Origin of the sequence: Pseudomonas sp. IT-P12, from assembly GCF_949767465.1 — a bacterium.
Classification (GTDB): domain Bacteria; phylum Pseudomonadota; class Gammaproteobacteria; order Pseudomonadales; family Pseudomonadaceae; genus Aquipseudomonas.
Window position 1 is genome coordinate 168142 of sequence record NZ_CATKPY010000022.1, and the last position, 56499, is coordinate 224640.

Annotated in this window: 51 protein-coding genes and 2 pseudogenes (2 of these 53 cut by a window edge); 28 read left to right on the top strand and 25 right to left on the bottom strand. The window is 62.4% G+C overall.

The genetic code is table 11. The annotated features are described in order from the left end of the window. From ribBA to ACM6IM_RS15450, 6 genes are all read left to right on the top strand, one after another. On the top strand, positions 1 to 797 hold the 3' portion of the coding sequence (ribBA, locus tag ACM6IM_RS15425; RefSeq protein WP_414865602.1) for a bifunctional 3,4-dihydroxy-2-butanone-4-phosphate synthase/GTP cyclohydrolase II. 313 nt of this gene lie to the left of the window's left edge; 797 of the gene's 1110 nt are visible here — the last part of the coding sequence; the start codon falls outside the window, past its left edge; its stop codon occupies positions 795 to 797. 317 nt (positions 798 to 1114) lie between these two features. Beyond that, the gene (locus ACM6IM_RS15430) at positions 1115 to 2140 is read left to right on the top strand and encodes an ABC transporter substrate-binding protein (protein ID WP_201190474.1); all 1026 of its coding nucleotides are present in this window, start codon (positions 1115 to 1117) and stop codon (positions 2138 to 2140) included. Next, positions 2137 to 3066: an ABC transporter permease gene (locus ACM6IM_RS15435; RefSeq protein ID WP_192303866.1), complete on the top strand. Its 930-nt coding sequence runs from the start codon at positions 2137 to 2139 to the stop codon at positions 3064 to 3066. Before ACM6IM_RS15430 ends, ACM6IM_RS15435 begins: the two co-directional genes overlap by 4 nt. Before the next feature lie 6 nt (positions 3067 to 3072). After that, positions 3073 to 3882, top strand: coding sequence for an ABC transporter permease (locus ACM6IM_RS15440; protein WP_201190478.1), 810 nt, complete (start codon positions 3073 to 3075; stop codon positions 3880 to 3882). A gap of 16 nt (positions 3883 to 3898) precedes the next feature. Then, positions 3899 to 5053 carry an ABC transporter ATP-binding protein gene (locus ACM6IM_RS15445; RefSeq protein ID WP_414865603.1) on the top strand — a complete coding sequence of 385 codons (1155 nt, stop codon included), beginning with the start codon at positions 3899 to 3901 and terminating at the stop codon, positions 5051 to 5053. 283 nt (positions 5054 to 5336) lie between these two features. Next, positions 5337 to 6314, top strand: coding sequence for a TerC family protein (locus ACM6IM_RS15450; protein ID WP_414865604.1), 978 nt, complete (start codon positions 5337 to 5339; stop codon positions 6312 to 6314). A 6-nt stretch (positions 6315 to 6320) separates the two neighbouring features. On the opposite strand, the gene ACM6IM_RS15455 is transcribed toward ACM6IM_RS15450, so the two are convergent. Beyond that, entirely contained in the window at positions 6321 to 7730 is a 1410-nt protein-coding gene (locus tag ACM6IM_RS15455) for a purine-cytosine permease family protein (protein WP_414865605.1), read from the bottom strand. Positions 7731 to 8053: 323 nt separating this feature from the next. On the opposite strand from ACM6IM_RS15455, the gene ACM6IM_RS15460 reads away from it, so the two are divergent. The 3 genes from ACM6IM_RS15460 to ACM6IM_RS15470 all read left to right on the top strand — a co-directional run bounded on the left by ACM6IM_RS15460 (position 8054) and on the right by ACM6IM_RS15470 (position 11415). Beyond that, positions 8054 to 8539 carry a flavin reductase family protein gene (locus ACM6IM_RS15460; RefSeq protein WP_192303876.1) on the top strand — a complete coding sequence of 162 codons (486 nt, stop codon included), beginning with the start codon at positions 8054 to 8056 and terminating at the stop codon, positions 8537 to 8539. A 124-nt stretch (positions 8540 to 8663) separates the two neighbouring features. Continuing rightward, positions 8664 to 9707, top strand: coding sequence for an LLM class flavin-dependent oxidoreductase (locus ACM6IM_RS15465; protein WP_192303878.1), 1044 nt, complete (start codon positions 8664 to 8666; stop codon positions 9705 to 9707). Between the two features lie 316 nt (positions 9708 to 10023). Then, positions 10024 to 11415, top strand: a complete 1392-nt coding sequence (locus tag ACM6IM_RS15470) for an MFS transporter (protein ID WP_414865606.1) — start codon at positions 10024 to 10026, stop codon at positions 11413 to 11415. A gap of 53 nt (positions 11416 to 11468) precedes the next feature. On the opposite strand, the gene ACM6IM_RS15475 is transcribed toward ACM6IM_RS15470, so the two are convergent. From ACM6IM_RS15475 to mqo, 3 genes are all read right to left on the bottom strand, one after another. Further along, positions 11469 to 12587, bottom strand: a complete 1119-nt coding sequence (locus tag ACM6IM_RS15475; RefSeq protein WP_414865607.1) for a glycosyltransferase 61 family protein — start codon at positions 12585 to 12587, stop codon at positions 11469 to 11471. A gap of 50 nt (positions 12588 to 12637) precedes the next feature. Beyond that, on the bottom strand, positions 12638 to 13792 hold the full coding sequence (locus tag ACM6IM_RS15480) for a hypothetical protein (protein WP_414865608.1): 1155 nt from the start codon (positions 13790 to 13792) through the stop codon (positions 12638 to 12640). A gap of 500 nt (positions 13793 to 14292) precedes the next feature. Further along, the gene (gene mqo / locus ACM6IM_RS15485) at positions 14293 to 15939 is read right to left on the bottom strand and encodes a malate dehydrogenase (quinone) (protein ID WP_414865609.1); all 1647 of its coding nucleotides are present in this window, start codon (positions 15937 to 15939) and stop codon (positions 14293 to 14295) included. Between the two features lie 381 nt (positions 15940 to 16320). On the opposite strand from mqo, the gene ilvD reads away from it, so the two are divergent. Then, positions 16321 to 18003 carry a dihydroxy-acid dehydratase gene (ilvD, locus tag ACM6IM_RS15490; protein ID WP_201190498.1) on the top strand — a complete coding sequence of 561 codons (1683 nt, stop codon included), beginning with the start codon at positions 16321 to 16323 and terminating at the stop codon, positions 18001 to 18003. A 110-nt stretch (positions 18004 to 18113) separates the two neighbouring features. On the opposite strand, the gene ACM6IM_RS15495 is transcribed toward ilvD, so the two are convergent. Further along, positions 18114 to 18854 carry a DUF72 domain-containing protein gene (locus ACM6IM_RS15495; RefSeq protein ID WP_414865610.1) on the bottom strand — a complete coding sequence of 247 codons (741 nt, stop codon included), beginning with the start codon at positions 18852 to 18854 and terminating at the stop codon, positions 18114 to 18116. Between the two features lie 157 nt (positions 18855 to 19011). On the opposite strand from ACM6IM_RS15495, the gene ACM6IM_RS15500 reads away from it, so the two are divergent. Then, complete coding sequence (locus tag ACM6IM_RS15500) at positions 19012 to 19443, top strand: nuclear transport factor 2 family protein (RefSeq protein ID WP_192303898.1); 432 nt, start codon at positions 19012 to 19014, stop codon at positions 19441 to 19443. 49 nt (positions 19444 to 19492) lie between these two features. On the opposite strand, the gene ACM6IM_RS15505 is transcribed toward ACM6IM_RS15500, so the two are convergent. Then, complete coding sequence (locus tag ACM6IM_RS15505) at positions 19493 to 20053, bottom strand: nucleotidyltransferase family protein (protein ID WP_414865611.1); 561 nt, start codon at positions 20051 to 20053, stop codon at positions 19493 to 19495. A gap of 71 nt (positions 20054 to 20124) precedes the next feature. Further along, positions 20125 to 20634 carry a winged helix-turn-helix transcriptional regulator gene (locus tag ACM6IM_RS15510; protein ID WP_201190501.1) on the bottom strand — a complete coding sequence of 170 codons (510 nt, stop codon included), beginning with the start codon at positions 20632 to 20634 and terminating at the stop codon, positions 20125 to 20127. Between the two features lie 100 nt (positions 20635 to 20734). Here ACM6IM_RS15510 and ACM6IM_RS15515 point away from each other — a divergent pair, with 100 nt between their 5' ends. Together ACM6IM_RS15515 and ACM6IM_RS15520 are read left to right on the top strand one after the other, a co-directional pair. Further along, positions 20735 to 21364, top strand: a complete 630-nt coding sequence (locus ACM6IM_RS15515) for an isochorismatase family cysteine hydrolase (RefSeq protein ID WP_201190502.1) — start codon at positions 20735 to 20737, stop codon at positions 21362 to 21364. Positions 21365 to 21368: 4 nt separating this feature from the next. After that, on the top strand, positions 21369 to 22934 hold the full coding sequence (locus ACM6IM_RS15520) for an aldehyde dehydrogenase (NADP(+)) (RefSeq protein WP_414865612.1): 1566 nt from the start codon (positions 21369 to 21371) through the stop codon (positions 22932 to 22934). Between the two features lie 7 nt (positions 22935 to 22941). Here the strand turns inward: ACM6IM_RS15520 and ACM6IM_RS15525 are convergent, their stop codons facing one another. Next, positions 22942 to 23940 (bottom strand): bile acid:sodium symporter family protein, encoded by a 999-nt coding sequence (locus ACM6IM_RS15525; protein WP_192303908.1) that lies wholly within the window; start codon positions 23938 to 23940, stop codon positions 22942 to 22944. Between the two features lie 371 nt (positions 23941 to 24311). Between ACM6IM_RS15525 and chrA the strand changes: the two genes are divergently transcribed. Then, a complete protein-coding gene (gene chrA, locus ACM6IM_RS15530; RefSeq protein ID WP_414865613.1) occupies positions 24312 to 25520 on the top strand; it encodes a chromate efflux transporter in 1209 nt (402 codons plus the stop codon). Between the two features lie 10 nt (positions 25521 to 25530). Here chrA and ACM6IM_RS15535 read toward each other — a convergent pair whose 3' ends face one another. Beyond that, positions 25531 to 25752 (bottom strand): hypothetical protein, encoded by a 222-nt coding sequence (locus ACM6IM_RS15535; protein ID WP_192303912.1) that lies wholly within the window; start codon positions 25750 to 25752, stop codon positions 25531 to 25533. A gap of 197 nt (positions 25753 to 25949) precedes the next feature. Between ACM6IM_RS15535 and ACM6IM_RS15540 the strand changes: the two genes are divergently transcribed. The 6 genes from ACM6IM_RS15540 to ACM6IM_RS15565 all read left to right on the top strand — a co-directional run bounded on the left by ACM6IM_RS15540 (position 25950) and on the right by ACM6IM_RS15565 (position 33074). Next, positions 25950 to 26720, top strand: coding sequence for an alpha/beta hydrolase (locus ACM6IM_RS15540; protein WP_414865614.1), 771 nt, complete (start codon positions 25950 to 25952; stop codon positions 26718 to 26720). 122 nt (positions 26721 to 26842) lie between these two features. Beyond that, positions 26843 to 27100 carry a DUF2790 domain-containing protein gene (locus tag ACM6IM_RS15545; RefSeq protein WP_414865615.1) on the top strand — a complete coding sequence of 86 codons (258 nt, stop codon included), beginning with the start codon at positions 26843 to 26845 and terminating at the stop codon, positions 27098 to 27100. Positions 27101 to 27139: 39 nt separating this feature from the next. After that, on the top strand, positions 27140 to 27811 hold the full coding sequence (locus tag ACM6IM_RS15550) for a heavy metal response regulator transcription factor (RefSeq protein ID WP_414865616.1): 672 nt from the start codon (positions 27140 to 27142) through the stop codon (positions 27809 to 27811). After that, positions 27808 to 29211, top strand: a complete 1404-nt coding sequence (locus tag ACM6IM_RS15555) for a heavy metal sensor histidine kinase (protein WP_414865617.1) — start codon at positions 27808 to 27810, stop codon at positions 29209 to 29211. The genes ACM6IM_RS15550 and ACM6IM_RS15555 overlap by 4 nt, the downstream gene beginning before the upstream one ends. 178 nt (positions 29212 to 29389) lie before the next feature. Then, a complete protein-coding gene (locus ACM6IM_RS15560) occupies positions 29390 to 30574 on the top strand; it encodes an acetyl-CoA C-acyltransferase family protein (RefSeq protein WP_414865618.1) in 1185 nt (394 codons plus the stop codon). Between the two features lie 112 nt (positions 30575 to 30686). Further along, entirely contained in the window at positions 30687 to 33074 is a 2388-nt protein-coding gene (locus ACM6IM_RS15565; protein WP_414865619.1) for a DUF3772 domain-containing protein, read from the top strand. A gap of 1 nt (position 33075) precedes the next feature. Here the strand turns inward: ACM6IM_RS15565 and ACM6IM_RS15570 are convergent, their stop codons facing one another. Together ACM6IM_RS15570 and ACM6IM_RS15575 are read right to left on the bottom strand one after the other, a co-directional pair. Further along, complete coding sequence (locus tag ACM6IM_RS15570) at positions 33076 to 34566, bottom strand: aldehyde dehydrogenase family protein (protein ID WP_192303927.1); 1491 nt, start codon at positions 34564 to 34566, stop codon at positions 33076 to 33078. Between the two features lie 45 nt (positions 34567 to 34611). Beyond that, positions 34612 to 35001, bottom strand: a complete 390-nt coding sequence (locus ACM6IM_RS15575) for a c-type cytochrome (RefSeq protein ID WP_414865620.1) — start codon at positions 34999 to 35001, stop codon at positions 34612 to 34614. Positions 35002 to 35279: 278 nt separating this feature from the next. On the opposite strand from ACM6IM_RS15575, the gene ACM6IM_RS15580 reads away from it, so the two are divergent. The 3 genes and pseudogenes from ACM6IM_RS15580 to ACM6IM_RS15590 form a co-directional block, all read left to right on the top strand. After that, the gene (locus tag ACM6IM_RS15580; RefSeq protein ID WP_414865621.1) at positions 35280 to 36602 is read left to right on the top strand and encodes a hypothetical protein; all 1323 of its coding nucleotides are present in this window, start codon (positions 35280 to 35282) and stop codon (positions 36600 to 36602) included. 278 nt (positions 36603 to 36880) lie between these two features. Then, positions 36881 to 37951, top strand: a pseudogene (locus tag ACM6IM_RS15585) (HAMP domain-containing protein); the annotation flags it as partial. Positions 37952 to 38212: 261 nt separating this feature from the next. Next, positions 38213 to 38809, top strand: a pseudogene (locus tag ACM6IM_RS15590) (methyl-accepting chemotaxis protein); the annotation flags it as partial. 122 nt (positions 38810 to 38931) lie between these two features. On the opposite strand, the gene ACM6IM_RS15595 reads toward ACM6IM_RS15590, so the two are convergent. From ACM6IM_RS15595 to ACM6IM_RS15615, 5 genes are all read right to left on the bottom strand, one after another. Further along, positions 38932 to 39588 carry an HAD-IA family hydrolase gene (locus ACM6IM_RS15595; RefSeq protein ID WP_412547992.1) on the bottom strand — a complete coding sequence of 219 codons (657 nt, stop codon included), beginning with the start codon at positions 39586 to 39588 and terminating at the stop codon, positions 38932 to 38934. Positions 39589 to 39657: 69 nt separating this feature from the next. Further along, positions 39658 to 40068, bottom strand: coding sequence for a response regulator (locus ACM6IM_RS15600; RefSeq protein WP_201190517.1), 411 nt, complete (start codon positions 40066 to 40068; stop codon positions 39658 to 39660). Between the two features lie 164 nt (positions 40069 to 40232). After that, complete coding sequence (locus ACM6IM_RS15605) at positions 40233 to 40499, bottom strand: pentapeptide MXKDX repeat protein (RefSeq protein WP_414865622.1); 267 nt, start codon at positions 40497 to 40499, stop codon at positions 40233 to 40235. Between the two features lie 71 nt (positions 40500 to 40570). Beyond that, on the bottom strand, positions 40571 to 41350 hold the full coding sequence (locus ACM6IM_RS15610) for a molybdopterin-dependent oxidoreductase (protein WP_414865623.1): 780 nt from the start codon (positions 41348 to 41350) through the stop codon (positions 40571 to 40573). Next, positions 41347 to 41964 carry a cytochrome b/b6 domain-containing protein gene (locus ACM6IM_RS15615; RefSeq protein WP_414865624.1) on the bottom strand — a complete coding sequence of 206 codons (618 nt, stop codon included), beginning with the start codon at positions 41962 to 41964 and terminating at the stop codon, positions 41347 to 41349. The genes ACM6IM_RS15610 and ACM6IM_RS15615 overlap by 4 nt, the downstream gene beginning before the upstream one ends. A gap of 185 nt (positions 41965 to 42149) precedes the next feature. Here ACM6IM_RS15615 and ACM6IM_RS15620 point away from each other — a divergent pair, with 185 nt between their 5' ends. Continuing rightward, a complete protein-coding gene (locus ACM6IM_RS15620; protein ID WP_414865625.1) occupies positions 42150 to 43085 on the top strand; it encodes a class I SAM-dependent methyltransferase in 936 nt (311 codons plus the stop codon). A 127-nt stretch (positions 43086 to 43212) separates the two neighbouring features. Here ACM6IM_RS15620 and ACM6IM_RS15625 read toward each other — a convergent pair whose 3' ends face one another. Beyond that, the gene (locus ACM6IM_RS15625; protein ID WP_414865626.1) at positions 43213 to 43983 is read right to left on the bottom strand and encodes a helix-turn-helix transcriptional regulator; all 771 of its coding nucleotides are present in this window, start codon (positions 43981 to 43983) and stop codon (positions 43213 to 43215) included. A gap of 110 nt (positions 43984 to 44093) precedes the next feature. On the opposite strand from ACM6IM_RS15625, the gene ACM6IM_RS15630 reads away from it, so the two are divergent. Both ACM6IM_RS15630 and ACM6IM_RS15635 read left to right on the top strand, forming a co-directional pair. After that, on the top strand, positions 44094 to 45200 hold the full coding sequence (locus tag ACM6IM_RS15630) for a polyamine ABC transporter substrate-binding protein (protein ID WP_414865627.1): 1107 nt from the start codon (positions 44094 to 44096) through the stop codon (positions 45198 to 45200). Between the two features lie 75 nt (positions 45201 to 45275). After that, entirely contained in the window at positions 45276 to 46385 is a 1110-nt protein-coding gene (locus tag ACM6IM_RS15635) for a P1 family peptidase (RefSeq protein WP_414865628.1), read from the top strand. A gap of 59 nt (positions 46386 to 46444) precedes the next feature. On the opposite strand, the gene ACM6IM_RS15640 is transcribed toward ACM6IM_RS15635, so the two are convergent. From ACM6IM_RS15640 to ACM6IM_RS15675, 8 genes are all read right to left on the bottom strand, one after another. Then, positions 46445 to 47125: a GNAT family N-acetyltransferase gene (locus ACM6IM_RS15640; RefSeq protein WP_414865629.1), complete on the bottom strand. Its 681-nt coding sequence runs from the start codon at positions 47123 to 47125 to the stop codon at positions 46445 to 46447. A 128-nt stretch (positions 47126 to 47253) separates the two neighbouring features. Further along, positions 47254 to 49749 (bottom strand): TonB-dependent siderophore receptor, encoded by a 2496-nt coding sequence (locus tag ACM6IM_RS15645; RefSeq protein ID WP_414865630.1) that lies wholly within the window; start codon positions 49747 to 49749, stop codon positions 47254 to 47256. A 340-nt stretch (positions 49750 to 50089) separates the two neighbouring features. Next, complete coding sequence (locus tag ACM6IM_RS15650; RefSeq protein WP_414865915.1) at positions 50090 to 51019, bottom strand: FecR family protein; 930 nt, start codon at positions 51017 to 51019, stop codon at positions 50090 to 50092. A 26-nt stretch (positions 51020 to 51045) separates the two neighbouring features. Beyond that, complete coding sequence (locus ACM6IM_RS15655; RefSeq protein ID WP_414865631.1) at positions 51046 to 51588, bottom strand: sigma-70 family RNA polymerase sigma factor; 543 nt, start codon at positions 51586 to 51588, stop codon at positions 51046 to 51048. A 95-nt stretch (positions 51589 to 51683) separates the two neighbouring features. Beyond that, positions 51684 to 52253, bottom strand: coding sequence for a YceI family protein (locus tag ACM6IM_RS15660; RefSeq protein ID WP_414865632.1), 570 nt, complete (start codon positions 52251 to 52253; stop codon positions 51684 to 51686). 43 nt (positions 52254 to 52296) lie between these two features. After that, complete coding sequence (locus tag ACM6IM_RS15665) at positions 52297 to 52758, bottom strand: MarR family winged helix-turn-helix transcriptional regulator (protein WP_414865633.1); 462 nt, start codon at positions 52756 to 52758, stop codon at positions 52297 to 52299. Positions 52759 to 52931: 173 nt separating this feature from the next. Next, entirely contained in the window at positions 52932 to 53384 is a 453-nt protein-coding gene (locus tag ACM6IM_RS15670) for an Ohr family peroxiredoxin (RefSeq protein WP_192303961.1), read from the bottom strand. 400 nt (positions 53385 to 53784) lie between these two features. Then, positions 53785 to 55143: an MATE family efflux transporter gene (locus tag ACM6IM_RS15675; protein ID WP_201190532.1), complete on the bottom strand. Its 1359-nt coding sequence runs from the start codon at positions 55141 to 55143 to the stop codon at positions 53785 to 53787. Positions 55144 to 55418: 275 nt separating this feature from the next. Between ACM6IM_RS15675 and ACM6IM_RS15680 the strand changes: the two genes are divergently transcribed. Both ACM6IM_RS15680 and drt4 read left to right on the top strand, forming a co-directional pair. Beyond that, positions 55419 to 55691, top strand: coding sequence for a hypothetical protein (locus ACM6IM_RS15680; protein ID WP_201190533.1), 273 nt, complete (start codon positions 55419 to 55421; stop codon positions 55689 to 55691). A gap of 330 nt (positions 55692 to 56021) precedes the next feature. Then, positions 56022 to 56499 carry the 5' portion of an antiviral reverse transcriptase Drt4 gene (gene drt4, locus ACM6IM_RS15685; protein ID WP_414865634.1) on the top strand. The gene runs 1163 nt beyond the window's last position, so 478 of the gene's 1641 nt are visible here — the first part of the coding sequence; it begins with the start codon at positions 56022 to 56024; its stop codon lies beyond the right edge, outside the window.

The following is a 56499-nucleotide window of genomic DNA, read 5'->3' on the forward strand; positions in this document are numbered from 1 at the left end:
CACGCACGGTTGCCGCGGCCGTCGCGGCGGGTGCCGGCCCCGCCGACCTGGTGCAACCGGGGCACATCTTCCCGCTGCGCGCCAAGGAAGGCGGCGTGCTGACCCGCGCCGGCCACACCGAAGCCGGTTGCGACCTGGCGCGCCTGGCCGGGTTGACCCCCGCTTCGGTGATCGTCGAAGTGATGAACGACGACGGCACCATGGCCCGCCGCCCCGACCTGGAGGTGTTCGCGCGCAAACACGGGATCAGGATCGGCACCATCGCCGACCTGATCCACTATCGCCTCAGCACCGAACACACCGTGGTGCGCATCGGCGAACGCGAATTGCCGACGGTGCACGGCACCTTTCGTCTGATTACGTTCGAGGACCGCATCGAAGGCGGTGTCCACATGGCCATGGTGATGGGTGAGCTGCGCCGGGACGAACCCACGCTGGTGCGCGTGCACGTCATCGACCCGCTGCGCGATCTGGTGGGCGCCGACTACAGTGGCCCCAGCAACTGGACGCTGTGGGCCGCCCTGCAACGGGTGGCCGAGGAAGGTCGCGGCGTGGTGGTGGTGCTGGCCAATCACGAATCATCCCAGGCGCTGCTCGAACGCGTGCCGCAACTGACCCAGCCGCCCCGGCAGTTCAGCCGCTCGCAATCGCGGATCTATTCTGAAGTGGGGACGGGCGCGCAGATCCTGCAAAACCTCGGCGTGGGCAAGCTGCGGCACCTGGGCCCGCCACTGAAGTATGCCGGTTTGACCGGGTATGACCTGGAGGTGGTGGAGAGTATTGCGTTCACCGGATGACTCAACGCAATCCCCTGTGGGAGCGGGCTTGCTCGCGAATGCGGCGTATCAGTCGGTGAATTTTTTACTGACACACCGCATTCGCGAGCAAGCCCGCTCCCACAAGGGGTAATGGTGTGTTTGAAAGGCAATACAGATCGAAGATAAAAAACCGGACCAGCAGATAGCCGGTAAGGCAAAATGCTTGCACAAAGTTTGGAATACCATAATATGATATTCCATAGACCGGACGATCCTTCATGGGCCGCACGGACCTACTGCTCCCGATAGGCGGGCATCAAAGCCCCGCTCATAAACACAACAATGAGGGCGTGAAAATGGTGTTGAACAAACGTGCAACCGCAGTACTTTTTGCGGGACTGCTGAGCGTGACCAGCCAGGCGTCGATGGCGGCCGAAAGCGTCAACTTCGTCAGCTGGGGCGGTAGCACCCAGGATGCACAGAAGCAGGCCTGGGCCGACCCGTTCAGCAAGGCCACCGGCATCACCGTGGTCCAGGATGGCCCGACCGACTACGGCAAACTCAAAGCCATGGTCGAAAGCGGCAACGTGCAGTGGGACGTGGTGGACGTCGAAGCCGACTTCGCCCTGCGCGCCGCCGCCGAAGGCCTGCTCGAGCCCCTCGACTTTTCTGTCATCCAGCGCGACAAGATCGATCCACGATTCGTTTCCGACCACGGCGTCGGCTCGTTCTTCTTCTCCTTCGTCCTCGGCTACAACGAAGGCAAGCTCGGCGCCAGCAAACCCCAGGACTGGTCCGCGCTGTTCGACACCAAGACCTACCCCGGCAAGCGCGCCCTCTACAAGTGGCCAAGCCCTGGCGTGCTGGAACTGGCGCTGCTGGCCGACGGCGTCGCCGCCGACAAGCTCTATCCGCTGGACCTGGACCGCGCCTTCAAGAAACTCGACACCATCAAGAAAGACATCGTCTGGTGGGGCGGCGGCGCGCAGTCGCAGCAACTGCTGGCCTCGGGCGAAGCGAGCATGGGCCAGTTCTGGAACGGCCGCATCCACGCCTTGCAGGAAGATGGCGCGCCGGTGGGCGTGAGCTGGAAACAGAACCTGGTCATGGCCGACATTCTGGTCGTGCCCAAGGGTTCGAAGAACAAGGACGCGGCCATGAAATTCCTGGCCAACGCGAGCAGTGCCAAGGGACAGGCTGACTTCTCCAACCTGACCGCCTATGCCCCGGTCAACGTCGACAGCGTGGCGCGCCTGGATTCGGTGCTGGCGCCTAACCTGCCGACCGCTTATGCCAAGGATCAAATCACTCTCGATTTCGCGTACTGGGCCAAGAACGGTCAAGCCATCGCGACACGGTGGAACGAATGGCTGGTCAAATGAAAATGACGGCATCCACGCCGACCCGGGGCGCCGCTGGCGCCCTCGGGGCCGTACCCGGCAAAGCGGCGATGGCCAATCAAAGCCCAAGCCTGGCCCAGCGCTGGCGCGGCTCGAGCAACCTGATCCCGGCCCTGTTGTTCCTCGGCCTGTTCTTCCTCGCACCGCTGATCGGCCTGCTGCTGCGCGGCGTGCTCGAACCGGTGCCGGGCCTTGGCAACTATGAACAACTGTTCGCCAACTCCGCGTACGCCCGGGTATTGATCAATACCTTCTCGGTGGCCGGGCTGGTGACCCTGTTCAGCCTGCTGCTGGGCTTTCCGCTGGCCTGGGCCATCACCCTCGTGCCCCGTGGCTGGGGGCGCTGGATCCTCAACATCGTGCTGCTGTCGATGTGGACCAGCCTCCTCGCCCGCACCTATTCCTGGCTGGTGCTGCTGCAAGCCTCCGGGGTGATCAACAAGGCGTTGATGGCGATGGGCATCATCGATCAACCGCTGGAGATGGTGCACAACCTGACCGGCGTAGTGATCGGCATGAGCTACATCATGATCCCGTTCATCGTACTGCCCCTGCAGGCGACCATGCAGGCCATCGACCCGATGATCCTGCAAGCCGGCTCGATCTGTGGCGCCAGCCCGTGGACCAACTTCTTCCGGGTATTCCTGCCGCTGTGCCGGCCGGGGCTGTTCTCCGGCGGCCTGATGGTGTTCGTGATGTCGCTCGGTTACTACGTCACCCCGGCCCTGCTGGGCGGTGCGCAGAACATGATGCTGCCCGAGTTCATCATTCAGCAGGTGCAATCGTTCCTCAACTGGGGCCTGGCCAGCGCCGGCGCCGCGTTGCTGATCGTCATCACGCTGGTGCTGTTCTACTTCTACCTGAAGCTTCAGCCGGAATCCCCGGTTGGCGCCAGCAACGCGAGGTAAGCCGTCATGCTCCTGACTCCCAATGCGATGAGCCGGCGCATGCGCTTCGGCCTGTATTTCACCACGGGCCTGATCGCACTGTTCCTGCTGTTGCCCATCGTGTTCATCGTGCTGCTGTCGTTCGGCTCCTCCCAGTGGCTGGTGTTCCCGCCGCCGGGCTGGACGCTGAAATGGTACGGCCAGTTCTTTTCCAATGCCGACTGGATGAACGCGGCCATGGCCAGCCTGAAGGTCGCGGTGCTGACCACGTTCTTCGCCGTGGCGCTTGGCCTGCCCACCGCGTTTGCCCTGGTGCGCGGACGCTTTCCCGGACGGGAAATGCTCTACGGCCTGTTCACCCTGCCGATGATCGTGCCACTGGTGATCATTGCAGTCGCCGTGTACGCGCTGTTCCTCAAGCTGGGCTACACCGGGACGATGTTCGCCTTCGTGGTCAGCCATGTGATCGTGGCGCTGCCGTTCACCATCATCTCGATCATCAACTCGCTGAAACTGTTCGATCAGTCGATCGAAGACGCGGCGGTGATCTGCGGCGCCTCGCGCCTGCAAGCGGTGTTCAAGGTGACCTTCCCGGCGATCCGTCCGGGCATGGTGGCCGGCGCCCTCTTCGCCTTCCTGGTCTCGTGGGACGAAGTGGTGCTGAGCGTGATGATGGCCAGCCCGACCCTGCAAACCCTTCCCGTGAAAATGTGGACCACCCTGCGCCAGGACCTGACGCCTGTGATCGCCGTCGCCTCGACGCTGCTGATCGGCCTCTCGGTCCTGGTCATGGTGATCGCCGCCGCCCTTCGCCGGCGCAATGAAATCAGCGCTTGAGCGCCAGGAGAACGACATGAGTGCAGTGATCAAAGATGCCGCGCAGGCAAATGACCAACCCTTGGTCAGCCTGCGCAACCTGAACAAGTACTACGGCGAATTCGCCGCCGTGGACAACATCGCGCTGGACATCAAGGAGGGTGAATTCCTCACCTTCCTCGGCTCCAGCGGCTCGGGCAAAAGTACCACCCTGTCGATGCTCGCCGGCTTTGAAACGCCCAGCAGCGGCGAAATCCTGGTCGACGGCAAATCCCTGGTCAACGTGCCGCCGCACAAGCGCGACATCGGCATGGTGTTCCAGCGTTATTCGTTGTTCCCGCACCTGTCGGTGCGCGACAACATCGCCTTCCCGCTGGCGATCCGCAAGCTGGACAGCGCCGAACGCGAGCGCCGGGTCGATGCCATGCTCAAGCTGGTGCAACTCGAACCCTTCGCCCATCGCCGCCCTTCGCAATTGTCCGGCGGCCAGCAGCAACGCGTCGCCATCGCCCGGGCGCTGGTCTATGAGCCACGCATCCTGCTGATGGACGAACCGCTCGGTGCGCTTGACAAGAAGTTGCGTGAAGACCTGCAGGACGAATTGCGCCAGTTGCACCGGCGCCTTGGCATCACCATCGTCTACGTGACCCACGACCAGGAAGAAGCCATGCGCCTGTCCCAGCGCATTGCGATTTTCAGCCACGGCAAGATCGTCGGCCTGGGCAGTGGCTATGACCTGTACCAGAACCCGCCGAATGCGTTTGTGGCGTCGTTCCTGGGCAACTCGAACTTCCTCAAGCTCAAGGCCCAGGGCAATGCCGTGGCATCGTTCGAAGGCCAGTCGCTGTCCATTCGCCTGACGCCCGGGCTGCAGACCGATCAGGATGTGCTGCTGATGGTGCGCCCGGAAAAGGCGCTGGCGCTGAGTGTCGAACAAGCCGCCCAGGAACCGCTGGCAGCAGGCTGGAACCAGGTGTCGGCGATTGTCGGCGAAGTGTTGTTCCTGGGCGAAAGCCAGACCTGCACGGTGAAAACCCTGGGCGGCACCTCGATGACGGTCAAGGCACTGTCGGCAGCGGGCATGCCGCTCAAGGCTGGCGATCCGGTGCGCGTGCGCTGGGCCACGGCCGATGCCTGCGTGTACACCGAGTGGGCCGAAAGCGACTTGAACAAGGCCGCTGGCGCCCATTGATCACAGCGTCACCCTCGGGCCGCCACAACGTCGGGTTGTGGCGGCCTTTTTTTTTCAGTCCGACTGCCCCTGGCTTTCACCGCAAAACCTGTGGAAGTTGGCCTGCTCGCGATGAATATGCAGTCACCACAGACGGCCAGACAAGCCGTCTGATCGTTGACAACACGAGCAACACTTCGGAAAAACCGAATGACGGCGACGAAATAAACGATTTTTCTCCCGCACAACCCTTTCGCTAGCATGGCCCCGTCTACCCACAAACGGTTCAGTCAGGGAGAGCGCCATGCCAGCCACGCACATCAATATCGGTGAGCCCTGGATGTGGGGCGCCTTCATCGTCTTCGTACTGGCGATGCTGGCCCTGGATCTGTTTGTCTTCGGTGGTCGCAAGGCCCATCGGGTGTCAGTCCGCGAAGCCGGGGGCTGGGTGATTGCCTGGTGCCTGCTGGCCCTGGCATTTGCAGGCCTGCTCTGGTGGTATCTGAACGGTGAGTTCGGCGCCGAGATTGCCCGCGACAAAACCCTCGAATTCCTCACCGGTTACCTGATCGAACAGTCGCTGTCGATCGACAACATGTTCGTGTTCGTGATGATCTTCGGTTATTTCGCGGTGCCCCCGCCGTTGCAGCGTCGCGTGCTCCTGTACGGCGTGCTCGGGGCAATCGTGATGCGCGCGGCAATGATCTTCGCCGGCGTTTGGCTGGTCTCGCAGTTCACCTGGCTGCTGTATGTGTTCGGGGTGTTCCTGATCATTACCGGGATCAAGATGCTGATGTTCGCCGACAAGCAACCGGACCTGGACAACAACCCGCTGCTGCGCTGGATACGCGGCCATATGCGCATCACCCCTGGCTTTCACGGCGAACGTTTTTTCGTGGTGCTCAACGGTGTGCGCTGGGCCACGCCGATGTTTCTGGTGCTGGTGCTGATCGAGGCCAGCGACCTGATGTTCGCGGTCGACAGCATTCCGGCGATCTTCGCCGTCACCACCGACCCGTTCATCATTTTCACCTCGAACATTTTCGCGATCATGGGCCTGCGAGCCCTGTACTTCCTGCTCGCCGACATGGCCGACCGCTTTCATTTGCTCAAGTACGGGCTGGCACTGGTGCTGGTGTTCATCGGCGGCAAGATGACGTTGATGCCATGGTTCCACATGCCCGTGGAGTGGTCGCTGACGGTGGTGGGCGTGGTGATTCTGGGGTCGGTGGTGCTGAGCCTGATCCTCACCCGCAAGCAGAACCGCACCCAACCCCAGTAATCGCAGTCAGTCGGTGTAGCCCAGGCGCGCCGCCTTGCTCGCGGGCTGAGTCTTGCCCCGCGTCGCCAGGCAGTAATACAGCGGGCAAGTCACCACCAGGCCCACCAGCCAGGACAAATCCGCGCCTTCCACCAGGTTCGCATACGGCCCGACATACAGCGAGGTATTGGCAAACGGCAGCTGCACGATAATCCCGATGAAATACGCCACGATCGCATGCAGGTTGAAGCGGCCATAAACCCCGCCATCAGCGCGGAAGATAGACGCGATGTCGTAGCAGCCGCGCTTGATCAGGTAGAAGTCGATCAGGTTGATCGAAGCCCACGGCACCAGCACCAGCAACAGGGCCAGGATCAGGCCGATGAATTGCGAGATGAAGTCCGCCGTCGCCCCCAGCGCCACGAGGCAGCAGCCGGCCAGCACCACGCTCGACAACACCACGCGCACCTTGATGCTCGGGGTCCATTGACTGGCGAAGGTCTGGATCGAGGTGATGATCGACAACACCGCGCCATACAGATTCAAGGCGTTGTGGCTGATGATGTTGAGCAGGAACAGCACCATCAGGATCGGTCCCAGCCAGCCGGTCGACTGCTTGACCGCGGCCATCGCCTCGGTGCCTTCCGGGGTCGCCAGCACGGCCACTGCGCCAAAGGCGAAGGACAGGATGGTGCCCAGGGTGGCGCCCAGGTACGTGGCGAAGAATGGGCGAACGATGCCGATGTCGGCCGGCAGGTAGCGCGAGTAATCCGACACGTACGGCGAGAAACTGATCTGCCAGATGATCCCCAGCGACACCGTCGCCAGCCAGCCCGACAGGTTGAAACTGCCACGGGTGAAGAAGTCCGCCGGCAGGTCATGGGCAAAAATGTAGAGGAACCCGGCGAGCAACGCGCTGCCCATGACCCAGGTGCCGATGCGGTTCAGGGTGTGGATGAAGCGGTAGCCGATCACCCCGATGGCGGTGGCGCTGAGGGCACCGATCAGGATGCTCGCCGGCACCGGCACCGACGGGGCAATCCCGACGATCGACTTGCCAGCCAGCACGATGTTGGAAATGAAGAACCCGATGTAGATGATCGCCGCGAAGAACACGATCAGCAGCGCGCCGTAGCGACCGAACTGGCCACGGCTCTGCACCATCTGCGGAATGCCCATGCGCGGGCCTTGCGCTGAAGCGAGGGCGATCACCAACCCGCCGATCATGTGCCCCAGGGCAATCGCCAGCAGCCCCCAGAACAGGTCGAGGTGGAACACCTGGACCACCATGGCGCCGGTGACGATGGGCAGTGGCGCGATGTTGGTGCTGAACCATAAGGTGAACAGGTCGCGGGCCTTCCCGTGGCGTTCCGCGAGTGGGACGTAATCGACCGTGTGATTCTCGATCAGGGGGTCTTGCCGGGACATCTGGGACATGTGCATGAACTCGAGTTTGTCTGATCTTATAGTTGTACGAAGCCAAACCGGGGGTGCTCTGCGGCCCCCCTCAGATGCGAGCCATATTATGGTATTCCAAACTTTTGACAAGGCTGATCCGGTTTTAAAAACGTCCCCTGATACGCTTTCCTGACGAATGACCGGCGCGTTAAATGTGACGAAAACCCCGTAATCATTGGGCGAAACGGCGAAAACATACGTTTATCGGTAGACCTGAAAAAGCGTTTGCAAACGACATATTACGGTATACCATCATACCTACAAACTCATAAAAACCCGCTTCACCGCCAGAGGACCGTCCCATGATCGATGCCGCCATCTACAAACAAGTGATGGGTTCGTTTCCGTCCGGGGTCACCGTGATCACCACGCTCGATGACGACGGGCAAATCGTCGGCCTGACCGCCAGCGCCTTCAGCTCGCTGTCCATGGACCCGGCCCTGGTGCTGTTCTGCCCCAACTACAGCTCCGACTCCTACCCGGTCCTGATCAGGAACAAGCGTTTCGCCATCCACGTGCTGTCCGGCGGCCAGCAAAGCGAAGCCTATGCGTTCGCACGCAAAGGCAAGGACAAGGCCCAAGGCATCGAATGGACGTTGAGCGAGCTGGGCAATCCGATCCTGGCCAACGCCACGGCGGTGATCGAGTGCGAGCTGTGGCGCGAATATGAAGGGGGCGACCACGCAATCATGGTCGGCGCGGTCAAGAACCTGATCGTGCCGCAACAAAACGCCGGCCCGCTGGTGTACTGCCACGGCAAGATGGGCGCCCTGCCCGTGCTGGCCTGAAGCCCCTTTTTGCTCCCACCGGCCGAGAGCAGCAAAAAATTTGCAGTTAGTTGGTATTATGGTATACCAATAATCAACAGCCCCGCAGTCGACGGGGCGACCACAAGAGATTCGAGGTAGCGTCATGAAATTTTCCCTGTTCGTACACATGGAACGTTGGGACGAAAGCGTCAGCCACCGCCAGTTGTTCGAAGACCTGACCGAACTGACCCTGCTGGCCGAAGCCGGTGGTTTCAGCACCGTGTGGATTGGCGAACACCACGCCATGGAATACACCATCTCGCCGAGCCCGATGCCGCTGCTGGCCTACCTGGCCGCCAAGACCACCACCATTCACCTGGGCGCCGGGACCATCATCGCGCCGTTCTGGCACCCGCTGCGGGTCGCCGGTGAATGCGCGCTGCTCGACGTGATCAGCAATGGCCGCATGGAAGTCGGCCTGGCCCGTGGCGCCTACCAGGTTGAATTCGACCGCATGGCCGGTGGCATGCCCGCCTCGAGCGGCGGCCAGGCCCTGCGCGAAATGGTGCCGGTGGTGCGTGCGCTGTGGCAGGGCGACTACGCCCACGATGGCGACATCTGGAAATTCCCGACCTCCACCAGCGTGCCCAAACCCATCCAGCAGCCGAACCCGCCGATGTGGATCGCGGCCCGCGACCCGGACTCGCACAACTTCGCCGTGGCCAACGGCTGCAACGTGATGGTCACGCCGCTGATGAAAGGCGACGAGGAAGTGCTCGACCTGAAGAACAAGTTCCAGGCCGCGCTGGACAACAACCCGGGCGTGCCGCGCCCGCAACTGATGGTCCTGCGTCACACCCATGTCCATGAAGCCAATGATCCCGAAGGCTGGAAAGTCGGGGCCAAGGCGATCTCGAAGTTCTACCGCACCTTCGATGCCTGGTTCGGCAACAAGCAAACGCCGGTCAACGGTTTCCTCGCCCCGAGCCCGGAAGAGAAGTTCGCCGGTCGTCCGGAGTTCGAACTGGACAGCCTGCACAAGACCGCCATGATCGGCACCCCGGAAGAAATCATTCCGCGTATCAAGTACTACCAGGAACTGGGTGTCGACGAATTCAGCTTCTGGTGCGATAACAGCCTGCCCCACGCGGAAAAGAAAAAGTCCCTGGAGCTGTTCATCAAACACGTGATCCCGGCCTTCCGCTGAGTTCATGACCTGCCCCCGGACGCGAAGCCCGGGGGTGGATCGATGTGTGGCGCTATCTGCCACGCCCCCCTAGCCGCCTCCCATCACCCGCCCTGCCCTCCGGCGCCTGCGCGCCAGCGTTTGCGCCAAGCAGAACGGCTTCTGGCCAATCGATCCTCTGAACGATCAACCTTGTGGATGACGGGTGACGGCTCTTCTGCGAACCGGCGCTGGATGGTAAAACTCATCGCCAGGTTTTCTGTTCCAGCCTTCGGGAAAGGATTAAACGGTGAAGTCACGCGCCATGCCGGTTTCAAACACCCCGGTCGAGCCAGGTATGAGTGTGCAGACCCGCCTGATTGCGTGGGTGGTGGCCGTGACCTTCTTCATGGAAAATCTCGACGCGACAGTCATTGCCACCGCGCTGCCGGCCATGGCCAGCGCGTTCGGTGTCACCCCGGTCGATATGAACGTCGGGATCACCGCCTATATTCTTGCAGTGGCCATTTTCATCCCGTTGTCGAGCTGGGTCGCCGACCGGTATGGCGCTCGTCGGGTGTTCGCCGGTGCAATCATCGTCTTCACCCTGGCGTCACTGCTCTGCGGGTTCAGCCAGAATTTCGAAATGTTCGTGTTCGCCCGCGTGCTGCAAGGCATTGGCGGTGCACTGATGGTGCCGGTGGGACGGCTCGCGGTCCTGCGCAACACCGACAAGAAAGACCTGGTGAACATGATCGCGGTGATTACCTGGCCCGGCCTGATAGCCCCCATTCTCGGCCCCGTGGTGGGCGGCCTGATCGTCACACACGCTTCGTGGCCGTGGATCTTCTACGTCAATGTACCGCTCGGCGTCATGGCGTTGCTGGCCGCGCTTCGGCTGGTGCCCGAAGGCCATGAAGCCAACGCTCGTCCCTTCGACGGCAAAGGCTTCGTGCTGCTGGCCGGCGCGTGTGTCCTGCTGCTGGGTGGCCTGGAATGGCTCGGCAGCCAGCACGGCAACGCCATGCTCTATGGGCTCGGGGCGCTGCTGGCTGGGGTCATGCTGGCCGCGTGGGCGGTGCACCACAGCCGACACCATGCCAACCCGTTGTTGCCCCTCGGCACCCTGGCCCTCAACACGTTCCGCGTCTGTATTGTCGGCGGTTCGCTGTTTCGCCTGGCCATCAGCGCCCTGCCGTTTCTGCTGCCGCTGTTGTTCCAGGTCGGCTTCGGCCTGTCCCCGGTCGATGCCGGCCTGCTGGTGCTCGCGGTCTTTGCCGGCAATCTCGCCATGAAGCCGTTCACCACGGCGATCATGCAACGCTACGGTTTTCGCAAGGTGCTGCTGGTCAATGGCGTCATCGGCGTCATGTCCATCGCAGCCTGCGCCCTGTTTACCCCGCACACGCCATTGGCCCTGATTGCAGGGGTGCTCTTCGTAGGCGGCTTGTCGCGGTCCATGCAATTCACCTGCTACAACTCCATCGGCTTTGCCGACGTTCCCAAGGCGCGCATGAGCGAATCTTCAGCGCTGTTCAGCCTGTTTTTCCAGTTGGCCATGGGCATGGGCGTCGCGGTCGCCGCATTGCTGCTGCGCGCCTCGATGTCGCTGCAAGGCCATGAACAGCAGGCGCAGGTGGCGGACTTCCGAATGGCCTTTATCGGGGTGGCCGTGTTGGGGTTGCTGGCTTTGGTGGATGTGATCAGGTTGCCCGGGGATGCGGGCGACAGTGTGTTGAAACGGGCCTGAGCGGACCAGAAGCGCCTTGCCGGGACGACCGGTCCCCGGCAGTCCCCCGCTGCTCACGAAGGAAACAGATCCAGTGTCCGCTCCACCTCGTCGATATCCATCGTGAAACCATCGCCCTCGGGCCGGCCCACGACAAAACCGAAGTTCTGATGATCACGATCCGTCAGGTATTTGTAGTAACTGACAAAGCGGTTCGGCGGTTGCAGCGTCAGCACTGAGCCCCCCTGCTTCAGCACATTCACCCCATGCACCAGCTGACTGCCTTCGACACCGATCACGGTCTGCGCGCCGGCGCAGGTTGCCACGATGGTCGGGACGTCGCTCTTCAACGGATCGAGGATGCGAAAGCCGCGGGTCTTGTGCAGGTGTTCCGCGACTTCCAGTTCGTTGCGCAACAGGCGCAGATCGCCAGCGCCGCCACGCAGGATGAACACGCCGGGGTGCGGCGCATGGTCCACGTGAGACAACAGCTTTTCACCCATGGCCCGATAGCGCAGGTGCCGGCTGCGGTTCTGGCTTTGATCGTCGAACAGCACCAGTTCGCGGAAGAAGGCCGTGTGCAGGCGCGTCGGCTGCATGTCGAACCAGTCCTCGTACGCAGGCGTCTGGGTGAACAGCGGAAAGCGCGCAGACGGTGCGGTGGTCACCGGCAAACCTTCTTCGCGGGCCAAGGCGTAGGTCGGGCAGTCTTCCATCAACCAGGTGCCAAACCAAGTGTTGCCATTTTGCGTGCAATACACCGCTGCACGCTGGATTTCCCGTTCCACGACAATGTGCGGAAAGCGTACGGGCTTGAGCGACAGCCACAGACTGGCGTTGCCCTTGTAGAGCACGCCATCGATCAGCCAGACATCCTTGAGCAGGTAACCGCGCGTCGCGCCTTGCACGACATCCCCCAACCCTTCCATGGTGCGCGAAGGATGTTCATAGGGGTAAAAACGCTTGGCCTCCCAGCCTGTCACGCGCTCCATCTGGCCAGGCAGGAAGAACGCCGGCGGCGAATGCGTGACCTCGCTCGGCGCGATGTCCCAGCTTTTCACCGCGAGGTTTTTCAGGTTGATCTCGGCTTTGTGCGCAAGCTTTTTCCTCGCCAGGTGCCGATAGGCTGCCAGCGTCCACTTTTTTCGGCGGCCGGCGCGCACGGTGCCCAGCTGCGAAACATCGCTTTCCATGAACGTCCTCCCGCAAGGCGTTGACACCACTGAACGGTTTCGGCCACACCTCAGGTAGATGTAACCATTTGTAAAATTGGCGTGGCCTGCAAACCAGCGTAGCGGCTGCGCAAGGTTTCGAGAAACTGTTCGCCTGATTTTTCTGCGCAATGCAGGTAAATCCTGTCCACCCCGCCAAAGACCATCTCGTGATAACGGCGAGCCGCCTCCTCGCCGCTTTGGCCATCGGGCAAGCCCAGGTGCAGGGTCAACGCCTTGCCCTCGAAGGCGAACAACGGCGTGTCCCAGAGGAAGCGGGCTGCGCCGGTCTTCGGCAGGCGAATGAACAGGTAAGCGTCATTGCCCAGGGAATCAACGTCGCCACCGCGTCTTCTCTTCCACTTCAGCAGCCCGTCATCGGGTCGGGCGACGCACAGCCCGATGTCGTAATAATCGAAGCCATGGGCGATCGCCCATTCAAGCGCCAGGTACGTGGTCATCGAATTGACTTCACGCAGCTTCTTCGCATCGGAAAAGACCGCCTCGGTATAACCGAAACGCAGGGTGCTCCAGTAACGCTTGCCGTTGCGGGTGATGACGCAACCCAGGTGGCAGGCCACCACCTCGCCGTTCAGCTCGATGAGGTCGAGCCGCCCGGTCGTCCTGGCGATCCGGAAGACTTCCCGGGTGTCGAACTGAGCCGCATGGGTGCCCTGACGGGCAACGGCATAAGGACGAAGCATGTCACGGTCCGCCCGTTCGATGTCCTCATCCAGCAGCGCCTGGCGCATCTGATAAAGCGGTCGGTTCTTGCGGATGCTGCGGCGCAGTTCGCTGTCGTAGCGGGCGGTGATGTCTTCCAGGGACCGCCCTAATGGCACCACGGCACTCAGGTAGACCGGCACGTTCAACGCGCCCGTGGTTGGCACTTCGCTGATCACCACCACGTGCTGTGAGGCCACAGGCTGCGCTTGATCGTCTTGCACGCCGTGGTCGATCAACGATTTGCCGCCGATCAGCAGCTTGGCCATGTCCCGGCGATTTTTGCGGCCGACGTACAGGACTTCGTAGGGACTTTCATGCTGCAGCCGGAACCGGGTAATTTCCCAGCGCCATAGACAGGCTTGCTCCATTAAGCCGTGAAGCCGGTGCGCCATGCTTCGAAGCTCATAGCGCATCGAAGGCGAGACCCATTTTCTGACCAGTGCCGCCAATTTTTCCTTCACTGCATCCTCTCCTTGAACAATGTTGAGAAAAAGGTCAAAGAAACATCCGGCGGCACCTCACAGCCGTACTAAAACCCTGATTTAGCGCATATTTTCAGGCATTTATTTTTTTACATTAAGTAACAGTTAAGGGAAGAAGCGCCTGATTTGCAAGCAAGATTCCGAAGCAGTCAGGGCTTGAAATCTTAACAACGAACAGCGGGACGGGCCGCGAAAACAAGTCAAGCGCGCTATTCAAACCATTGATTAATAATAGCTTTCCACCTTTACTTGGCCTCATTCGGTTCACGCAATGCCTTCTGGCTCAACGTCGCCAGACACGCTTAAGCCTTGATACGGAAGGGATTTTGACAGAGGCAGTTTTTTACATTCTGAAACATATTTGACAGAATTCCGGCTCGCTCGCCTTGACTGACGGTAATTTGACGATTGAAACCCTGCCCACAAAAAAGCCCACTGACCGTTACCGGTTCAGTGGGCTTTTCGAAACACTGCTCTTTTTACAGAGCCATGTCCCGTGCCGCTTCAGGCTTCGGCGCGTCTGCCGGAGCCGCCGCTGGCGCTGGCGCTGGCGCCGCCTGACCAATCACCGGTGGTGCCGGCAATTGCAGGATCCTGGCGGTGTAGGCCCACTCCTCGGCCACTTTGGCCGGGTCGTTGTTCAGCTGAGTGCCGTAGCTCGGCACGATCTTGTGCAGTTTGGCCTGCCACTCAGGGGTGGCGACCTTGTCCTTGAACACCTTCTGGATCACCGACAGCATGATCGGCGCAGCCGTCGAAGCACCTGGCGAGGCGCCCAGCAGACCGGCGATCGAACCGTCAGCCGAAGCAACAATCTCGGTGCCCAGTTTCAACACGCCGCCCGCCGCTTCGTCACGCTTGATGATCTGCACGCGCTGACCGGCCTGCCACAGACGCCAGTCTTCGGCCTTGGCATTCGGGAAGTACTCCTTAAGGGCGTTGAGGCGGTCTTCATCCGACAGCATCAACTGACCGGCGAGGTACTCCACCAGCGGGTATTCCTTGATACCGACCTTGGTCATCGGCCACACGTTGTGAGTGGTCGTGGTGGTCAGCAGGTCCAGGTACGAACCTTCCTTGAGGAACTTGGTGCTGAAGGTCGCGAACGGGCCAAACAGGATGACGCGCTTGCCGTCCAGGACACGGGTGTCCAGGTGCGGAACCGACATCGGCGGTGCCCCCACCGAAGCCTTGCCGTAGGCCTTGGCCAGGTGTTGCTCGGCGATGGCCGGGTTGTCGGTGACCAGGAACGAACCACCGACCGGGAAGCCTGCGTATTCACGCGCTTCAGGAATGTCCGATTTCTGCAGCAGGTGCAGCGCACCGCCGCCGGCGCCGATGAACACGAACTTGGCGTCGGTTTCGGATTTGCTGCCGTCTTTCAGGTTTTTGTAGCTGACGCGCCAGGTGCCGTCTTCGTTGCGGGTGATGTCCTGCACTTCGCTGGACAGCTTCAGGTCGAATTTCGGCGTGGTTTGCAGGTGCGCAACGAACTGGCGGGTGATCTCGCCAAAGTTCATGTCGGTGCCGAGCGGGCTCCAGGTGGCCGCGATTTTCTGGTTCGGGTCACGCCCTTCCATCATCAGCGGGACCCACTGCTTGATCACCGCCGGGTCTTCGGAGTACTGCATGCCGGCGAACAGCGGGCTGGCCTTCAGCGCTTCGTAGCGTTTCTTGAGGAACTTGATGTTGTCATCGCCCCACACGAAGCTCATGTGCGGAGTGGAGTTGATGAACGAACGCGGGTTCTTCAGCACGCCCTGCTGAACCTGCCAGGCCCAGAACTGACGGGAGATCTGGAAGGCTTCGTTGATTTCAACGGCTTTCGGGATCGATACGTTGCCTTTGTCGTCTTCCGGGGTGTAGTTCAGCTCGGCCAGGGCAGAGTGGCCGGTACCGGCGTTGTTCCAGCCGTTGGAGCTTTCCAGGGCGACGCCGTCAAGGCGCTCGATCATTTCCATCGAGGTGCCGGGTTCCAGCTCGTTGAGCCAGACGCCGAGGGTCGCGCTCATGATGCCGCCGCCAATCAACAGCACATCGACTTTCTTGGCTTCTTCGGCCTGGGCAGTCGTCATCCCCAACGACAAGGCCAGACCCAGCAGGGCCGTGTTCACTTTCTTAAACATCTGTAGCACCTATGATAAAACGTCATCCACCCTGCCTTCCCGCTGACGAGTCCCCAATCACGACAGACAGGCCGACTGTCCCCGGTACTCGCGCATGGAATTGCAGGGCGGGCACACAAGGCCGATTGCATGCATCGACCCCAGTTATATGTCCCTACCGAACTGACTTTTTATCTTTTTTGGCTTCAGCTACTTGAGCGACAGTGATTCTGCTCGCCTGTCACCAGGGACAGGAAAACGGAATGGATCAAACCCAGTGGCGCGAAGAATATCACGACACGGCAAACCCGCGCGTCTGTTCCTGACCCGATAGTCCGGGCGTGCGCGTCGGGGCCACTATACTGATCCTGATTTTTCCAGGTGCCCTGGCGAGGAGCAGTCATGAGCAGTAAAGACGATTTGCGCAAATATTCCTCTCAAGTGGTCGATGGCGTGGAGCGCGCACCCGGCCGCTCGATGCTGCGCGCCGTGGGTTTCACCGATGAGGATTTCAAGAAGCCGCAGGTCGGCATCGCCTCGACCTGGGCGATGGTCACGCCTTGCAACATGCACATCGACAAGCTGGCCCAGGAAGTGGAAAAAGGCGCGAATGCCGCCGGGGCCAAGGGCGTCATTTTCAACACCATCACCATTTCCGATGGCATCGCCAACGGCACCGAAGGCATGAAGTATTCGCTGGTATCACGCGAAGTGATCGCCGATTCCATCGAGACGGTGGTCGGTTGTGAAGGCTTCGACGGGCTGGTGACCGTAGGCGGCTGCGACAAAAACATGCCGGGGTGCCTGATCGGCATGGCGCGGCTGAACCGCCCTGCGATCTTCGTGTATGGCGGCACCATCCGCCCGGGCGCCGGGCACACCGATATCATTTCCGTGTTCGAAGCCGTGGGCCAGAACGCACGCGGCGACATCAACGAGATCCAGGTCAAGCAGATCGAGGAAGTGGCGATCCCCGGCCCCGGCTCGTGCGGCGGCATGTACACTGCCAACACCATGGCTTCGGCCATCGAGGCACTGGGCATGAGCCTGCCCGGCTCCAGTTCCCAGGACGCCGTCGGCAGCGACAAGGCCTCGGACAGTTTCCGCGCCGGACAGCAGGTCATGGAACTGCTCAAGCTCGACCTCAAGCCGCGGGACATCATGACCCGCCAGGCTTTCGAAAACGCCATCCGCGTGGTGATCGCCCTCGCCGGCTCGACCAATGCGGTGTTGCACTTGCTGGCCATGGCCCACGCGGTGGATGTCGAGCTGAGCCTGGATGACTTCGTCGAACTGGGCAAGGTCTCGCCGGTGGTGGCCGACCTGCGCCCCAGCGGCCGGTACATGATGAGCGAACTGGTGGCCATCGGCGGTATCCAACCGTTGATGAAACGCATGCTCGCCGCCGGAATGCTACACGGGGATGTCATGACCGTCACCGGCAAGACCCTCGCGCAGAACCTGCAAGATGTGGCGGATTACCCTGATGGCCAGGACGTGATCCTGCCCTTCGACCAACCGATCAAAAAGGATTCGCACCTGGTGGTGCTGCACGGCAACCTCGCGCCCAGCGGATCGGTCGCCAAGATCACCGGCAAGGAAGGCCTGCGCTTTGAAGGCACGGCGCGGGTCTATCAGGGGGAAGAAGGCGCGTTGGCCGGCATTCTCAACGGTGAAGTGAAAGCCGGTGAGGTCATCGTGATTCGCTACGAAGGGCCCAGGGGCGGCCCAGGCATGCGCGAAATGCTGTCGCCGACCTCGGCGGTGATGGGCAAGGGCCTGGGCAAGGACGTGGCGCTGATCACCGACGGGCGCTTTTCAGGGGGCTCCCATGGTTTCGTGGTCGGCCACATCACCCCGGAAGCCTTCGAGGGCGGGCCGATCGCGTTGATCGAAGACGGCGACCGGATCACCATCGACGCCGAAACCCGGCAGATCACGGTGGCGGTGTCCGACGCCGTGCTGACCGAACGCAAGGCGCGCTGGGTGCGGCCGGAACCGAAGTACAAACGCGGAGTGCTGGCCAAGTACGCGAAGACCGTGTCCAGCGCGTCGGAGGGGGCGGTGACGGACAAGTATCTCTAGGCGATGGGCTGGCGTTGCCTGAGCCGTTGCTATCGCGAACAGGCTCGCTCCCAAAGGGGGGGCAGTCTGCACCTGCCCAATGTGGGAGCGAGCCTTCTCGCGATGAGGCCTTATAAACCCGCCCATCCCAGCAACTCACCCAGGGTCAACGCATTGCCCAGGGCGAAGCCACTGGCGGTGTTGTCGAAAATGCACCAACAGGCCCCACCCGCCCCCGCCGCGCCTTGGACCTGCGCGGCCAGCGCCTGCAACCGGCTTCGGTCGTAGTCACTGTGATAAATGCGCGGCGAACCATGCCAGCGCCAGTAGCGAATGCCCGGCCATCCACCCGGCATATCCCCACCGGGAATCGGCGAGGGATCCGCCGCTACCCGACCGACTTCATGCTCGATCAACATCGCCTCCGCGCCCAGCCAGCTCGCATGCCGTGGCTCAAGCACCACGTGCCCCGCAAAGCGCTCGCGCAGAGCCCGGAAAAACGCCGTCGCTTTGTCCTCTTCAAAGAGGAGTGACGGCGGCAGTTGCACCAGCACACAGCCCAGGGCATCCCCCAGCCCCGTGCATTGGGAGAAAAACGCGTCCAGCAACGGCTCGCAGTCGTGCAGGCGCTGAACATGGGTGATGGTCTTGGGCATCTTCACCGAAAAACGCAAAGTCGCCGGCACCGACTGCGCCCAACGCTCATAGGTTTGTCGTCGATGCGGTCGGTAGAACGAGCTGTTGATTTCAACGGCGTTCAAGCGCGACGCGTAACGCTGCAAGTGCGTTCCTTGCGCAGCAAACCGCGGCCACTCACTGCGCGGCAGGCTCCAACCGGCACAACCGACATAGAGCTGATTCGCCTCGTTCAATGGGCCCCTCCACTGACAACGTGATCCCGTTCCTGGATTCGAGAAAACTGCGCCCGGCAAGTTCGTTTTTTTCCTGGCACATGCTAGGTTGTACGACGACTGATGAATAACATTCACGGTTCATCAATCGCTCACCCACAACAACAAGGAATGCCCCATGAAAAAAGTGAAAGTGCTGGTTGGTTTTCTCTGCCTGTTCAGCGGCTACGTCGCCGCCGCCCCGTCTGCGGGCGAGGCCGACGTGGCCAAGGCGGTCGACAAGCTGACCCAAGCCATGCTGAAAAAGAACATCCCCGAACTCAATGCGCTGACCGCCGAGAACCTGACCTACGGGCATTCCAGCGGCAAGATCCAGAACAAGCAGGAATACATCGCCGACATCGAAACCGGCCGCAGCGCGTTCAAGACCCTGGAGATGCAAAACCAGACCATCAACCTGTCCGGCGACGTCGCGCTGGTGCGCAATCATTTCTCGGCGCAGGCGCTCAAGGGCACCGAAGTGATTCCGACCGAGATCGAGAACTTCCAGATCTGGCAGAAGCAGAAGGGCCAGTGGCTGCTGGTAGGGCGTCAGGCGTTCAAGTTCTGATGCCATGACTCAAGGGGGGCATCCTGGCGCGATGTCCCCCTTTTTGCATTCAGGCCTCGACCAGGCGCAGAAAAGGCCAGCGCGCCCGGTAGCTCTCGGCCTTCTGCACAAACAGGTCCGGCTGGTGGTTGCGCGGATTGATCCGTAACAACCCCTGCTCGATATCGCTCAGGCCGTACGTCGCATGCAGTTCACCCGTCGCCACGTCCAGGCCAATGCAAGTGCCCGCCACCAGATAGCGGTCGATGCCCTCCTTCGCTGACTGCAACTTCGGGTAGTCTCGGCCGAATCGCTGTTTGTACCAACAATGAACCCGCGCCTGGTTCTTGAATTCGAGGTTCGCGTCGAGGTCATGGAAGAGTGCCCGCGCCGCCAGGATCACCTGGTTTTCGGCCTCCCACGAGGGGTCTTCATCGAAGTAGAAGATGTCGTAATCCTTGATGCCCCACTCGGCAGGCCGGCCAGACTGGTGATTCCATACCGCCTGAAACAGGCAGCCTGCGGTCAGCATGCACTGGTGCAGCCCGAGCTCGGGCAGGCGTCGGACAATCTCGGCATTGGCCGGGTTGGTCATGGCGATGGCGATCAGTGTTTCGGCGGTCAATGGCATGCGGGCTCCGTGCGCGATGGCGAAAATCCTTATGGCAGAACTGATTCAGCAAGCGGTGCGTTGCAGGCGCTCTATTGCGGGCTGCGGCTGCCCTTGAACGCCTCGCGCCGGGCCTGACGTTCAGCGCTGTAGGCGGCACTCTGCTCGCTGATCAGCTCATCACGGCGCAGCAGCTCACCGCAGTGGGCACAAACCGGCCCCAGGCCAGCGGGCTCACCGCAGGTCTTGTGGGTGTAGACCACCGCCAGCCCCTCTTCCGGCGACTTGCACCAGGTCTCGCCCCAGGCGCGCAATGCCAGCACCACCGAGTAGAAAGCCCGGCCTTTTTCACTAAGGTGATATTCGTAGCGTGGCGGTCGTTCGTTGTAGAGGCGGCGTTCGACCAGGCCTTCGGCTTCCAGGTTTTTCAGACGCGTGGCGACCATCTGCGGAGTGCCGCCGGTCTGCGCCTGGATCTCGTCGTAGCGATGGCTACCCATGAACAACTCCCGCAGCACCAGCACGGTCCAGCGGTCACCCACGACGGCTTCGGCCCGTGCAATCGGGCACAGGGTGTCGGGTGCAGGGGTGTTTATCGACATAGGGACTTGCCTCTTTCCTAGTTACTATGATTATCATATCTACACGATGCACGGGCAAGCCCCGGCACCTGTCACTCATCTTTTCGTGGAGAACATCCTGATGTCGAACGCCCTTTATCCGCTCAATCGCACCGCCTATCTGCTGGTCGATCCGTACAACGATTTCCTGTCCGAAGGCGGCAAGGTCTTCCCCCTGATCGAGCCGATCGCCGAGCAGGTGGGCCTGCTCGACAACCTGCGCGCCCTCGACCGCGCCGTACGCGCCCAGGGCATTCAGGTCGTCATCGTACCGCACCATCGCTGGGAGCATGGCGACTACGAAAACTGGGACCACCCGACGCCAACCCAATGCAAGATCATGCACATGCACCACTTCGCGCGGGGCGAATGGGGCGGGGAATGGCACCCGGACTTCGCGCCGAAGGACGGCGACATTGTCGTCCAGGAACACTGGGGCTCCAGTGGTTTCGCCAACACCGACCTGGATTTTCGCCTCAAGCAGAAAGGCATTACCCACGTGATCATCGTCGGCCTGCTGGCCAATACCTGCATCGAGGCGACCGCCCGCTACGCATCGGAAATGGGTTACCACGTCACGCTGGTGCGTGATGCAACCGCCGCGTTCCGCCCGGAAATGATGCACGCCGCCCATGAACTGAACGGCCCGACCTTCGCACATTCGATCGTGACCACGAACGAACTGGTCACCGCCCTCGCCGAGCAGGAGTGAACCGATGAAACTCACAGGAAACCTGCTGATCGGGGCCCATGATGTCCCGGCCAGCGAAGGGACGATGAAGGCCCTCAACCCCGCCACGAATCAATGGCTCGACACCGATTTCGCCCTGGGCGGCGCGGCCCAGGTGCATCAGGCCGCCGTCCTCGCCGACGAGGCATTCGACAGTTACAGCCATGCCTCGCTGAGCCAGCGCGCGGCGTTTCTGGAGAGTATCGCCGACAATCTCGAGGCCGTTCGCAGCCCATTGGCCGAGCGGGCCGCACTGGAAACGGGGTTGCCGCAAGCGCAGCTCGAAGGTGAAGTCGGTCGAGCCGCCACGCAGTTCCGCCAGTTCGCCCAGGTGGTGCGCAAGGGCCGCTTCCTGCAACTGGCCATCGACCCGGCGCAACCTGAGCGTCAGCCGCGACCGCGCATGGACCATCGCCTGCAGAAAATCGCCCTCGGTCCGGTGGCCATTTTCGGCGCGAGCAACTTCCCGATCGCCTACTCGGTGGCCGGCGGCGACACCGCTTCGGCGCTGGCCGCAGGCGCCACCGTCATTCTCAAGGCGCACAACGCCCATCCGGGCGCTTCGGAAATCCAGGCGCGAGCGATCCAGAAGGCCGTGCACGATCACGGTCTGCACGAGGGCGTGTTCTCGATGGTGCGCGGCAGCGGCAACGCCATCGGCGAAGCGCTGGTGGATCATCCGCTGATCAAGGCCGTGACGTTCACAGGCTCGGAACATGGCGGCATGGCCCTGTATCGCCGCGCGCAGCAACGGCCCGATCCGATTCCTGTGTTTACCGAAATGACCAGCATCAACCCCACGTTCATCCTGCCCGCCGCACTGGCCGAACGCGGCGCACCGATCGGCGACGGTTTCATCGAACGCATGCTGGTCAACGTCGGACAAGCCTGCCTGCGGCCCGCCCTGCTGATCGCCATCGAGGGGCCTGGCCTGCAAGCGCTGCGCGAGGCGATGGTGAAACGCGTGAGTGAGGCCCCGGCCCGCACGATGTTGACGCCGGGCATTCATGCGTCCTACCTCAAGGGGCTCGCCGCCCTGGAAGCGGCGGGGGCGCACAGGATTGCCCAGGGCTCGAGCGCCCGTGCGGACTTTGACGGCCAGTCGGCTTTGCTGGAAGTCAGCGGCCACCGCTTGCTCGGCGAAGCGGTGCTGTCCCAGGAGGTGTTCGGCCCGTCAGCGCTGCTGGTGACGGTCGAGGATGATGCGCAATGCCTCGCCGTGGCCCGCTCGCTCAACGGCCAGCTCAGCGCCACCCTGCACCTTGAAGAGCAGGACCTGCCGCTGGCCCGGCGCCTGTTGCCGGTACTGGAGCGACGCACCGGGCGCATCGTCGTCAACGCCTTCGCCCACCCGCAGGAAGTGACCCACGCCACCGTTCACGGCGGACCGTTCCCGGCGACATCCGACAGCCGCTTCACGTCGGTGGGCATGACATCAATCGAGCGCTTCCTGCGTCCGGTGGCTTACCAGGGTTTCCCCCAGGCGCTGCTGCCCGAAGCGCTGCGTGACTTCAACCCGCTGCAATTGCCGCGCAGTGTAGACGGCCAGTGAACCGGCCTCAGGGATCGACCTGAGCCATCAACTCCGGGACGCTTTCCGGACGTTTGGCATAACGTTGCGCAAGGACTGCGCAGACCATCAACTGAATCTGGTGGAACAGCATCAGCGGCAGGATCAGCACGCCGATGGTGCTGCCGGCGAACAGCACCTGGGCCATGGGCACGCCGGTCGCCAGACTTTTCTTCGAACCGCAAAACAGGATGGTGATGCGGTCTTCCTGGTTGAAACCGAAGGCCTTGCCAAGCACGGTGGATGCCAGCAGGACCAACGCCAGCACGATGCAGCAGGCGACCACCAGGCCTGCCAGTTCCCAGAGCGGGATCTGATGCCAGATGCCTTCGTTCACCGCCTCGCTGAATGCGCCGTAGACGACCAGCAGGATCGAACCCTGATCGACGAATTTAAGCCAGTTCTTGTTGCGCCCCACCCAGGCGCCGATCCAGCGCCGGGCAATCTGACCGGCGATGAATGGCAACAACAATTGCACGCTGATTTTCACGATCGCATCCAGCGTCGAACCACCATCGCCGTGGACGTTGAGCAGCAACGTCACCAGCAACGGCGTGAGAAAAATCCCGAACAGGCTGGAAGCCGCCGCACTGCAGATCGCCGCCGGGATATTGCCGCGTGCCAGGGACGTGAAGGCAATCGCCGACTGCACCGTGGCCGGCAATGCGCACAGGTAGAGCATGCCCAGGTACAGATCGTCGCCAATCAGCGGCGAGAGCACGGGCTTGAGGGCCAGGCCGATCAGCGGGAACAGGATGAACGTCAGGCTGAACACCAGCAGGTGCAGGCGCCAGTGGCCGGCGCCGGCGATGATCGACTCACGGGACAGTTTGGCGCCATGCAGGAAAAACAGCAGGGCAATGGCCAGGTTGGTCAGCCAGCCAAAACCCACCGCGACCTGACCGCTGGCGGGCAGCAGGCTGGCGAGAATGACCACGCCGATCAGGGTCAGGGTGAAGTTATCGGGCAGGAAACGGGGGCGAGTCATGGGTATCTTCCAGGGCGCGAGGTACATGGCATCGACTTTAACGCGCCTGCTGATTGCCGGCTAACGCTAATAAGCCAGCAGATATCGCCAAACGGACACAGGTTCTGCGGGGTCTGCAAATCTTGTGAACACCTCAAATCACTGTGGGAGCTGGCTTGCCAGCGATGGCGGTGGGTCAGGCGCCAGGGATGGTGGCTGTGCTGGCCCCTTCGCGGGCAAGCCCGCTCCCACAGGTTCTGCGGCGTTTGCGAATTTTTTGAACACCTCAAATCACTGTGGGAGCTGGCTTGCCAGCGATGGCAGTGTGTCAGACACCGCTTATAGAATAGCCCTCACCCTCCGCGCGCCAATGACCTCAGGACACCACCCGCATGACCGATTCCCGTCTACAGATACGCACCAGCGCCTGGTCGGTGTTTCTCATCTTCCTGCGCCTGGGGTTGACCTCGTTCGGGGGACCCATTGCGCACCTGGGCTATTTTCGTGCGGAGTTCGTCAGCCGCCGGCGCTGGTTGAGCGAGCGCAGCTACGCCGATCTGGTGGCGTTGTGTCAGTTCCTGCCGGGGCCCGCCAGCAGTCAGGTGGGCATCGCATTGGGCTTGTCGCGGGCGGGTTACCGGGGCGCGCTGGCGGCCTGGGCCGGGTTCACCCTGCCCGCTGCCGTCGTGCTGATCCTGTTGGCCCTGGGCCTGACCCACTACGGCTCGCTTCTACCCTACGGCGCATTGCACGGCCTCAAAGTGGTGGCCGTGGCGGTGGTGGCGCAAGCGGTGTGGGGCATGGCGCGCAACCTGTGCACCGACGCCTTGCGCATCACGGTCATGATGGTTGCGGCCTGCATCGTCGTGCTGGAAACGTCCGCCTGGACGCAGGTCAGCGTGATGGCGGCGGCGGGCCTTGCGGGCCTGCTGCTGTTCAAACCCGCACAGGCGGTCGCTCACGATCCGCTGCCCTCCCCCCTCGGCCGGCGAGCGGGCGTGGCCTGGCTCTCACTGTTTGTGGTGTTGTTGGTGGGCCTGCCGCTGGCCAACGAACTGATATCGAATCAAACCCTTGCGATGGTGAACGCCTTCTACCGCAGCGGTTCCCTGGTATTCGGCGGCGGCCATGTCGTGCTGCCGCTGCTGCAAAACGAGGTGGTCCAACCGGGCTGGGTCGACAACCAAACCTTCCTGGCCGGGTACGGCGCCACGCAGGCGATGCCGGGACCGCTGTTCACGTTCGCGGCGTTTCTCGGCGCCGCCATGAACCAGGCGCCCACGGGCATCAGCGGCGGTTTGATCGCGCTGCTGGCGATCTTTTTACCGTCCTTCCTGCTGATCCTCGGTGCCCTGCCCTTCTGGGAAGCGATGCGCCAAAGCCCAAGGACCCAGGCGGCACTGATCGGGGTCAATGCGGCGGTGGTCGGGCTGCTGCTCGCCGCGCTCTATCACCCGGTCTGGACCAGTGCCATCGATCGACCGCAAGACTTCGGCCTGGCGCTGCTGGCCCTGGTCGCGTTGATGTTCTGGAAACTGCCGCCCTGGCTGGTGGTGATCGCGGGTGGAGCCTCGGGATGGCTGCTGAGCCTCGCGGGATGAACGCTGCCGCCTAGGTTCCGCGACCCACGCCTTCCGTGGCATGGGAAAAAGCCACACCGGCCTCGCGCACCAGGGTTCGCCATTCCGAGCTGCTGATCAGCGCGGCCTGTTCCATCTCATCCGCCGCCTTCAGCAACTCATCGTATTGCTCCTCCACATCCATGCGGATTTCAGGGTGTGCCAGCAAGTGGTACCAGGCCGCCAGGGCTTCGCGTCGTCGGTCATGAGTCATGAGTGTTCTCCTGTCGTTGTGCTGATTTGGCAGGACCGCGTCCATGACCGTTCCAGGCGCCCGACATACGGCAGACCTCGCATTACAAACTTGTCATCGAGTTGTCAGCATCGCCAGCACCCGCGTTTTCTAAAGTGGCGGCGTCGCTCACCCACATCGGGTGACACCTCCCACTGATGATGACAAGGGTCGATACCATGAAACCATTGAGAAAATTTTGCCTGATCGCCGCCAGCCTGATGCTGCTGGGCACCGGCTCCGCCATGGCAGCCGACATTGCTCCGGTCAAGGCCAACAACGTCGTGCTGGTGCACGGTTCCTGGGCCGATGGCTCGAGTTGGGCGGACGTCATTTCTCGATTGCAGGCCGCCGGCCTGCATGTCACCGCCGTGCAGAACCCGCTGACATCGGTCGCCGACGACGTCGCGGCCACCAAACGCATCCTGGATCAACAGGATGGCCCGACGGTGCTGGTCGGCCACTCCTACGCCGGCACTGTGGTCAGTGAAGCCGGGGTCGATCCGAAGGTCAGCTCCCTGGTGTACGTCGCGGCTCGCGCCCCCGACGCCGGTGAGGACTTCGTGGCGCTTTCGGCCCGCTACCCGACCATGCCCGTGCGCGCCGGCACCGAAGAACACGACGGTTTCGTCAGCCTCAAGCAGGATGCCTTCCTCAAGTACTTCGCCGGCGATGTGCCACCCGCCAAGGCCCTGCAGCTGTTCGCCGTGCAACAACCGATCGCCAAGACCCTGTTCACCGACCGCACCACCGTGGCCGCCTGGCACAGCAAGCCGTCGTGGTACGCGGTGTCCAGCCTCGACCAGACCATCAACCCGGACCTCGAACGCTTCCTCGCCAAACGCATGAACGCCAGCACCATCGAGCTGCCCTCGAGCCACCTGTCGCTGGTGTCCCATGCCAAGGAAATCGCCGACCTGATCCTTGAGGCCGCGGGCCGCCAGCCCTGATTGCGGTTCATTACAACATTGTCATTGTTCTGTTGGTCGGCTGTCCGGATCGCCTGATTAACCTGGATTCACTGTCAGGTCACCCACCGGCAGCCACCACCACCTGTAGAGAGAAACTCACCATGAAAATGTCCATCTTCGGTTTCGCCGCCCTCCTCGCCGCCGGCTCGGCGTTTGCCGACACGGCGCCTACCGCACCGTTGATCCACGACAAGACCGGCTTCTTCGTGCACCTGGATGTCGCCAAGGTCCTGTCCAGCACTGACATTTCGCAGCAATGCGGGGTCATTCCGGCGAAACTCGACTACCTCGACTCCCTGAGTCGCGAACACGTGCTGGATTACCAGGTCGACGGCTCGGGCTGCACCAATGATCATTGATCCGGCTAAACTGGCACCCCTGGTCTGAGGCGCATTGGCATGAACATCCTCGTAGTGGAAGACGAACCCAAGGCAGGCAATTACCTGCTCAACGGCCTGCAGGAACTGGGCTACTGCGTCAGCCTGGCTCGGGATGGCGCCGATGGTTTGCACCAGGCCCTGGAGCATGACTTCGACGTTATCGTGCTGGACGTGATGATGCCGAAGATGGATGGCTGGGAAGTGCTGCGGCGCCTGCGCAAGGAAGCCGATACGCCGGTGCTGTTCCTCACCGCCCGGGATGACATCGCCGACCGCATCAAGGGCCTGGAACTGGGCGCCGACGACTACCTGATCAAGCCCTTCTCCTTCGCCGAACTGGTGGCGCGCCTGCGCACCCTGACCCGCCGTGGCCCGACCCGTGAGGAAGAACAGCTGCAGGTGGCCGACCTGCAGATTGACGTGCTCAAGCGACGCATCACCCGCGCCGGGGTGCGCATCACCCTGACCAACAAGGAATTTGCCCTGCTGCACCTGTTCGCCACGCATCAGGGCCAGGTGCTGTCGCGCTCGATGATTGCTTCACGGGTCTGGGACATGAATTTCGACAGTGACACCAACGTCGTCGATGTCGCCGTGCGCCGCTTGCGCCTCAAGATCGACGACCCGTTCCAGCTCAAGCTGATCCACAGCGTGCGCGGTATCGGCTACCGCTTCGATACCCAGCCATGAACGGCCTGCGCCACTCCCTGACCCTGCGCCTGGCGCTGGTGTTCGCCTTGCTCGCATTCGTCTCGCTGACCCTGCTGGGCGTGGCGCTGTACCGCGATCTGGAGCGCGAACTGATCCGCCGCGACGACGCCGCCCTGGTCAACCGCATCGACCAACTGCGCACCTTCCTCAACGACAGCAACGCACTGGAGCTGATCCGGACCAAACCGGCGCTGTTCCAGAACATGCTGGGCAATCGCGAAGCCCTGCTGACGATCACGTCTGCGGATCAAAAGCCCTTGCTGGTGGTCAACCCCGGCAACCTGCCGCTGCCATCGCTGGCGCCCGTGGCGATGGACCGTCCGCTGAGCCTGGCGGACGTGCAGCATTATCCCGGTGTGGACGGCATCCCGTTCGCGGCCGTCGCCGCGACCATCGACTCGGGTGACATGGGTAGCCTGCGAGTGCTCACCGGGCGCCTGATGACCGAGCGCACCGCCGTGCTCGCCAGCTACCGGATCAATGTGTACCTGTTTGCCAGTGTCGCGGCGGTGCTGCTGGCATTGTCCGGCTACCTGCTGGTGCATCGTGGCTTGCTGCCGGTGCGGCGCCTGGCCCGGCATGCCCATGGCATCGGTGTCGGCAACCTCGGCGAGCGCCTCGACAGCCATGGCGCCCCCCGGGAGCTGTTGCCGATGATCGACGCCTTCAACGCGATGCTCGATCGGTTGGGCAAGGGTTTCGTACAACTGGGCCAGGTCTCGACGGACATGGCGCACGAGCTGCGCACACCGATCAACAACCTGCTCGGCGAAACCCAGGTTGCCCTGCAGCAGCACCGCAGCATCGAAGCCTATCAGCAGCTATTGGCCTCCAATGTCGAAGAACTCGAGCGCCTGGCGCGCATGCTCGACAACATGCTGTTTCTGGCCCGCACCGACCCGTCCAGCGCCCTTAAACAACGCCAGGAGCTGGACGCCGCCGACGAAATGCAACGCATGGCCGACTATTTCGAAGGGCCGGCGGCCGATGTCGGCATCCACATACGGGCCGGGGGCAGCGGCGTGATCTGGGCCGAACCGATGCTGCTGCGCCGGGCGCTGGCCAACCTGTGCGCCAACGCGATCAAGTACGGCGCGCCCCACTCCGAGCTGGTCATCGACGCCACGCCGTGCGCCGAGGGCATTCGCCTGAGCGTGGACAATCACGGCCCGACCATCCCGGCCGAACACCTGCCCCGACTGTTCGAACGTTTCTACCGCGTCGACGAATCCCGCGAACGCTCGGCCAACTCCAATGGCCTGGGCCTGTCGATCGTCGCGACGATCATGCAATTGCACAACGGCACGTGCAGCGCCAGCAGCCAAGACGGCGTGACCCGTTTCGAGCTGGTTTTCCCGGCTCGGCGTCAAGGTGAATGAACCGGCCGCTTTCGCGAGCAAACCCGCTCCCACAGGTTCCCTGAGTACCGCCATGCCACTGGCAAAAAACACCACTGTCCTTGAGCACTTGCGACATAGGCCAATGCCGTCACCGCGCCTAGACTCTTTCCCCCATGACAGTGCCCGCGCGCACCCGACTTGAATCAGGGAAACCCTCATGAACCCTTCCGACATTTATGTGATCAGCGCCGTCCGTTCCGCCATTGGCAGCTTTGGTGGCTCGCTCAAGGATGTGCCACCGACTCAACTGGCGACCGACATTTGCCGGGCAGCCATCGAGCGCTCGGGCCTGGCGCCTGAGCATATCGGCCATGCGGTGTTGGGGCATGTGATCCCCACCGAAGCCCGCGACGCCTACATCTCCCGTACGGCGGCGATGAATGCCGGCCTGCCGAAAGAAACGCCGGCCTTCAACGTCAATCGCCTTTGCGGCTCCGGTTTGCAGGCGATTGTCAGCGCCGCGCAGAGCCTGATGCTGGGGGATGCGGGGGCGGCGCTGGCCGGCGGTGTCGAGTCCATGAGCCGTGGCGCCTACCTGTTGCCGCAAGCACGCTGGGGTGCGCGCATGGGCGACATGCAGGCCATCGACTACATGCTCGGTGTATTGCAGGACCCGTTCGAGGGTTTCCACATGGGCATCACCGCGGAAAACGTCGCCGAGCGCTTCGGCATCACGCGCCAGGCCCAGGACGAACTGGCCTTGCTCAGCCAGCAACGGGCGGCGCGGGCGATTGCCGAAGGCCGGTTTGCCAGCCAGATCGTGCCGATCGAAATCCCGTCGCGCAAAGGCACCGTGACCTTCGACACCGACGAACATGTGCGCAGCGAGGTGAATGCCGAGCAACTGGCGAAGATGAAGCCGGCCTTCAAGAAAGACGGCAGCGTCACCGCCGGCAACGCCTCCGGGCTCAATGACGGCGCCGCCGCGCTGATACTGGCCACCGGCGAAACGGTTCGCGCCCATGGCCTCAAGCCGATGGTGCGTCTGGTCGGCTACGCCCATGCCGGTGTCGAGCCGGAACTGATGGGGCTCGGCCCGATTCCCGCCACTCGCCTGGTGCTCAAGCGTGCCGGACTGACCGTGGCCGACCTGGACGTCATCGAGTCCAACGAAGCCTTCGCCGCGCAAGCCTGCGCCGTGGCCCAGGCGCTGGGCTTCGACCCGGAAAAGGTCAACCCCAACGGTTCGGGCATCTCCCTGGGCCATCCGGTGGGCGCGACCGGTGCGATCATCGCGACCAAGGCCATTCACGAACTGCACCGCGTCCAGGGCCGTTACGCCCTGGCGACCATGTGCATCGGCGGTGGCCAGGGCATCGCCGTGCTGTTCGAACGCGTCTGAACCGCGCTTCGGCGGGGCTCGAGCGGGCCCCGCCGGGCAAACTATCCCTCGAAGGCCGACCGAATGACCTAACCTCATAGGCTGAATGACCCACAACCGAGTCTGCCAGGCTATGTGCAATGCATTGCGCTCAGTGGTTTTCCTCCTGTTCTCCCTGCTCGTGCCGAGCGGCGCAACACTGTTGGCCGCCGACCTGACGGGTAACGCCCCTTCCCTGTCCGGCCTCTCGCCAGTGGCCGTCTCCCAGAGTGACCTGCAAGGGCTGCAACAGCGCCTGGACCGGATCAAGCAACAGGTTTCCCAGGCCAACAACGTGACCCAGATGGTCACGTTGCAGGACCTGATCCAGTCGTTCATCACCGATGTCGCGGCCATGCAGTCGGCGCTGCTGCCCGAGCAGAAACAATTGCAGGCCCAGCTCGATGTACTGGAGCCGGTCGCCCAGGACGAGGTTGTCCTTGAGAGATCGGAAATCGCCACGCAACGGGCGGCCATTTCCGAGCAGAAAAGCAAAGTCGACGCCGCCCTGAAGACCCTGACCGGCCTCAGGGACAGCGCTGCCGGCCTGCTCATCCAGATTGCCGCGATTCGCCGCAGCCTGCTGGAATCGGAAATGTCCCTGCGTGCCTCCAGTGTGCTGAGCGCAACCTTCTGGGCACCGTTGTTCAACCCGCCGGAGGACGACGTCCAGCGCGTGCGCACCTTCTTCCAGCATGTGGCGGCGGCGTTGGCGGTGGCCTGGCTGCCCGGCGAGCGCCTGCTCACGGTGGCGCTGGTGATACTGGCGTTCGTCCTGTGGACGGTGGGACGCCGGGTCGCGGACCGTGGCTTGACCTGGGTGTGCATTCACCGAATGCCCGAAGGTCGCCTGCGCCGAAGCTCCCTGGCCTTCGCCTCCGTCGCGGCCACGCTGCTGACCACCGCCTGCGCGATGGCTTTGCTGTTTTATGCCTTGACCCGGCATATCCCGTTGTCGCCGCTGATGCAGAGCTATTCCGACGAGTTCGAAAAAGTGGTGTATGTGTGCGTGCTGATCACCGGCCTGAGCCGCGCCCTGCTGTCGACACAACACCCGTCCTGGCGCCTGCCTGCCATCGCCGACCCGGTCGCGCAGGCGATCAGGCCCTTCCCCAGACTGGTGGCCGGCGTCCTGCTGGGGCTGCTGACCCTGGTGCAAGTGGTCAATGTCACCGACATGAGCAGTCAGGCCGTGCTGTTCGCCCGTGGTTTCGTTTCTTTGGTCGTGACCTTGCTGATCGGCGCTCTGTTCCTGCGCATCAGCAAGGCCCGCCGGCTGGTGGCAGCCACTGGCGACCATCCGCCGGCACATTCGGCAGTTGCCAGCCTGCTTTATGCCTTCGCCTGCCTGTGCGTGATTGCCTCGTTGTGCGCGCTGTTGATCGGCTACATCTCCGCCGCACGGTTCATCACCTATCAACTGGTGTGGATGTTCATCATCCTGTCCGGCTTCTACTTGCTGGTGCAGTTGTTCAACGATGCCTGCGAACACCTGTTCTCCCCCAAGAGCGCCAGCGGCAAGGCGCTCAAGCAAGTCATGGGCATCGGCGACACACGCCTGGAGCAGGCGTCGGTGGTGCTGTCGGGCGTGGGCCGCGCCGCGTTGGTCCTGCTGGCGATCATCACCTTGTTCGTCGGCGGCGTGGGCACCACGCTCGGCCAGTTGGTCGACCAGACCGTGGCCATACTCGGCGGCGCCGGGTTGCGCAAACTGAACATCATCCCCGGCCATTTGCTCAACGCCGTGCTGGCGCTGTTGATCGGCATCTACCTGGTGCGCACGTTGCGACGCTGGCTGGACAACGAGTTCCTGCCCAAGACCCGGATGGACCCGGGCATGTGTGCCTCGCTCAGCACCCTGTTCGCCAACATCGGCTATGCGCTGGTGATCCTGCTGACCCTGTCGTCGCTGGGGGTGCAGTGGACCAACCTGGCCTGGATCGTCAGTGCGTTGTCGGTGGGGATTGGTTTCGGCCTGCAGGAAATCGTCAAGAACTTCGTTTCCGGCCTGATCCTGCTGACCGAGCGCCCGGTCAAGGTTGGGGACCTGATCAGCATCAGCGGCGTCGAAGGCGACATCCGCCGGATCAATGTGCGGGCCACCGAAATCCAGCTCAGTGACCGCTCGATCGTCATCGTGCCCAATTCGCAGCTGATTTCGCAGAACCTGCGCAACGTGACCCTGGGCGGCAGTGCCCAGGGCGTGGCGTCACTCGAGTTGACCTTCCCCTTGGACATCGACCCCGAGCAGGTGAAGGACCTGCTCAACAACGTCTATACCGAGAACGAAAGCATCCTCGAGAAACCGGCGCCGGTGGTTCGCTTCAGCAAGCTGACGCCCGATGGCATCACCCTGACCGTCACCGGCTACGTGGCCAGCCCGAGGATTGTCGGGGTCACCAAAAGCGACCTGCTGTTCGAAATCCTCAAGCGTCTGGGGGCGGCGGGCATCGAACTGGCGAAGCCCGCGTCGACGACGTGAATCAGTGGGCGATGCACACCGACTTCAGCTCGGTGTACGCCTCGATCACCGCGCGGCCGAATTCACGACCCATGCCTGACTGCTTGACCCCACCGAACGGCATCGCCGGGTCGAGCAGCACGTGGGCGTTGACCCACACGGTGCCGGCCTCGATGCGTGGCACCAGGTTCATCGCCTTGCCCAGGTCGTTGGTCCACAGGCTGGCGGCCAGGCCGTAGCGGTTGTCGTTGGCCAGGGCGATCACCGCGTCTTCATCGTCGAACGGCATCACGCCCAGGACCGGACCGAACACCTCTTCGCGGGCGACCGTCATGCCGTGATCGATGTCGGCCAGGATTGTCGGCTGCACGAAGAAGCCCTCGCCTTCCAGCCGCTCCCCCCCCGAAACCACCCGAGCACCTTCCTGGCGGGCCAGTTCGATGTGCTTGAGCACCGCCTGTTGCTGCTTGCGCGACACCAGCGGGTTGATCGCCGCGTCAGCGTTCATGCCGGCGCCAATCGGCATGGCCGAGACGGCGGCGGCGAGGGCTTCGACGAAGCGGTCGTGGATCGAACGGTGCACATAGAAGCGTGACGCTGCGGCGCAAACCTGGCCGTTGTTCAGCAGGCCGCCCAGAATCGCCCCCTGCACGGCTTTTTCGACGTCGGCATCGGCCAGCACGATCATCGGGTTCTTGCCGCCCAGCTCCAGGGAAAAGCGCGTCATGTTGGCCATGCAGGCCACGCCGACACTTTTGCCCACGGCGGTGGAGCCGGTGAAAGACACCTTGCTCACCAACGGATGCGCCGTCAGCACACCACCGACCGACGCACCGCCGCCGGTCACCACGTTGAACACGCCGGCCGGAATGCCCGCTTCCAGCGCCAGCTCAGCCAGGCGCATGGCGGTCAACGGGGTTTCCATCGCCGGCTTGATGATCACCGTGCAACCGGTGGCCAGGGCCGGCATCAGCTTCCATGCGGCGATCAGCAGCGGGAAATTCCATGGCACGATGCCGACCACGACGCCCACCGGCTCACGCTTGGTGAACGCGGTGAACTTCGCGCCCGGCGGCAGCGGGATCGACACATCAAAGGTCTGCCCTTCGATCTTGGTCGCCCAGCCGGACATGTAGCGCATGAACTCCACCGTGGCGTTCAAGTCCAGGGCACGGGCCATGTTGATCGACTTGCCCTGGCTCAGGGTTTCCAGCTGCGCCAGCTCTTCGGCGTGTTCTTCGACCAGGCGCGTGAAGTTCAGCAGGATGCGTTCGCGGTCCGCCGGGCGCAGGCCCGACCACACACCGGACTTGAAGGCCTTGTGCGACGACTGCACGGCCTGCTCGACCAGTTCGAGCGGCGCGTCCAGGGTGTCGCACAGGGTTTGCCCGGTCGCCGGATTGACCACGGCAATGCTCTGCCCTTCGGCGAATACCCATTGGCCATCGATGAAGCAGCCATGACGACGGTCCAGAAACGCAGCAACCTGCGGCAGAATTTCAACGTTGCTCATACATCACCTTTCGTTCAGATGAAGGGGTCAGCCTGAAACGGCTGATCAGTGTTGTTCTTTGAGGAAACAGGTGACCGCCTCGCGATCGTCCTTCGAGGCCAGGCCCATGTAAGGCATGTAGGTCCCCGGCACGAAGGCCTGGGGTTGGGTGATCAGTTGCGCGATGTTCTCGGCCTGCCAGGTGACGTCCTTGGTGCGCATGGCCTGGGAATAGTTGAAGCCTTCCAGCGAACCGGACTTGCGTCCGACCACGCCGGCCAGGTTCGGCCCCATCATCCCCGTCACGCCTTTGCTCACCGAATGGCACACCCCGCACTCATTGGCGAAGACCTGGGCGCCACGGCCCTGTTCGGTGGTGCAGTCGGCAGCCAGCGCTGAATGCGCCAAGGTGAAGGAAATCAGACCGATAAGAGGCAGGCGCAGTGAGGTGACCATAGGAGAACGACCTTGAAAAATCCGCGCTCGTCAGGCGAGCGCCAACACGGAAGCGCCGATGCAGCGGTGCATCGGCAGGGTTGAGAGGGATTGTCGGCGGTCAGTGGCGCGCAGGTTTTGCCCTGCGTGCCAGTCGTATTGTCGAGGCTGCCAAACCGGGCATTTTGGCAAGCACAGCCAACTCTTTGGCAACCACACAAAAGGCCGGAAAAGTTCCGCGACTTAGTATCGAAAAAGACCGCAACCCTGCGCTCAAGAACAAGAACGGATGCCCCACCATGCTCAAGTCCCCCTTGCTTCGTCTTTCTACCCTCGCGCTGATGATCAGTGCTGGCCAGGCCAGCGCGTACGAACTATATGCCGATGACGACAGTCACCTGAACGCTACGCTGGAGGCGGTGTTCGGTGTTTTCCACAGCCAGGAAAACTACGCGCTGTCCGGCCGCCTCGATAAAGGGTCCTCGTCGTGGCGCGAGGGCTACATCAAGTACGGCCTGAGCTTCGACAAGGGCCTGGCCGGCGTGGGCACCGCCTACGGCGCGGCCAACCTGCTCAGCTCCGGCACCTGGGGCGACGGCGATGCCGCAGGGTTCAGCGACGGCTCGGAACGCACCACCCGATTCGAGGACGCCTACCTCGGCTGGCGTTCGAAGGATCTGTTCCCGGTCCTGGGGACCGACGGTATTGACCTGTCCTTCGGCCGCCAGAACATCGTGGTCGGCGACGGTTTCCTGATTGACGGCGATGCCTTGAACATGGGCAAGGGCCTGGCCGATGGCGAGTTCAACCGTGGCGGCGCCTATTGGCTGGCGGCGCGCAAGGCATTCGATGAAACCGCCGTGTTGCGCATCGGTGGCAAGGAAGGCTGGCGTGGCGACCTGATGTGGTTGAAATCCGACAACCGCGCCCAGGCCATGACCGAAATGTACGTCGGCACCCTGGAGCATGTGTCCGACGCGGGCACCGTCGGCCTGACCTACGTCGACACCACCGACGTCGACGAACAGTACGCCTCGCCGATCCAGCTGGAACGCGACGACATGAAAACCTACAGCCTGCGCGCCACCGGCAACGCCGGGGTCAAGGACCTGTTCCTCTCTGGCGAATACGCCAAGCAGAACAAACCGCACTCCGGCAACGAAGACGCCTGGTACCTGGAAGCCGGCTGGACCTTCTCCGACGTCGCCTGGTCGCCGTATGTCAGCTACCGCTACAGCCGCTTCTCGGAAAACTACGACACACTGTTCTACGGTTTCAGCCGTGGCTTCGGCACCTGGTTCCAGGGTGAAGTGGCCGGCAACTACGCGGGGCCGTTCAACAGCAACTCGCGCATCCAGCAAGTCAAGTTCACCGTCGCGCCGCTGGAGAACCTGACCGTGGGCGCGATGTACTTCAACTTCGACACCATCGACCGCAACCTCGGCAACACCGATGGCCACGAAGTCGACCTGTACGCCGAATGGCACGTCAACGAGCACCTGAGTGTCATGCCCCTGATAGGCCTGTTCCAGCCGGACAAGAGCGCCGAACAGGGCGGCACGCAGTTGGGCAACAACGACCGCAACCTCTACAGCCAACTGATTTTCGCCACCACGTTCTAAGTCCCGCGCGAGCCCTGTGGGAGCGAGCCCGCTCGCGCCTGCAGGGCACTCGACTCGCCTCCAGGAAAAAGGCCTTTCCCATGCAGAAAACATTTCTCACGATCCAGAGCAAGATCGCCCTGCTCGCCGGTCTCTGCCTGCTGTTGGTGGTGGGTTTGCTGATGGGCCTGTCGTTGTACCAGACCCACCAGAGCAGCCAGCAAGTGGCCCAGGCCAGCAGTGAAATGCTCGCCGATGCGGCCAGGGAACACATGCAGGCGCTGGGCAAGGTGCAAGCGATGCAGGTGCAACGCACCTTCCTCCAGACCCATGAATTCGGCCAGGGCCTGTCGCGCTACCTGTTGTATCTGCGACAACTGCAGCATCAGGGCACACTGACCCGCCAACAGCTGCGCCAGGCGCTGAACACCCAGCTTCACCAGGCCCTGAACGACAAGCCCGACCTGCTCGGGCTTTACGTCATTTTTGAACCCGACGCCCTGGACGGCGGCGACGCCGCATTCGCTGGCAACGCCGATCTGGGCAGCAACGAAAAAGGCCGTTTCTCGCTGTACTGGGTGCAAAGCAAACCCGGCGAGCTGCAGGCGGTGATCGGCGACGAAGGGTTGCTGGCCAACACCGAGCCCGGCCCGAGCGGCGCGCCGTACAACGCCTTCTACACCTGCGCCCGGGACAGCCGCCAGGCCTGCGTGCTGGAGCCGTATTTCGACGAGGCCTCCGGCAGCCGCAAACTGGTGACCAGCATCGCCTTCCCGCTGCTGGACAACGGCAACGTCATCGCCGTCGTCGGCCTCGACATCAACCTCGCCGCCCTGCAACAGAACAGCGAAGCCAGCGCCCGGCAACTGTTCGATGGCCACGGTCAGATCAGCATCGTCAGCCCCCGCGGGGTGATTTCCGCCGACAGCCAGGACGTCGCCCGCCTCGGCCAGCCGCTGGACAATGCCGATGTCATGGCCAGCCTGAGTCAGGGCCAGCCGAAGGTGTTCGCCGACCGGCAGCAGATCAAGGTCCTCGAACCGCTGGCGCCGATTGCCGGTTCTGCGCCGTGGGGCGTGTTGGTCGGCGTGCCGCAGGACGTCCTGCTGGCCCCCGTCGCCAACCTGCAAAAGGAACTGGATGCACGAGGCATGCAAAGCACGGCCCTGGAGTTGCTGCTGGGCGGCGGCTCGGCCCTGCTGGGCCTGGCGCTGATCTGGTACGCGGCGTATCGCATCACCCGGCCGTTGCAACTGCTGACGCGGGTCATGGAAGACATCTCACGGGGTGAAGGCGACCTGACTCGGCGCCTGTCCGTGCAATCACGGGATGAGATCGGCCAACTGGCCACAGCGTTCAACCGCTTCGTCGAGCGCATCCACCACTCCATCCGCGAAGTGGCCTCGGCGGCGCAGGGGGTCAACGAAGGCGCCAAGCGCGTGGTGCTGGCGTCTAACTCGTCGCTGAGCAATGTCGACGAACAATCGACCCGCACCAACAGCGTCGCCGCCGCCATCAACCAATTGGGCGCCGCCGCCCAGGAAATCGCGCACAACGCCTCCGACGCCTCGCAGCAAGCCTCGGCCGCCCGGGAACAGGCTGAAGATGGGCGTCAGGTGGTGGAACGCACGATCCAGGTGATGAACGAACTGTCGGCGAAAATCAGCGCCTCCTGCACGCACATAGAGGTGCTGAACACCAAGACCGTGAACATCGGGCAGATCCTCGAAGTGATCAAGGGCATCTCCCAGCAGACCAACCTGCTGGCGCTCAACGCCGCGATCGAGGCGGCGCGCGCCGGAGAAGCGGGTCGCGGCTTTGCCGTGGTCGCCGACGAAGTGCGCAGCCTGGCCGGCCGCACGCAGACCTCGGCAACGCAGATCCAGCTGATGATCGAAGCGCTGCAGGTCGGCGCGCGGGAATCGGTCAGCACCATGACCGAGAGCCAGCAGCACAGCGAGGAAAGCGTCACCATCGCCAACCTCGCCGGCACCCGGCTGGGCAGCGTGACTCAACGCATCGGCGAGATCGACAACGTCAACCAATCCGTGGCCGCCGCCACCGAGGAGCAGACCGCAGTGGTCGAGGCGCTGAATGTCGACATCACCGAAATCAACACCCTGAACCGGCAAGGGCTGGAGAACCTGCAATCGACCTTGCGCGCCTGCACCGAGCTGGAACACGAGGCCGGGCGTTTGCAGCAGTTGGTGGGGAGCTTCCGGATCTGAGACGGGGGGTGTCTGACCTGAAGCCCTCGCGACAAGCCCGCTCCCATCAGGGTGGTGATACCTGAACCCCCTGTGGGAGCGAGCCGGCTCGTGGTGCATCAGTCAACATCGATGCCAGTGTTTCAGATGGCGCTGAGGCGCAGATGACCGGTGGGATCGACCTGCGCACTGACCGCCTCGTAACTGGCCATCGTCGCATGCGGCGTTTCAATCGGATGCTCATGGGTCGAGGTGATGATCAGCAAATCGGCCCCGGCCGCTTCTGCGGCCAGGATGCCCACCGTGGCGTCTTCGAAAATCAGGCACTCGCTGACGTCAACCTCCAGGCGCCTGGCCGCCAGGCGATACCCCGCCGGGTCCGGTTTGCCGGCGCTGACATCTTCTGCGGTGACCATCACCGCCGGTTCAGGAATGCCCGCCGCCGCCATTCGTCGCAACGCCAGTGCCCTGGGTGCGGACGTGACGATGGCCCACTGATGGGCCGGCAACGACTTGAGGAAATTGGCCGCGCTGGCCACTTCCACGATGCCTTCGACGTCATCGATTTCTGCCTGGGTAATCCACGCCGCTTCAGCGTCGGCATCGATACCGGGCAGGCCCTGGCGGTTGATGGTGTCAATGGCGCGAGCGCCATGGATGGTCGGCAGGAATGACGCGACATCCACGCCGTGGCGCAAGGCCCAGACGGTCCAGATGCGCTCGGCGGCGGCGATGGAATTGAGGACGGTGCCGTCCATGTCAAACAGAAAGGCGCGATAAGGGGTGTTGAAGACTGACAAGGATGAACTTCCTCTGGCAGGAGCCGGGCGGCGGGTACCCGGCAATGTAGCATTGGCCCGTGTCGAAACTCACCTCTTGACCGGTCCCGACTTCAGCGCCCCTTCGACACAGTCGAGCAATTGCCCCAGCGCCCAGGGTTTCTTGATGAACGACACATCGTGCCTGACCCCGGAGGATTCCGGCGTCTCGTACCCGGACATGATCATGATCGGTTTCTCGGGCCAGCGGTCGCCGAACCGATTGGCCAGGTCGGCGCCATTGAGGGTGCCGGGCATGGTGATGTCCGTCAGCAGCAAGGCGACCTTGTCCGCATGCTGCTCCAGGTAACCGGCGGCATCATCGGCGCTGACCTGCGGTTCGATGGCAAACCCCTCTTCCTGAAGAATTTCGCAGAGAAACTCCAGGATCAACGGATCGTCTTCAACCACGAGAATCAACCCGTCCGGAAGGTGCTCGCCCGCCTTCGATATTGGACACATGACTTTGCCACTCCCTGAATACCTGATGATTTTCGCGGGCTCGAATCCGCTGCTTACAGGTATGAGCAGCGGGCTGCGCGGAAATTCATTTTTGATACAGGTCAGTGTAAAAACGGGTGGGTGGGAGCGCGCCGGCTCCGGGCGGCTCGCTCCCACAGGCGGGATTATTGCGACATGGCGTCTTTCTTCATGGCGTCCTTGGACATGCTGTCTTTCTTCATCGCGTCCTTGGACATGGCGTCTTTTTTCATACCGTCCTTGGACATACTGTCTTTTTTCATCGCGTCCTTGGACATCGCGTCCTTGGACATCGCCTCCTTGCTCATGCTGTCCTTGCTCATGGCGTCCTTGCTCATGGTGTCCGCTGCAAAAACGCTGGCGGCGCCCATTGCCAGGCACATGGACAACGCGACGGTGGTCAATTTTTTCATGATGAAACTCCTTGAAGCTCAGGTTGCGAAGTCACGCAGCGGAGGCTGCGTGGTGAAGGTGCCGGACGTTGTCAGCTGCCGCCGAACCAGTTGTAGCCCTGGTCTTCCCAGTAGCCGCCGCTGTAGGTGTTGCTGACGAAAATCGCCTGGATGTGTTTGGGGTTCTTGTAGCCAAGCTTGGTGGGCATGCGCAGCTTCATCGGGAAGCCGTACTCGCGCGGCAATACCGCGCCGTCATAGGTCAGTGCCAGCAAGGTCTGTGCGTGCAGCGCGGTGGCCATGTCGATGCTGGTGTAGTAATCGTCGGCGCATTTGAAACCGACGTATCTGGCGTCGGTGTCGGCGCCGATCCGCCTCAGGAAATCGCTGAACCGCACCCCGCCCCAGCGACCGATTGCGCTCCAGCCTTCCACGCAAATATGCCGGGTGATCTGTTCCTCCTGCGCCATGGCACGCAGTTCCTCCAGGCGCCAACTGCGCTTGTCGACGACCAGCCCGGTGACCTCCAGGCGAAAGCTCTCCTCCTCGACGGTCGGCGCCTCGTCGATGCCATAGAAGGCGTTGAAGGGAAACGGCCGGGTAATCATCGACGCCGGGTACGTGGGCGCCAGCGCATTGGGGTTGAACAGCCAGCCCTGCACCCGGTCATTGAGCCGCGACATGGACGACAGTGCAGTCTCGACGCTGTCGTTGTCGGTGATGTTGCAGCCGGACAACAGCGCCACGCCGCCCAGGGTCAGGCCCCGCATCAGGAATGAACGACGGGAGCGGTCCTCGATCTGCGGGGCGATGATTTTCCGGGCCTCCTTGAGGATGGACGCTTCGTCCAGCCCTTCGATGCGCTTTTTCATACGGACTCCTTGCGACCGACAATCATGGCCAGCAGTGTTTTGGGCACGAGCGCAACCATCACCAGGTGCACCGCCACAAAGGCCATCAACAGCGCCATCGCAATGAAATGCACCTGCCGCGCGGCCTCGTAGCCGCCGAGCAACGCCCTGAGCAGCGGGAACTGCACCGATTTCCACAGCACCAGGCCGGAGATCACCAGCAACGCGATATCGAACATCACGAACAGGTAGGCCAGCCGCTGCACCTGGTTGTAGCGGCTCAGGTCCGCATGGCCGAGGCGGCCCCGCAACGCGGCCCACAGGTCATGGATGACACCCTGGGGCGACAGCGGGAAGAAGCGCCGTTTGAGCCGGCCACTGAGCAGGTTGATGGCCAGGTAGATGAGGCCATTGATCGCCAGGAACCACATCGCCGCGAAGTGCCATTGCAAGGCGCCGCCGAGCCAGCCGCCCAGGGTGATCGAGGCGGGAAAACTGAAGTCGTAAAGAGGCGAAGCGTTGTAGATCCGCCAGCCGCTGGTGACCATCACCAGCACCGCCAGCGCATTGAGCCAATGGGTCAGCCTCAGCCAGCGAGGGTGGCTGGCCCTGGGTGCAGCAGTTGACTGCGACATGTCCGGCTCCCGTGGTGGTCAGTCGTTGGGGCCGAGTATGGCGGCGGACATATCGCCAAATCCTCACCGAAAGTTAACTTAATTGTGATGATTGCCCCGCTTCCACAGGGGTCATGGGGTGGTCGGTTGTGCGTGTAACTATGGTTAAATGCCGCCCTGCCCAATCACCGTCCCGATCCGATCCGATGAACTCACAAGCGCTGACCACCCTCCACGACCATCTGTTGACCGCCCTGGCAACCGCCCCCGCCGAAACCCGCCGGCTGTTTCACGGTCGCGGTCGCTGCTGGCCGGGGCTGGAGCAGTTGACCGTCGACTGGTTGCAGGGCGTGGTGCTGGTGTCGCTGTTCAAGGAACCCGAGGCGCAGCAACTGGCGGCGTTGAATCAACAGCTGATGGCCCTCACCGGCTCACCCGAGTGGGCGCAATCCGGCGCGCACACCCTGGCGTTGCAGCACCGTTACCTGCTGCAAAGCACCACCGAATGGCTGGTCGGCGACGTGATCGAGGACATGACCATCACCGAGGGCGGCCTGCGTTACCGGGTGGACCTGGGCCGCAAACAGAACACCGGGCTGTTCCTCGACATGCGCTACGGCCGCGACTGGGTGCGCGCCAACGCCCAGGGCAAACGCGTGTTGAACCTGTTCGCCTACACCTGCGGGTTTTCCGTGGCGGCCATCGAAGGGGGCGCCGAGCACGTGGTCAACCTCGACATGTCCAGCCCGGCGCTGAGCCGTGGCCGGGACAATCACCGGCTCAACGGGCATGACCTGGGCAAGGTCACGTTCCTCGGCCACGACCTGTTCAAATCCTGGGGCAAGGTGATTGGCAAGGGCCCGTACGACCTGGTGATCATCGACCCGCCGTCCTTCCAGAAAGGCAGCTTCCTGCTGACCAAGGATTACCAGCGGGTGTTGCGTCGCCTGCCGGAATTGCTGACGGCCGAGGGCACGGTGCTGGCGTGCATGAACGACCCGGCGTTTGGCGCGGACTTCCTGATCGAAGGCGTGATGCGCGAAGCACCGGGGTTGCGTTTCGAGCAGCGGCTGGAGAACCCGCCGGAGTTTCCGGATGCGGATGTGGAGTGTGGGTTGAAGGCGTTGGTGTTTCGGGGCTGAGACCGCGTCACGGCTATCGCGAGCAAGCCCGCTCCCACAGGGGGTGCGTGTACTCGGCTCTTGAGTTCACAAACGTTTCAGTGTGGGAGCGGGCTTGCTCGCGATGGCGTCGGATCATTCAGCCCAATCACCGCGGCTGCAACACCCGCGCAAACAACTCCCCATGCCCGTTCACCTTGAGCTTGTGATAGACATTGCGCCGGTGCACCTTGACCGTTTCCGGCGAGATCCCCAGTTGCTGGGCGATGGCTTTGCTTGAGAAACCCTGCAGGATCAGCCGTGCGGTTTCGATCTCGCGCTGGGTCAGACGAGCGTCGAAGCGCTCGAGCAGCGCCGCGAAATCCCCGGCCGCTTCGTGGGCAGAGCCCTCGGGTGGCAGCAATTGCACTTGCTGGCGCATCGCCGCGAGCACCCAGTCTCGTACGCACAACAAACGCCCCCGCTCTTCCAGATTGAAGCGCGTCGAGCGACCTAGGGACAAGCCGAGCACGGCACCGTCGATATTGACCAGGTACTGCAACTCGTCGCCGCCGACCACGCGGCGGAAGTAGCTCAGGTAGTACTCGCTCTGCTGGAACTGGTCCGGCGCCACCGAATCCAGGCTGTGCAAACCGTCGGTGATACCCGCGCAGGCCGCGAGGTAAAAGGGATCGAGCAGGTACATGCCGGCACGGTAATCGGCCAGTTCTTCATGCTCGTCGCCCTGGGCCTGGGCATCGAAGTCGATCAACAGGCGAGGCACCCTTCCCGGCTGCATCAAAGACACCAAGGCGTTGTCCAGCGGCACCAGCAACCGCAGCGTGTCGACCAGCGCGCGCCAGAAAGTGTCCTGGCCCAACGCGCCGAACACGCGCGCCAGCCCCTGGTGCAGCGGCAACTCCTTGAGCAACGCTTCCACGTTCTACCCCTTTCGAGTAACCCATGATGGGAATGGGTCAGTCCCCGGCCTGCCGATACGCTGCCAGCACCTGTTCATCACCGGCCGCAGCAGGCCAGGAGTGCCGCATCATGAGTCGTCCCCGTCAACAGATCAATCTTGGGCTGAGCGCCTGCCTGTGCGTTTCGCTGTCGGCAGTGGCCGCCACCCCTGCCCCGACGGTGCATGTCTACAACTGGTACGACTACATCGGCCCCACCACCCTGCACGACTTCAAGCGCGACACCGGGATCGAACCGGTCTACGACACCTTCGACAGCGCAGAAGTGCTGGAAGGCAAACTGCTGACCAGTCGCAGCGGTTATGACGTGGTGGTGGCCAGCAACTTCAGCCTGCCGACGCTGATCAAGGCCGGTGCCCTGGCCCCTCTGCCCCACGGGCAGATGCCGGACTACCCGAACATGGACGCCGACTTGCTGGCGAAACTGGCCAACAACGACCCGGGCAACCAGTACGCCGTGCCGTACCTGTGGGGCACCAACGGCATCGGCTACAACATCGATAAAGTCCGCGCTGCCCTGGGCGACAAGGCCCCCGTGGACTCCTGGGACCTGGTGTTCAACGAAGCCAACCTGGCCAAACTCGGCGAGTGCGGCGTGGCAATGCTCGACTCGCCGTCCGAGATGCTGCCGGTCGCCCTGCACTACCTTGGCCTGCCCCCCAACAGCACCCACCCCGACGATTACAAGAAGGCCGAAGCGCTGTTGCTCAAGTTGCGGCCGCACATTGCCTACTTCAACTCGTCGAAATTCATCAGCGACCTGGCCAACGGCAACATCTGCGTGGCGGTGGGCTGGTCCGGCGCGATGCTCGAAGCCAAGACCAACGCCGAGCAGGCCAACAACGGCGTGAAGATCGCCTACAGCCTGCCCAAGGAAGGCGCACCGGTGTGGTTCGACACCCTCGTGTTGCTCAAGGACGCGCCGCACCCGGAGCAAGGCCTGGCCTTCATCGATTACCTGATGCGCCCTGAAGTGATCGCCCCGGTCAGTGATCACCTGTCCTACCCCAACGGCAACCGCAAGGCCACGCTACTGGTGGCCGAAGCGACCCGCAACAACCCGGCGGTCTACCCGTCCGCCGAGGCCCTGGCCAGCCTGTTCACCCTCCAGCCTTTGCCGCCTGCCACCGAGCGGCTGAGAACGCGGATCTGGAGCAAGGTCAAGAATGGGCAATAGGTCTGACGCCCCCCGCGCCCACAGGGATCAGCGCTCGATCCCCTTTTTCTTCCACGTAATTGAGACGAAAACACCATGAAACCACGTGCCCGTGACTTGAACATCCGGTTCGGCCAACTGCAACCCGGCCCGCTCAACGCCATCACCGACGTACCCGGCGTGCGGGTCGGCCACAGCAATGTGCGAGGCCACAGCGCCAGGGGTTGCGACATTCTGACCGGCGTCACCGTGATCGAGCCGCGTCTCGTGTCCAGCAGCCAGCACCCGTGCTTTGCCGGTGTGCATGTGCTCAACGGCAATGGCGACGCGACCGGCCTGGAGTGGATTCGCGAAGCCGGCCTGCTGACCAGCCCGATTGCTTTCACCAATACCCACAGCCTGGGCGTGGTACGTGATGCGTTGATTGCCATCGACCGTGAACAGCAACCCGACGACGGCCGACTGTACTGGAACATGCCGGTGGTGCTGGAGACGTTCGATGGCCTGCTCAACGACATCAACGGCTTTCATGTACAACCCGAGCATGTGGCCGAGGCGGTGCGCGATGCGTCGGCGGGACCGGTCAGCGAGGGTTCGGTGGGGGGCGGCAGCGGCATGATCTGCCATGAATTCAAGGGCGGGATCGGCACCGCGTCGCGCCGCTTGAACAGCGCCCAGGGTGGCTGGACGGTCGGGGCGATCGTCCAGGCCAACCATGGCGTGCGCAACGAGCTGCGAGTCGACGGTTACCCGGTCGGACGTTACCTGGAGCACGCCGACTCACCGTTTCTCAAGGCTGCGCTGCCCCATCCGGGCATGGGCTCGATCGTCGTCTGCCTGGCCACCGACGCGCCGCTGCTGCCGCATCAATGCACGCGCCTGGCCCAACGCGCCAGCCTCGGTCTTGCGCGCACCGGCGGCGGGAATGAAGACCACAGCGGCGACATATTCATCGCGTTCGCCACCGGCAATCAGGTGCCACCGGCGGCTTATCAAACCAAACGGTCACCCACCTGCGACAACCTGAGCATGGTCAACAACGACCACATCAGCGAGTTGTTCCTGGCGGCGACCGAAGCGGTGGAAGAAGCGATCATCAATGCGCTGCTGGCCGCCGACAGCGCCGAAGGCAATGGCTTTGCGGTGCCGGGGCTGGATGAGGAAACGTTGCTGGAGGCGTTGCGTCAGGCGGGTTGGCGGGCCTGACCGAAGCGCCCGATCCCAGTAGGAGCAAGCTTGCCCCTACTGGGAATGTAGGTGTGTATTCAACTTAGCCGGCTGCGCACATACTCATTGGCCTTGAACGTCAACTGGTCCAAATGCCGATCCCGTTGTTTTTCGGCGTCGAGCATGGCGCGCTTGCCGTGGCGTTGCAGCAGGTAGGTGTGGATCTGCCGCACCTCCAGCGAGCTGTAGATCGGCGCCACTTCCACCCGTCCCGTCAGGCCCTCGGAGCTGTGATCGCGGGTGTTCATCAACACCTGCGTGCCGCGCGCGCCCAACACCTGGAAGCCCATCGAATCGAACCACGGCACCTTGGCCACGGCACAGGTCAGCTCGGCATGCGGGTAACGGCCGACCATTTCCCGCAGCATCCGACGCGCAACGCCTTGGCGCCGATGGCTGGCCTGCACCGCCATGTAGGCCACGCCGCAGGCATCCGGATCGTCCTTGCTCGGCAGGTACAGCAGGAAACCGGTCACCGTTTGCGGATCGTCCACGTCCGTGGCGACAAGCAATTCCACGGCGATGCCCTTCTCCCCGTTCAGCGCCTCCAGATAGAGGTGCACCTCGTAGCCGATTGCGTACTGGTACACGTTGTACAACAGGTTGCTCGGCGGGATGGCGACCATGCTGATGTCGGTCAGGTTGTCGACCACCAGCTGCAGGATTTGGCTGGCGACGGGTTCGGGGCATGGGGTTTTGTAGTGGGTGATCTGGAACATCGAGGGCTTTGACTCTGGGGCGGACGTCTGGGGTGCCTATCATAACGTGCCGCGGTCGATCAGGCGCCGGCGATGTCGGATGCAAAGACCATCGCCGGCGAACCGGCGATGGCGGTGTCAGCCGTGCATCACCACTGATAGGTCGCACTCGCCTGCACGGTCCGCTGCGAGCCATACCAGCACCACGAGTACGAATAGCAGGTCGACACGTACTCTTTGTTGGCCAGGTTGGTCGCATTCACGGCCAGGCGCAGGTTGTCCTTCAGGCTGTTGATGTTCGGGATGTCGTAGTGCACCGACGCATCTACCAGCGTGTAGCCCGGCACCTTCAGGGTGTTGGCCGCATCGCCCCAGGACGAGCCGACATAACGTGCCCCGCCGCCGACACCAAAGCCCTTGGCGACGCCGTCGTGGAAGGTGTAATCCGCCCAGACAGACGCCGTGTGGCGCGGGATGCCGTAGGTGGTGGTGCCTTTGGTCGAGACCGCCGGGCCCACGGCGACGTCGGCGATCGGCGCGTAGTTGACGGTGCTGTTGGACTTGGTGATGCGGTTGTCCAGGTAGGCATAGGCCGCCGTGATATCGAGGTTGTCGTTGAGGCTGGCCTTGCCTTCGAGTTCAAAACCACGGGAGCGCACTTCGCCGCTCTGTTCCTGGCAACGACCGGTGCCACACAGGTGCGTCGGGTCCGGATCGAGGGTCGGTACGTTGGTCTGCGTCAGGTCGTAGATCGACGCGGTGATGAAGCTGTTGCTGCCCGGTGGCTGGTACTTGATCCCCACTTCGTACTGCTTGCCCTCGGTCGGCTTGAACACCGAACCGCCGTAACCGGTGCCCGACTGCGGCTCGAACGATTCGGCGTAGCTGACGTACGGCGCCAGGCCGTTGTCGAACAGGTAGACCAGGCCCACGCGACCGGTGAACGCCTCGCTGTCCAGCGAGGTCTTGGTCTTGACGTTGTTGCGCAGGTTCAGCGAACTGTTGTGGTTGGTCGCCCAGTCATAACGACCGCCCAGCAGCAGGACCCACTGGTCCCATTTCAGTTGGTCCTGGAAGTACACACCTTTCTGCTGGTTGCGCTGGGTGGCATCGCTGGTGAACGCCGGGGTGGTCACCGGCAGGCCGTAGACCGGTTCGAAAATATCGTGATTGGGCCCCGTACCAAAGCCCGACTTGGTGTCGGTGCTGGTGTTCTGGTAATCGCCGCCGAACAGCACGGTGTGCTGCACCGGCCCGGTCTCGAATTTGGCCTGGGCCTGGTTGTCCACGGTGTAGGAATCCAGGTCCACGTCGGTGGCAATGGTCGAGCGTCGGGTGGTGTGGTAGTCGGCCTGCAAGTTGGTGTGGTAGAGGCTGCGGTACACGCCTTCGCTGCGCAGATAACGGGCGTTCTGACGCAGGGTCCAAACGTCGTTCAGATGATGCTCGAACAGGTAACCGACCGAGAAATACTGGCGGTCGCTTTTCTCGAAATCCTTTTCGCCGTCGTAGTAATCGACGTCGATGTCGCGCCCCAGCGGGCTGTCCAGCACCGAGCCGTAAGCGGGCATCGAGCCATAGGACGCCGCTTTCGGGTCTTTCTGGAAATGCCCGAGCAACGTCAGCGACGTGTCTTCGCTGGGGCGCCAGGTGAAGGCCGACGAAATTGCCTGACGCCGGGTTTCCGTGTGCTCCAGTTGACCGTCGGCATCGTCGTACAGACCGGCCACGCGATAGGAGTAGACCCCTTGATCGTCAATCGGGCCACTCAGGTCGAAGGTCGTGCGTTTCTTGTTGAAGGTGCCGTATTCGACGCCGATTTCATGGAACGGCGTGTCCAGTGGCCGCTTGCTGACCATGTTCACCACGCCACTCGGGCTGGCCTGGCCGTACAGCACCGACGACGGGCCGCGCAGGACATCCACGCGTTCGAGGTCGAACGAATCCTTTTGCGGCGAAGCGTCGCGGCTGCCGGGCATGCGCAGGCCGTCCAGGTACACCGCCGGGGAGAAACCACGGATGGTCATCTGGTCCAGGCGCGACGCGGTCGAGCCACGGCTCTCGGTCACCACGGCGGCGGTGTAGCGCAGGATCTGGTTGAGGCTCTCGGCGCCCTGGGCGCGCATCTGGTCCTTGGTGACCACGGAGATCGACTGCGGCGTTTCGATGAGCGCCGCATCGGTCTTGGTCGCCGACAGCGAGCGTGTCGCCACATACCCCTTGACCGGGCCGGTCGGGCTTTCGCTGGCGTAGGCGCCGTTGATGTTGGTGGCCTGCAACTCCAGGGAACCTTCCACCGGCTCCGGCGCAGGTTCGATGCGGTAACGCGTGGCCGACAACGCGATGGCGTTCAGGCCACTGCCCTGCAGCAATCGGGCAAGGGCTTCGCCCGTGCTGAAGGACCCGTTCAAACCGTTGCTGCTTTTGCCGCGCGTCAAGGCCGGGTCGAAGGCCAGCACCAGACCCGCCTGCTCGGCCAGGCTGTTCAGCGCCTGACTCAGGTCACCGGCAGCAATCGAAAAACTGCGCACCGCGCTGCTGGGTGCTTCGGAGACCGACGTTTCAGCCGCAACCAGCGGCGCCGCGACAAAAGCCATCGCCACTGAAAGTGCCAGTGGGTGCAAGGGACGAACAAAGCGTGACATGAGAAATCCTGCGAAATGGAAGGCGTTACTAACCATGACGGCCATGTCAAAAAAAGGGACAAGGAATGCGAGCGATTTGCATTAGTTTTTTTAAAGGCCCTGGATTTGTGGCCTGTGGGGAGATGGAATCTGCCTGTCCTGCAGGAGCGGGCTTGCCCGCGATGAGGCCTTCACATCCACACCGCCTTCGCGAGCAGGCTCGCTCCCACAGTGGTTTTGTGGTGGTTCACAAAGCGGGTGCCCACATGAATACCTGTGGAACGAGCCTGCTCGCGATGAGGCCTTCACACCCAACATCGAGGGTGACTGACACCTTGATCGCGGGCAGTGTCCACAGGGATCAGCGCGGCTTGACGACCACCAGCAGATCGGTGAAGTGCTCGACGTTGATAGGCAGGTTGTCCGCCAGGGTGGCCAGGGCGGCGTCGGTGTCGTCCAGGCGGAACACGCCGGACACCCGCAGGCCTTGCAGCGCCTGTTCGTCGAAACGCACCAGGCCGTGTCGGTAGCTGGCCAGGGCCTGGAGCACTTCGCTCAAGGGGCGGTCGTCGACCTTGAGCAGGCCTCGGGTCCAGGCGTCCGGGTGGGTGTTGCCGAAGGGTCTCGGCGGTTGCACCCGGCCTTCCCGGAGGATGGTTTGCTCGCCTGCCGCGACGTTCACCGCCTGCCCCGCATTGGGTTGGGCAGCGACCACCGACTCCAGCACGCTGACCACGGTCGAGCCATCGGCCTCGCGCTTGACCAGGTAGCGCGTCCCCAAGGCGGTCGCGGTGCCCTGGTCGGTGCGCACCACAAACGGTCGCCGGGCGTCCTTGGCCACCTCGACCCACAACTCCCCGGCCAGCAGTTCGATGACGCGCTGCTGTCCGTCGAACTTCACGTCGAGCGCCGAATGGCTGTTGAGCTGCAGATGACTGCCGTCGGACAGCACCAGCTCGCGCCGCTCACCGACGCCAGTGCGCTGATCAGCCATCCAGATCGGCAGGTTATCCAGCCCGATCCAGCCACAGACCAACACCCCCACCAGTGCGAGGGCCTGGGCACTGCGCCCCGCCATCGTCGGCCGCGGCCGGGCAAAGGCTTGCTTGAGGGCCACGCGCGCCGGTGCGGCGGGAAGCTCCTGCAGATCCCCCAACAACCCACGCATGCGCTCCACCGCCACCGCGTGGCGCGGGTCGGCTTCGCACCAGCGCTCGAAAGCCTCGCGGTCGGCCGGCGTCGACAGCTCATCGTGCAACAGGGTCAACCAATGGGCGGCTGCGTTGATCATGCGATCGGAAGGTTGATCGAAAGCGTTCACGGTTGGTCCGCGCCGTACAGGGTGTTGTAGCAGTGCACCAGCGCACTCGCGACATAGTTCTTGACGGTGCTGGCCGAGACGTTCAGTTCGAGGGCAATCTCGCTGTAGGTCAGGCCATCGAGCCGGCTGAGCAGGAAAGCCTCCCGGGGTTTGCTCGGCAGACCGGCGAGCATCACGGCGATTTTCTCCAACGCTTCCAGCGCGACATGGACCGCTTCGGGGTCCGGCATGCCGGCGTCCTGCGCCTGGATGGCCAGCGCTTCCAGGTAGGCGTGCTCGATGCGTCGACGGCGGGCGCCATCGATCAACAGGCGCCCCGCCGTCGTCGCCAGAAACGCCCGAGGCTCCTTGATGGTGTGAGGTTCAGTCAGGCTGAGCACGCGAATGAACGCGTCATGGGCCAGATCGGCCGCCCGCTGTGAGCAGCCAAGTTTTTTCCGTAGCCAACTGTGCAACCAGGAATGGTGAGCGCTGTAGAGGTCGGTGAAAGTGCGCTGACGCAGAGCCACATCATCATCAGCCACGGAAACATCGTGCATACGAAAAAATTTCTCAAATAAGAAAGATTACCAGTCGCGTGAACGATGACAGCAAAATCATGGCAGGGCAAGCGCCCAGATCAATGACACGAACACTATTGTTGCGGCGCCACCATGCGAAAACGGATATGGATATCGTCGGACACCACGGTGTCCGCGAACTCGCCCTCACCGATTCTGAAATCGCTGCGCTTGAGCGTCAGCTGACCATCGAAGATGCCAATGGCCCTGTCGGCCTTGAGCAGCACCGGCACCTCCACCACTTGAGTGATGCCCCGCAGCGTGAGCGTGCCGGTGAACAGATAACGGTGGTCACCCAGCGCTTTCACTGCGGTGGAGGCAAACGTCGCCACCGGTGAGTTGAGCGTGTCGAACCAGGCCGGTTTTTTCAGTTCTTCGTTGGCGTCACGGCTGCCGGCATCGATGCTGTCGAGCTCGATGGTCAGCCCCGCGCGGGCTACCGAGGGGTTGAGGGTGTCGAAATCCAGCGTGCCCTGGAAACGGCTGAACGTCCCGTAGACCCGCGACGTGAACTGGTTGTACGTGAAGGACAGCGTGCTGGCGGCGGCATTGACCTGCTTGTATTCCACGGCGTAGGCGCCGGAGAGCACGCCGAAGGTCAGCACGGTCACCCAGGCGATAGAGTGGGAAAATCGGGCCTTCATGGGATTTCTCCGGCCTTGCGCAGTGTGCCTGCGCCGGCATGGGTCAATCCGTCGAGCGCATTGACTTGATCAGGTTGTTGCGCAGTTTCACCACCGACTGCTGCAACTGCGTGAACTCCTGCGTCGTCAGCCCGGTCGCCTCGGACAGGCCGCTTTCCGGCTGGTTTTCCCCCAGCGCGCGGCCTTGTCTGGTCAGTTTGATCCGCACTTGCCGCTCGTCCTCGGGGTCGCGCTGGCGTTGCAGATAACCCATCGCTTCGAGTTTCTTCAGGATCGGCGTGAGGGTGTTGGACTCCAGAAACAGCTTTTCGCCGAGGCTGCCGACGGTCTGATCGTCAGTCTCCCAGAGCGCGACAAGGGTGATGTATTGCGTGTAGGTCAGCCCCAGCTGCTCGAGCAAGGGCTTGTAAGCCTTGCCGAACGCCAGGTTGGTGGAATAGACCGCAAAACACAGGAATTCGGAGAGTTTCAGGTCGTCCGGGTCTACCTTGGCGGTGGCGTTCATGTGCGTCCTCGATGACGGATATTCGCGTTGGCTCGACTATACGTCGTACGCGACAGTGTCGGAAGTGCGCTAACGACTCGGCCGGTTCGACTTGGGGGATCGAACCGGCGCGGGCTTCGCATTTAAAATCACATACGCTTTTATCGCATACGATATTAATCCGCCAAAAAAAATCAGGCGGTCAGGACATTCAGCTCCACATCAATATTGCCGCGGGTGGCTTTCGAGTACGGGCAGATCTGGTCGGCGGTGTGCGCCAGCCGGGTGGCGACCTCATGAGACAGGCCCGGTACGCGCAGGGTCAAGCGTGCCTGGAGGAAGTACTCCTTGCCGCCCTGCCCCAGATCGACTTCGATGTCGACCGACAGGTCCCCCGGCAACACCACGTTCAAGTCATTGGCCACCAGACCGACGGCGGCGGTGTAGCACGCCGACCATGCACCGGCGAACAACTGCTCGGCAGTCGGGTGCGGCTGGGCGGCGGCAAACACATGAGCCGGCTTGGCACTGCCCGGTGTCGACAGGTTGATGTCGAGGGTGCCGTTGTGGCCGCGAGACGTGATGCCGGCGGCGCTGGCGGTGGTGTGGGTCTTGCCGGTGGCCAGGACTTTTTCGATCTTGCTCATGGGGTGAATCCTCTGTGTACAGTCATTTAGATTTGTCATCGTATTCGATTTGATCGCATGCGATGTATTAATATTCACTGACACACACATGAATGTCAACAGGCTTTAAACCAGCCTTTCGACGAACGGCGTCCAGCAATGGCTGGCATCGCTCATTGCCGAGAATGCCGTCAGAAGTAATGGTCCAGTTTCAACCGATCCAGAATCGCTTTGTCCGAGCTCTATACGGCGACACCGCGAACGATGAGGCTGATGAGCAAGGTCGCAAAAAACGCCCACAGGTAGATCAGGATCACCGTGGTCAGGGCCTTTCACGCTTAAGTGTCATTTCACAAATTTCGGACGACGTTATCTCATGAACGTGGCCGAGTTTCGATACTTCGCAACGCCAAGTGCCCGCCTACACCAACCGCTCGATCTTCTGATGCTGCCACACCAATTTGTAATACAGCGTCTGCAACAGCAGCATCCCCAGGTACGCCACCGGAAATGCCATCCACACCCCCTGCAACCCGAAGTGCCCGTCCAGCACGTACGCCACCGGCAACTGCACCCCGAGCACGCAGACGATGGAAATCGCCATCGGCACCAGCACCGAACCGCTGGCGCGCATGATGCCGCCGATGATGGCCTGGAAGCCGAACACCAGCAGGCTCCAGAGCATGATGTGCAGCAAGTGCTCGGCCATCGTGCGGGTGGCGTCTTCGGTGAGAAACAACCCCAGCAGCCAGTGCGACAACACATACCCCAGCAGCACCAGGCCACCGGTCAGGCACACGTTGATCCACAGCCCCGTGCGCAGAATCGGCCCCATCCGCTCGACCTGCGCCGCGCCAATCGCCTGCGCGCCGAGGATCGAGGCGGTGATCGCAATCGACAACGCCGGGAACTGCACGTAATTGACGATCTGCGTCACGGCGCCATAGGCCGCCGTCGCCTGCGAACCGTGCTGGTTCACCAGCGCCAGAATCACCAGCTCCGACAACGACAACACCACCATCTGCAACCCCGTGGGCAAACCGATGCGCAACACCTTGCCGAGGATCACCCGGTCCAGGCGCATCGCGGCGAACATCTCGCGGTCCGGCGCCAACGGATGCCCGCGCCGAATCAACCGCCACGCCAACCAGCCCATCGCCGCCAGGTTGCCCACCAGCCCCGCGTACGCCGCGCTCTGGATCCCCATCATCGGCAACCCGAACCAGCCGCGAATCAAGGCCGGCGTCAGCGCCAGACCGATCAACGTCGACACCAGCAACGCCATCAACGGCGACAGCGTATCGCTCACCCCGCGCAGCAACTGGGTGAACAGCACGTAGACCAGCAGCGACGGCATGATCCACAACATCACATGGGCATACGCCACCGCGTCATCCAGCACATCCGCGGGCGTGCCCAACCCCTGCAAGGCCGTCCGCGCGAACAACGTGCCCAGCACCGCCGCGACCAGACCGATGATGGCCCCCAGCAGCAACGTGGCAGCGGCAATGGCCTTCACCAGATGGGTTTCACGAGCGCCCCACGCCTGCCCGATCAACACCCCCGCCCCCGCGCCGAGGCCAATCACCAAGGCGATGAAAAAGAACACGATGGGAAACATCCCCGACACCGCCGCCAGCGCCTGGGTGCCGAGCATCTGGCCGATGTAGATGCTGTTGACCGTGCCCGTCATGGATTGCAGGAAATTGGACAGGACCATGGGGCCGAGGAAAAACAGATAGGTTTTCCAGAGGGGACGTTGGGTGGTGGCGGTGTGCATGGGGTGCGAGTCCGGCTCGATGGCGAGGGTGGGATTCTAGAGGATAGCGTCAGCGGCGATGAACAATTTGAAAGGCAGGATTCTAGGCGAGTTTGAGGGTTGTCAGCCGGGTGATGCGAAAGTCCTAGGACGTTATAAAGGGTCCTACAAAAATCTAGGAATCCGTCACCTACCCTGCTGTTCCGATGAAGCTTAAAGTCGGTTCCGTCGCCCTGAATGGCGATTCGGGTTTGGCGACCCAATGGATCGGATGCACAAGCATCGGAGATTTACTCATGGAAAGATACATGCCCCTCACCGGAATCGACCTGATCCCGGCCTCTCTGCTGATTGATACCCAAGCGCCCCTCGACGTTCTGCAAGCTGCCGCTGATTACCGCATTCGCACCGTCACGCAAGTCCTGGAAAACATCGCCTTTCGCGCCGAGCTGGGTTGCGACACGGTGGTGTTGAAGGACTTTTGTCAGTTGCTGGCCATTCCGTTGCGGGATGGGTGTGATTTGCTGGATGTGGTTGGGCGGCGGTTGCGGGCGCAGGCTGAGGGGTGAGGGAGAACGGGCGCTGAGGCGCCCTTTTTTTATTGCTCTGGACGAGGTCTCCTTTCGGCCAGTAGCGGACGTTCACAAGCGACCGCTACCGGCCAAAAGCAGACGTTCAACCGGCCGCGCTTCATCAAAATGAGAACATCACCTGCTTTCTCACCCTCAAACAGTTACCGAAACTTTGGACGTTCAGTGGCGGAAACGCTGCCAGAAATAACTTCTTCGACTACCCTACTCTCCTTGGTAACCCAGTTATCGATATTTTGGTGCTGTGCCTTCCAGCACCGAACAAGCAAACTCAGACAAGATACTTCATTTAATAGAACAGGTTACAAAATGGACGACGAACGATTTGTGTTTGAGGCGCTCACCCGATTCAACTACTTCCCTAATCAAAAGCAGGGAGTAGGCGAGATTCCACCGATCTTCAATTCCAGACGATTCACGCCCGAAGTGGTTCTTCGAATCATCCAGGAGCCAGATGCATGCGATGAACGTGCAAAGGACCCAGATAACAATAAGGTAGGAAGAGCTTCGAAGGGATTTGATTTTGCTGAATATGCGTCCACACGGTACAACAACGTCCCCAGACTTCTTGGCATTCCCCATCCACAGGCATACGGGCGCCTTGCAAAATGTATCTCAGAAAACTGGGAGCACATTCGGGGAATCTGCGATAACGAAAGCAGTAAAATCAAACCATATTTCCATGTCGACAAACGACTGGTAGTAATGAATTACGACAGTTTTCGAGAGAAAGTTCTGGAGAAAAGCAAGGCGTCATTTGCCAAGCGTTATTTGGTTAACACAGACG

What these genes read in the sequence shown, in the direction of transcription:
- ACM6IM_RS15505 (WP_414865611.1), bottom strand. Translation starts at nt 20,053, where the DNA reads ATGCCATTGACCGCCGAAACACTGATCGCCATCGCCATGACCAACCCG.
- mqo (WP_414865609.1), bottom strand. Translation starts at nt 15,939, where the DNA reads ATGTTTAAGAAAGTGAACACGGCCCTGCTGGGTCTGGCCTTGTCGTTG.
- ACM6IM_RS15620 (WP_414865625.1), top strand. Translation starts at nt 42,150, where the DNA reads ATGAACTCACAAGCGCTGACCACCCTCCACGACCATCTGTTGACCGCC.
- ACM6IM_RS15640 (WP_414865629.1), bottom strand. Translation starts at nt 47,125, where the DNA reads ATGTTCCAGATCACCCACTACAAAACCCCATGCCCCGAACCCGTCGCC.
- ACM6IM_RS15445 (WP_414865603.1), top strand. Translation starts at nt 3,899, where the DNA reads ATGAGTGCAGTGATCAAAGATGCCGCGCAGGCAAATGACCAACCCTTG.
- ACM6IM_RS15570 (WP_192303927.1), bottom strand. Translation starts at nt 34,566, where the DNA reads ATGAGCAACGTTGAAATTCTGCCGCAGGTTGCTGCGTTTCTGGACCGT.
- ACM6IM_RS15560 (WP_414865618.1), top strand. Translation starts at nt 29,390, where the DNA reads ATGAACCCTTCCGACATTTATGTGATCAGCGCCGTCCGTTCCGCCATT.
- ACM6IM_RS15460 (WP_192303876.1), top strand. Translation starts at nt 8,054, where the DNA reads ATGATCGATGCCGCCATCTACAAACAAGTGATGGGTTCGTTTCCGTCC.
- ACM6IM_RS15470 (WP_414865606.1), top strand. Translation starts at nt 10,024, where the DNA reads ATGAGTGTGCAGACCCGCCTGATTGCGTGGGTGGTGGCCGTGACCTTC.
- ACM6IM_RS15515 (WP_201190502.1), top strand. Translation starts at nt 20,735, where the DNA reads ATGTCGAACGCCCTTTATCCGCTCAATCGCACCGCCTATCTGCTGGTC.
- ACM6IM_RS15655 (WP_414865631.1), bottom strand. Translation starts at nt 51,588, where the DNA reads ATGCACGATGTTTCCGTGGCTGATGATGATGTGGCTCTGCGTCAGCGC.
- ACM6IM_RS15545 (WP_414865615.1), top strand. Translation starts at nt 26,843, where the DNA reads ATGAAAATGTCCATCTTCGGTTTCGCCGCCCTCCTCGCCGCCGGCTCG.
- ACM6IM_RS15600 (WP_201190517.1), bottom strand. Translation starts at nt 40,068, where the DNA reads ATGTGTCCAATATCGAAGGCGGGCGAGCACCTTCCGGACGGGTTGATT.
- ACM6IM_RS15605 (WP_414865622.1), bottom strand. Translation starts at nt 40,499, where the DNA reads ATGAAAAAATTGACCACCGTCGCGTTGTCCATGTGCCTGGCAATGGGC.
- ACM6IM_RS15510 (WP_201190501.1), bottom strand. Translation starts at nt 20,634, where the DNA reads ATGTCGATAAACACCCCTGCACCCGACACCCTGTGCCCGATTGCACGG.
- ACM6IM_RS15630 (WP_414865627.1), top strand. Translation starts at nt 44,094, where the DNA reads ATGAGTCGTCCCCGTCAACAGATCAATCTTGGGCTGAGCGCCTGCCTG.
- ACM6IM_RS15535 (WP_192303912.1), bottom strand. Translation starts at nt 25,752, where the DNA reads ATGACTCATGACCGACGACGCGAAGCCCTGGCGGCCTGGTACCACTTG.
- ACM6IM_RS15550 (WP_414865616.1), top strand. Translation starts at nt 27,140, where the DNA reads ATGAACATCCTCGTAGTGGAAGACGAACCCAAGGCAGGCAATTACCTG.
- ilvD (WP_201190498.1), top strand. Translation starts at nt 16,321, where the DNA reads ATGAGCAGTAAAGACGATTTGCGCAAATATTCCTCTCAAGTGGTCGAT.
- ACM6IM_RS15660 (WP_414865632.1), bottom strand. Translation starts at nt 52,253, where the DNA reads ATGAAGGCCCGATTTTCCCACTCTATCGCCTGGGTGACCGTGCTGACC.
- ACM6IM_RS15675 (WP_201190532.1), bottom strand. Translation starts at nt 55,143, where the DNA reads ATGCACACCGCCACCACCCAACGTCCCCTCTGGAAAACCTATCTGTTT.
- ACM6IM_RS15430 (WP_201190474.1), top strand. Translation starts at nt 1,115, where the DNA reads ATGGTGTTGAACAAACGTGCAACCGCAGTACTTTTTGCGGGACTGCTG.
- chrA (WP_414865613.1), top strand. Translation starts at nt 24,312, where the DNA reads ATGACCGATTCCCGTCTACAGATACGCACCAGCGCCTGGTCGGTGTTT.
- ACM6IM_RS15615 (WP_414865624.1), bottom strand. Translation starts at nt 41,964, where the DNA reads ATGTCGCAGTCAACTGCTGCACCCAGGGCCAGCCACCCTCGCTGGCTG.
- ACM6IM_RS15580 (WP_414865621.1), top strand. Translation starts at nt 35,280, where the DNA reads ATGCTCAAGTCCCCCTTGCTTCGTCTTTCTACCCTCGCGCTGATGATC.
- ACM6IM_RS15455 (WP_414865605.1), bottom strand. Translation starts at nt 7,730, where the DNA reads ATGTCCCAGATGTCCCGGCAAGACCCCCTGATCGAGAATCACACGGTC.
- ACM6IM_RS15520 (WP_414865612.1), top strand. Translation starts at nt 21,369, where the DNA reads ATGAAACTCACAGGAAACCTGCTGATCGGGGCCCATGATGTCCCGGCC.
- ACM6IM_RS15635 (WP_414865628.1), top strand. Translation starts at nt 45,276, where the DNA reads ATGAAACCACGTGCCCGTGACTTGAACATCCGGTTCGGCCAACTGCAA.
- ACM6IM_RS15450 (WP_414865604.1), top strand. Translation starts at nt 5,337, where the DNA reads ATGCCAGCCACGCACATCAATATCGGTGAGCCCTGGATGTGGGGCGCC.
- ACM6IM_RS15500 (WP_192303898.1), top strand. Translation starts at nt 19,012, where the DNA reads ATGAAAAAAGTGAAAGTGCTGGTTGGTTTTCTCTGCCTGTTCAGCGGC.
- ACM6IM_RS15465 (WP_192303878.1), top strand. Translation starts at nt 8,664, where the DNA reads ATGAAATTTTCCCTGTTCGTACACATGGAACGTTGGGACGAAAGCGTC.
- ACM6IM_RS15475 (WP_414865607.1), bottom strand. Translation starts at nt 12,587, where the DNA reads ATGGAAAGCGATGTTTCGCAGCTGGGCACCGTGCGCGCCGGCCGCCGA.
- ACM6IM_RS15680 (WP_201190533.1), top strand. Translation starts at nt 55,419, where the DNA reads ATGGAAAGATACATGCCCCTCACCGGAATCGACCTGATCCCGGCCTCT.
- ACM6IM_RS15645 (WP_414865630.1), bottom strand. Translation starts at nt 49,749, where the DNA reads ATGTCACGCTTTGTTCGTCCCTTGCACCCACTGGCACTTTCAGTGGCG.
- ACM6IM_RS15440 (WP_201190478.1), top strand. Translation starts at nt 3,073, where the DNA reads ATGCTCCTGACTCCCAATGCGATGAGCCGGCGCATGCGCTTCGGCCTG.
- ACM6IM_RS15555 (WP_414865617.1), top strand. Translation starts at nt 27,808, where the DNA reads ATGAACGGCCTGCGCCACTCCCTGACCCTGCGCCTGGCGCTGGTGTTC.
- ACM6IM_RS15665 (WP_414865633.1), bottom strand. Translation starts at nt 52,758, where the DNA reads ATGAACGCCACCGCCAAGGTAGACCCGGACGACCTGAAACTCTCCGAA.
- ACM6IM_RS15540 (WP_414865614.1), top strand. Translation starts at nt 25,950, where the DNA reads ATGAAACCATTGAGAAAATTTTGCCTGATCGCCGCCAGCCTGATGCTG.
- ACM6IM_RS15565 (WP_414865619.1), top strand. Translation starts at nt 30,687, where the DNA reads ATGTGCAATGCATTGCGCTCAGTGGTTTTCCTCCTGTTCTCCCTGCTC.
- ACM6IM_RS15575 (WP_414865620.1), bottom strand. Translation starts at nt 35,001, where the DNA reads ATGGTCACCTCACTGCGCCTGCCTCTTATCGGTCTGATTTCCTTCACC.
- ACM6IM_RS15610 (WP_414865623.1), bottom strand. Translation starts at nt 41,350, where the DNA reads ATGAAAAAGCGCATCGAAGGGCTGGACGAAGCGTCCATCCTCAAGGAG.
- ACM6IM_RS15435 (WP_192303866.1), top strand. Translation starts at nt 2,137, where the DNA reads ATGAAAATGACGGCATCCACGCCGACCCGGGGCGCCGCTGGCGCCCTC.
- ACM6IM_RS15670 (WP_192303961.1), bottom strand. Translation starts at nt 53,384, where the DNA reads ATGAGCAAGATCGAAAAAGTCCTGGCCACCGGCAAGACCCACACCACC.
- ACM6IM_RS15525 (WP_192303908.1), bottom strand. Translation starts at nt 23,940, where the DNA reads ATGACTCGCCCCCGTTTCCTGCCCGATAACTTCACCCTGACCCTGATC.
- ACM6IM_RS15650 (WP_414865915.1), bottom strand. Translation starts at nt 51,019, where the DNA reads ATGATCAACGCAGCCGCCCATTGGTTGACCCTGTTGCACGATGAGCTG.